Source organism: Cysteiniphilum litorale (genome assembly GCF_003428165.1).
GTDB lineage: Bacteria > Pseudomonadota > Gammaproteobacteria > Francisellales > Francisellaceae > Caedibacter > Caedibacter litoralis.
This window is the reverse complement of sequence record NZ_QLIQ01000006.1, coordinates 57,672-109,348: the sequence shown is the minus strand read 5'-3', so window position 1 is coordinate 109,348 and position 51,677 is coordinate 57,672. Positions and strand designations below refer to the sequence as shown.

Here is a 51,677-nt window from a genome sequence, read left to right as displayed (position 1 = left end):
GACGTTGATAGGCTGGCTGTAGAAGTGCAGTAATGTATGAAGCTAACCAGTACTAATTGCCCGAGAGACTTGGTTATTACTCTGTGATAGATTGTTAGAGCTTTCAGCTTGACAGTTACCTGATGAAGATAGCGACTGTGAACCACCTGATTCCATTCCGAACTCAGAAGTGAAAACAGTTAGCGTCGATGATAGTGTGGCATTCGCCATGTGAAAGTAGAACATCATCAGGTTTTTTATTTAGAAAGGCACCTATCGGTGCCTTTTTGCTTTTCCGAACTGACGAAGTAAAACCGAATAACGCCGATGATAGTGTATTTATCAAAAATACATCCTGTATTTTTTCAAATCGGCCACTTGCTAATCCGTTACAAGTGGCGTTCGACGGCAAATAGTTGGCACTATTTGATTTTTCCGTCTCACCATTCGCCATGTGACAAATTTGTTGGGAACAAATTTGATCAATGGAAGCATGACATTGACCATGTAATGGCGTAAGGCAGGACGCCTGAAGTTAAGTAGGACACCGCCAAATTATTCGACATTGCAAGACGATGGTACATCGCAACACAACACAAATTCAAGAGGCTCCTTAGGGAGCCTTTTTGTTTTGTGGTATAGGATTTATCATAAAAACTTCTGATATTTTTTCTAAAATGACAAGGAAAACCAATGATAACTGATCTATACTTTGTGTGGTATGGATTATCTTGGTGAGTTGGCTATGTATAAAATAAAATATAATCAACACGGTGGCGTATTACTTATTGCGTTAATTATTGTCGCAGTTGTCTCAATACTGTCTGGCTCAATTTTATATATGCTAAAAACCAGTGTTGTGCAGAATCAAGCCATTGAAAATTATAACAACTCACGTAATAGTGCTTTTTTGTCGCTAAAAGAAACTTTAGAGGCGAATGATTATGTTTATACCAATACACCGGTTTTTTCAAGTGTTAAAAATTATAGCTCAGGCAGTTCAACTGTCACGGTCACAAGTAGTGTCAATACACTTTTGCATGAAGCCATATTTCCAGATAGTGTTGCATTAAACAATGCCTCAGCAGTTTTACAGTACCATGTGACTATGCAGGTTTCTGCGCAAACAGGGCATCAAGCAGATTATGTCGCAGTTGTTAATGCACCGAGCCAATATCGTCAGGAGAATGATTTAACACCACAAACGACGCAAAATATTAATATCCCAACGGTTATTTTAACTAATCTTAATGTCGCACAACAAATCTCAGGAACCGGTGGGTTAACCGATGGACAAGCTGGTTTTTTTGGAACTGTTGCTATTGATAACTCAGGAACTATTGAAACAACAGGGAAAGAAGTAGTGCTTAGTCCTGCTACAGGAGGAAGTTATTCATTAAAGTTTGAAGATAATGGTACATATAGGTTGGAGCAAGGTTGGAATTTAGATGATGGCGTATGGAGTTGGAGTTTATTGCTATATGACACTTCAACAGTTAATGCTTGGCATACGAGTATTGCCTTAGATACGCTTAAAACCACACCATCAGATTTTTCATCCTTAACATGGCAGAATGTATTAGGACAGGAGGATAATTCGCTTCCTGATTATGACTCAGGTAAGCAATATCCAAAGGGAAGTTATATTACTTTTGATGGGCAAGTTTTTGTTTCAACTGCTGCTATTAATAGTGGCAACAATAAAGACCCGTACAGTAACCCAAATAATTGGCGTTTGGTGATTCCTGGTGGGACATACCCTAACTGGAATACTGATGTGAAATATTATAAAGGGGATATTATTACTCAAAATGGTGTGCAGTATGTCGCTACTGCTGATAATGGAACAAACGTTGGAGCGCCACCTAATAATAAATGGGCAGTTGCACAATTTGGTGCGAGTGCGTGGCAAAGTCAGGTTTATAACCCAGGGGATATGGTAACATTTAATGGTTTTATGTTCGTGAATATTAAGAAAAGTAACGCTAATAAAGACCCTTATAATCAAAGCAATAATTGGCGTGTGGTGCCGCAAGATAGCTCTCCTTTAGCTTATAATTCAAATATTGTTTACACTGAAGGTCTACAAATTAGCTATGATAATCAACTATTTGTAAATATTTCATCAACGAGCGATAACCCATATACGAATCCATACAATAGTTGGCGTATTATCATTCCTGAAAACACAGCACCTACCTATAATAATCAAGTTCGTTACTATAAAGATGATCGAGTCACTTATTCAGGTACGCAATATATTGCAAATGTGAATTACAATAGCTCTATTGCACCTAATAAACCGCCACCAAGTAATAATTGGCAAATTTCACCATAGTTTAAAGAGGAGTTGTTTATGATAAATACCTTAATAAAAAGAATAACTCGATTATTGAGCTTAGGTGTAATGATTTTATCTATTGGTTATAGTGCATTATTGCCAGTTGATAAGACGCTGATCAATATGAAATTAGTGAATGATTATAATGACATATACGCGCTTGCAATAACGAAGGATACCTCTAATTGGATTCAAGCATGGCTTTATACTGTTGGTGGTACAGCGATTGACACAGATTTTAATTTGGTACAAATAGCCAATATTACCAATAGCTATATTTTGCCAGTTGATTTAGAAAGTAAGCAAAGCACAACAAGAGCATTGATTTTTCTATCAACAAATGTTGGTTTAACACGTATTGTTTCTTTATCACTAAACAATCAGCCAATCTCATTATCAACTGCAACAGAGGTGCTTTCGTTACTACCTTCAGCTAATCTAGTTTATCCACCACAAATTATCCCTGACAGTGCAACAGAAGATTTCTTAGTATTGCCGTTTGCATCTTCAGTTGCGCTTTATAAGTATACGCCAGCAACTCCTAGCCTCACTTTTTTAAGAACGGAAACGGTACCTTTTAGCAACCAAACGGTTAGACAAGTTTTGCCTTTTAAAGGTTTTATGGTCGTTATTACGGAAAACAATCTGACACCTCCGCCTGTGGGTTATGCGCATTTCATCGCGCTGGGTGTTAATAAGGAGTTTGCAACGATAAATCTATCGTCAATTGATGGTGTTTATCTAACGTATGACCCTGCGACACAGCAGACGCTTTTGAAAACCGCGAGTGACCCTGTTGGGATTGAAGTTCAAAATGCGCCTATGCCATATGGTGTAATTGGAATGCAATCAATACAATAAAATTCTGTAAAATGATTCGTGATAGGTATAGTATGGATGTCAATATTTTAGGGATTTTTAATTATAAATAATGAAAAAGATTTTATTGTGTGTCACAGGCAGCATCGCTGCATATAAAGCACTTGAGTTAACGAGGCTGCTTGTTAAAGCAAATTGTGAGGTTAAGGTTTTATTAACTGAATCAGCTAAGGCTTTTGTTACCCGTTTAAGTTTTGAGGCATTGTCACAAGGTAAAGTCTATGATGATTTATTTGCATACACTGATCATCCGATTGAACATATAGAACTTGCGCGTTGGGCAGATCAAATTGTCATTGCTCCTGCATCAGCTAATACCATTGCCAAGTTAGCATTAGGTTTGGCGGATGACTTACTGGGGAATGTGATTCTTGCAACGGATAAACCGATATTTATAGCACCAACAATGAATGTTGTTATGTGGCAGAATACTGCAGTACAAGCGAATGTAAATCAATTGAAAAATCGGAAATTTATTGTTTTACCACCGGATGCTGGTGAGCAAGCTTGTGGAGATATTGGTGATGGGCGTTTAATGGAACCTCAGGCGATTATAAAGCATATATTAAAGCCAAAAATAAAAACGGATAAACATGTGGTAATAACTGCTGGTCCCACGGTTGAGGCGTTGGATCCTGTGCGTTATTTATCAAATCACAGCTCAGGTAAAATGGGTTATGCATTAGCTGAAGCTTTTGTTGATATCGGTTGGGGTGTGACCTTAATTTCAGGCCCTACTCAATTAATAGCTTCTCAAGGTTGTGATGTTGTACAGGTAAGAAGTGCCAATGAGATGCATGATGCGGTGCTTGAGAAGGTGAAAACAGCAGATCTATTTATTGCAGCAGCTGCAGTTGCTGATTATCGTCCACAAATTTGTGCCGTTGAGAAAATTAAAAAGACCGATGAAAGTGATGCATTAACTTTGAAGTTGATTAAGAATAAAGATATTTTGGCAAGTGTTGCAAGCTTAACAAAAAACAGACCGTGTTGTGTCGGTTTCGCTGCAGAAACGCATAATGCACGAGAATATGCGCTAGCTAAAATTGAACGCAAGAATCTTGACTTTCTAATATTAAACCAAGTTAATACGGATAATGGTTTTCCTTTTTATAGTGATCACAATGAGGTGCAGCTTTTTAATAAGCATCATCAGCAAGTATTAGTATTGCCTTTGGCATCAAAGCGTGATATTGCTAATCAGATTGTCAACTATCTAAATGAAAACGTTATCAAAAAAGAAGTGCAAACGGAATTAAATTATGAGTAGGCGAATTAAAGTCTTATCCACTGAACTAGCCAACCAAATTGCAGCAGGCGAGGTGGTTGAAAGGCCTTCTTCGATTGTCAAAGAGTTATTTGAAAACGCGCTAGATGCTGGAGCGACAGAGATCATTCTTGAGCTTGAACATGGTGGCAAAGAAAAAATCTTGATACGTGATAATGGCTCGGGTATTGAAAAAGATGACTTGCCATTAACCTTAATGCCGCATGCAACAAGCAAAATATATTCACTTGAAGAGCTTGAAGCGATTAGCAGCATGGGCTTTAGAGGTGAGGCGCTAGCAAGTATTGGCTCGATTGCTAAAGTGAAGATTACCTCAAGAACAGCACAAGATGAACATGCATGGTGTGTGGATAATCAATTAGATAATGAGTTAATTCCCGCATCTCATCCGATTGGAACGACGATTGAAGTGGCAGAAGTTTTTTATAACACCCCTGCTAGACGCAAATTTCTAAAGGCGGAGCGCACAGAGTATGTGCATATTGATGAGCTATTGAAAAAGTTTATGCTTTGTCATTTTAATGTGGCGTTGACCGTTTGGCATAATGGTAAAGAAGTGAAATCATATCCCGTGGCAGATACACCACAAAAACAACAACAGCGTATTGCGGATATTTGTGGTGATGAATTTATTGATAATGCCTTATTGATTCAAGCCGAAGCAATGGATCTTCAATTATATGGTTGGGTTGCTAAACCACAGTTTTCAAAGTCACGTGCTGATTTGCAGTACTTTTATGTCAATGGACGAATTATAAAAGATAAGCTTATCGCGCATGCGATAAAGCAAGCTTATAAAGATGTATTGCATCACCAGCGATATCCAGCGTTTATCTTGTTTTTTAATATCGATCCACATGCGGTGGATGTCAATGTGCACCCAACTAAACATGAAGTACGTTTTCGCGAATCACGTTTAGTGCATGATTTTCTTTTTGCTAAAATTCATCATGCCTTGGCAGATACTAAGCCACAATTACCTGAGTTATCTGAAACTGAAAATAACGTTGATTCATTGACATTTAGTATGCCAGATAAGCCTTCAGCCTCGCCAAATCAAAATTGGCGTGATCAAACGCAATATACTAATCACACAAGATCCGATCATCGCAATGATATGACACTGTATGAGCAGTTGATTAATCAAAAAGAAGAAATTCAATCTTCTGAAAATACCAGTGATATAGAAGCGCTTCATAAAGTAGAATTACAAACGCCACAAGATAAGTGGCAGGATGCCACACAATTAGCGATGCCGTTGGTAATAGATGAGGCATTAGAAACAACGGTAGATCAAAATGTCACAATGACAGAAATAACACCAAAGGCAACACCTGTAAAAGAGACCAAAACCTATCCATTGGGTTTTGCCCTGGCACAAGTGCATGGCATTTTTATTTTGTCACAAACGGAAGATGGTCTGATTATTGTTGATATGCATGCGGCACATGAACGGGTGTTATATGAAAAGGTGAAAACACTATGGGCAAATCATGAAGCTGTATCACAAGTGCTGTTATTGCCTTTAACCTTTGAGATAAGTCCAGTATTGCTTGATGTGTTAGACGCGCATGAAGCACTTCTTCATAAATTGGGATTTGAATACTCGGCACTGGGTGAGAAAACCTTAGTGATTCGTGCAATCCCCGTTTATTTAAAGAATAATCATATTGAAAGTCTAGTCGTAGAAATCGCTAATAGCCTTAAGGTCAGTGGTAAAGCCAAACCAATGGATGATTATATACATGCAATCCTAGCAACTATATCATGTCACAAAGCTGTGCGCGCGCATGATCAAATTACCATTGAGGAAATGAATCAATTGCTACGCGATATGGAGCACACGGCAAGAGCAGATCAGTGCAATCATGGACGCCCAACCTGGGTGAAAATGACGGTGAGTGATTTGGATAAGCTTTTTATGCGAGGGAAGTGATTAATTTAAAGGACTAATTCTGAAGTACAATGTATCGCTATAACCACCTTCTGGAATATTATTTAAGCCTAGACCTGTAAAGCTTACTGTAGCCGTATAGTTTTTTTGCGTTGGCTCACCCATCGGATCAGCAGGTTCGGTATGTACAAGAAAATATTGATTTGGCGTTAAGTCAGCGATGGATACACCATTGACTTTAACACTGTAATTAATATAAATATTTTCATTTAATGAATTGATAAACTTATAACCATTGATTGTTTTAACCTCAAGATAATATCCTTCTCCTTCAGGGCAGTTGATCTGTGCATAGCCAAAAATAGAAGTATTTTCAGTGACGCCAAAGCTTAAATCATTAGCGGTGAGTATGCCACCACCATAAAGAGATAAGCTGCAGCTTACGGTTGATTCATGCAATATGATCAGTAAAAAAAAGAGATAAGCTTTCATCGGTTTATGGACTCTAGATATCGGTTAAACGGATTATAAGTGGTTTATATGATGTGTCTTTCGGGGTATTTAAATTAATGGGAACTTCATTATATACTCGGCTTGCAGAGACCTTTTGTAAATCACTAAATATAGTATGATCTTGTGAGCACAAATATTGTAAATCAAGTAAGGTTTCATCATTAGCATAAACTTCATCTTTATTCTCATCAAAGGAAGCATTAGCTTTTTGTGTATTAGCTTCATTCAATATTAACCGACATATATCATCAAAGTCTTTAATTTGATAGATGAATCCTGAGTTAGAATTACAAGAGGATGCTAGATTATTTTGTTCAAGATCCTGATGCCAAATAGAGCATTGCTCCATTATGTAGGCATAGGCAGTTGCTGTTGCATCTTGATTGCTAAAAGAGGCATATGCTACCTGAAAAGAGTTACCCCCTAGTAATAAGATGAACTGAAAAAGTAATTGTTTATGTATAGACATAATTAAACATCAGCTAGTCTAAGTGTTACAGCATCTGAGTAAGTCCCTTCTAATAGATTAGCGGCGCCAGCGCCAGATACATCTGGTTTTAAATCAACTGAAACAGCGTTATAGACGGTTCCTGCAGAGACACTATGGATTGAAATAAATCCACCTGTATCATCAGGACACTGGTCTGATACTGCAAGGTTTGAGCTATTTGATATTGTGCCAGAAGGCGTGCCTGAGAAAGTGGCTACGGTGCCTGTTCCTGTACTAAAGCTCCAGTACACAGTGCTAGATCCATTAACAAAAGCACAAGTATCATCATCATTTTTGATTGCATAGGTAAAGCCTGAAGCAGAATTACATGAGGTGGTAAATGTGCCAAAAACAGTCGTTTGGTCAGAACCTCCAGTTTCTAAGATGGTTTGGGTCAAGCCTTCCGTTCCCGCACTTAGAGAGCATGATTCAGCTATCGTTTCAGTAGCAGTAATTGCCGCATCTTGATTAGAAAATGCAAAAGATTGGGCTGTAAAACCAGTGAGGGCAAAACAGCAGATTAGTGAGGTTATTTTGCGAATATTCATCGTGTTTCTCCTTTGTTTTTCTGTTGATAAAACAAAGCAACGAAAAAATCTATAGACTATATCACATATGGGGGTGGCAGTAGCGCCGCAAATACTTACGTTGTTTTGTTCTTGTTATATTGGTTGTCATAGTCACATTAGAACAAACTTAATTAGAGTTTGCTTCACTGTGAATATAGCAGTATATGTTATAAAATCAAACTTTTGATTAAAAAAGAGTCATTTAATACTTAACATTAATACTTTGCACATTGATCTATGGTTATTTGCTGTTAGATGAATAGCAAATGATGGTGCCAATGTTGAGAATATAGCTTGTCTTACTTGGTGCTTTAGGAATGTTCGTAATAGAACATTTACCTCCAGATGATAAGGTAAATATTAGTTGATCACTACTGTTAGGATATTCAAAGTAGATTAAGCCATTACTATCTGATGAGTAAATATTGTCATTTATTACTAAGTAAGCATCTGTAATTGGCTCTTTATCTGGGTTAACTAAGATAGCAGATGCAGTAATATATTGAATGACCTGCCAGTGATTATTCAAGATATTACCCGGCATTACCGTATTGTTTTTGGTATCAGCATCAAATTCATATGCACTATTTGAGATAGATCGAATAGATATTTGATGCTCGCGAAATGCTTCCAATGGAAATAATTTTGCCTGATTGAGATTAAGTTTGCCGATGTTGCGAGTATAGTCATACACCTCAAATTCGCCATCCTCGCCACTAGAGCTAGTAACTGAAATAAGTGCACCTGCGGGTAATGGTTGCGTATTTGCGATATAACCTAAACCAAAGCTAAATGGATAACTCCAAGCAATCGCGGAGCTTAAGGTTAAGTTGTAAATAGCCTCATTCGTATTGCTGTAATTTAAATTGCTACGTAATAAGATGTTTTCAGATTGTTGATACAAGTAGGCGGATAGACCATTGTTACTGTCTTCATTGATATAATTTAAGGACGCATTGGTAATGTTGTTGCTTTCTTGTGTAGTATAAGCAACAGCTAATTCATTGCTAAATGTACTGCTTGCTGAATTATAGCGATTGGATGCTGTGGTTGCCCAATGAGTTGAACCAAAGGTGATCGTTATATTTGTTGCAATACTAAAGTTATTTTTTGTGTAATTGCTACTAAAACCAAGTGAAACCTTTAGTGCTTTTGTTGAATAGATGGGATAGTTATAAGAAGTAGATAATGTATAATCAACAGGAGTTCCTTGAGTCTTATCCAGTGTACTACTTAAGACGGCATTATGTTGATTATAGTTGATTGATAAGGAGTAATTGAGCTGTGTATTTGTTGTGGTAAATAAATCTACTACTTGCGCCTGTTGTTCTGTGGTTTTTTCTGCCCAAAGTGAGCGAATAAAAAGGTTGCTACTAAGAAAATCATTATGTTGGTAAGTAATATTTAAGGCAGCGCCATAATCATTTTGTGCACTGACCATAAAAGATGGCTCAAAATAAGTTTTTTCATAGACTGCATAGAGCCCAAAATCAAGATATATATCATCTTTGACTTGAAGCCATGCAGCTTTAGCACCCCAGTGTCGACCAATCTTTAGGTTTGAACCAAAATTAACGACATAGCTATCATTCTGATAATCGGGAAAATAATTGTTATCCGTGGTTGTATTAGATAAATATCCAGTATAGATAAATAAGTCTGGAAACTGAGCGGGCGGAAGAGAAGTATTCTTAAAGAAAAATTGAGTGATTTCCTTTGTTGCGCCTAAGAAGTCTGTAATGACAATTTTTATTTGATAGGAACCATAAGGCAGGTTTGATGTGTCTATTTGTTGCAAGCCAGCAGGATAGTCATCGGAGCTCATAAGATTATCGTCTTTATAAATGTTCACTTGACTTGGATTATCTAAATATAAGCTTAGGTTTTGAGCATATTTATACAAATAACTTTGATTGAGTAAATTTTTATTGCTACTTATTCCAACACCAAAAATACGTTGATTGCTGACAAAGTAATTCCCTGGTGTTTGTAAATAGCCTGTTTGATATTGATAACGATCAAGGTAGTAAGTTGCTGCAAGTTCATTGAAGTTATTATTGATCGTTGATGTACCATTGTTTGATACTCTGGTTGTTGCTAGTTGGTAATTTAACGCTAGATCACCACTTGAAATAGAACCGGTATTAAAGAGCGTTTGAGTGCCAGAACCTGTTTGGATATCCTTAAATTTTCCTGCCGCAGTGAGGAGGAAATTATTAAGCCAAGAGGGAAACGTAAGTCCTGGTGTTTTTATCAAATAATTGTTGTGTGATAAGGTTCTAAGATACTTGGCAGGAATAAATAAATCCACACGAAACCAATCGGGGTTGAAAACAATGGAAAGTTTATTTGCTTTAAAGCTAGAGCAAACTGGAATGCCAGATTTTTTATCTGGGCAGGCGTAAGTTGTATTTGTATCAAATGGTAATGAAAGGCGTGTAATCATCTCTGATGGGTTAGCTAAACCTTTGATTTTGTCAATCAGCTTTTGGGGTTCTATAAATTGCAGCTTGCCATCAATGATTTCAATTCTAAAGTCACCTACTAAATCACCATTGTAGTAAACACTCACTTCATTTAAAAAATCTTGAGCCATATCTTGAAACTCTAAAGGGATGCTTGTGACGCTAAGTGGAGTATTTAACGCATTCTGATTGCTTGCCAATCCAATATTTTGACATAGTAGTAAATAAGTGAAAATAGCCCTAATTAGAGCTTTGTGTAAGTTTTTGATCAAGGTAGCGAACATCATAAGTCAAAGGCCTTGCATAAGGGGCTGTAACTGTAACAGTTTGACCAGCAAGTAGCTGCATAACAATGCGCGGATCTTGACAGTTCTCATCTTTATCATCACATTGCATATGAGAAGTGATTTTAGCTGAGGTATTGCCGCTATTACTTAATGTTATATTGCGATCACTGCGCGATGCCTTCACATCAGGAGTTGCATTTTTTGCATGAACAATCACTGAAGTTGCATAAATAATTTGGGCTTTTGTTTTTTTCTCACTGTCTAAACTTTCAACTTCAGTTGACTCTATCAGAAAGATTTTATCTTTGTCAGTAGCGGGTTCCGTCATCATGACACGTACTAATTTTGATTGTTGAGGTTTTAAAATTAATTTATCAGGTAAGAAAAAAACGCCATTGCTACTTTTATTTTCTAATTGGATTTCTTGACGATCTTTGGTGTTTAAATTGTGAATGCTTAAAATTTTAAGTTTGACAAATGCCACTTTAGTTCCAATGTTTTTGATAAGAATATTTTGTGGCTTACTCATATTACTGCCATCACCAAACTCCAGTCTAAGCGGTGAAACGGAAATGGCTGCATGAGCAAATTGTGATGCAATGCATGATATAAAGAAAATTAAAAACACCCAGAAATGAGATTTTTGGCTCATGGTAAACTCCTGTAAAGTTATTTTGTCGTGCACACAAAAGTATAGTCAATGACAGAAATTTTGCGCTAACTACTTTTGCCAAGCTGCGATTCTATAGTAAACTAGGCATCGATTTTGAATTTTAAATTGACACCAGTAGAGCAAGCATGATTACAACTAATGAAATTAGACGGTCTTTTATTGACTTTTTTAAATCCAAAGGGCACCAAGAGGTAGCAAGCTCATCGTTGGTGCCAGTGAATGATGAAACCTTATTATTCACAAATGCTGGGATGGTGCAGTTCAAAGATGTTTTTTTGGGTGCGGATAAAAGATCGTATACGCGTGCTGTCAGCTCACAAAAATGTGTGCGTGCAGGTGGCAAACATAATGATTTAGAGAATGTTGGCTATACGGCGCGTCATCATACTTTTTTTGAAATGCTCGGTAACTTTAGCTTCGGTGATTATTTTAAACGTGATGCTATTTTCTATGCTTGGGAGTATCTGACCGAAGTACTGAAGCTTCCTAAGGAGAAGCTTTGGGTGACTGTCTTTGAAGAAGATAAAGAAGCTGAGGATATCTGGATCAAAGAAGTCGGTGTTGATCCTAAGCGTCTATCACGCATAGGTGCTAAAGATAATTTCTGGGCAATGGGTGACACAGGTCCTTGTGGACCATGCACTGAGATCTTTTATGATCATGGGGAGGAAGTTGCCGGAGGTCCTCCAGGGACGCCTGAGGAAGATGGAGATCGCTATATCGAGATCTGGAATCTGGTGTTTATGCAATACAATCGCTTGATTGATGGTACTTTAGAGAAATTACCTAATCCGTCGGTTGATACGGGGATGGGGCTTGAGCGCATTGCAGCAGTATTGCAGCATGTGCATAGCAATTATGAGATTGATATATTTCAGAAACTTATTGATGCGGCAGCAAAGATTGTGGCAACAGAAGATATCGATAATCCATCGCTTAAAGTTTTAGCAGATCATATTCGCGCATGCAGTTTCTTAATTGTCGATGGTGTTTTACCTTCAAATGAAGGGCGAGGTTATGTATTGCGTCGCATTATTCGTAGAGCCGTGCGCCATGGTGATAAGCTAGGTGCAACGGAAATTTTCTTTTATCGACTAGTGGCGACATTGGTTGCTGTGATGGCTGAGGTCTATCCCGTTTTGAAAGAAAAACAAGCGTTGATTGAGGATGTCTTAAGAAAAGAAGAAGAGCAATTTGAAAAAACGCTAAGTCATGGCATGAAAATCCTTGAAGAGGAAATTGCCACACTTGATAGTAATGTGATCTCAGGGCAGACGGCATTTAAGCTTTATGATACCTATGGTTTTCCATTGGATTTAACAGCGGATATTGCCAGAGAGCGCAATTTAACGGTTGATGAAGCAGGCTTCACAAATGCTATGGAAGCGCAAAAAGCGCGGGCAAAGTCCGCCAGTAAATTCGGTGTTGATTATAATCAAATGATCAAGACGGATTTACAGACAACTTTTGTTGGTTACTCAGTGCCGGTATCCGATGCGCATGTGTTAGCACTTTTTAGTGAAGGTAAAAAAACAGATAAACTTATGATAGGGCAAGAAGGTGTTATTATTTTGAATCAAACACCTTTTTATGCGGAGTCTGGTGGACAGGTTGCCGATAAAGGTGTGATCGAAGCATTAGGTAGTGAGTTCACTGTCGAAGATGTGCAAAAATCAGGATCTGCTTTTTTACACATTGGTAAGGTAACAAAGGGGGGCTTCTCTATTGATGACGAAGTAACAGCACAAATCTCTAATAAACGTGCAACAACAGCAGCGCATCACACAGCAACACATTTATTGCATGCAGCATTACGCGAAATTGTTGGTTGTCATGTTGAGCAAAAAGGCTCATTGGTTGAGTGTAATAAATTACGTTTTGATTTTTCAAACCCATCAGCAGTCACGACAAAGCAGATAAAAGAAGTAGAGCGTTTGGTTAATGCGATTATTCGTCAAAACCTTTCTGTAGAAACGATAGAAACCTCGCCTGAAGTGGCTAAAGATATGGGTGCGATGGCGCTTTTTGGTGAAAAATATGGCGATATCGTGCGTGTCTTGCGCGTTGGAGATTTCTCGATTGAGCTTTGCGGAGGTACGCATGTCGCTCAAACGGGTGATATTGGTTTATTTAAAATAACCTCTGAAAGCGGTATTGCTTCTGGCGTGCGTCGTATTGAAGCAGTCACAGGTCTTTATGCTGAAAACTATATAGAGGAAAAAGAAGAGACATTAACAACGATTCATGAGCTATTAAAGTCTAATGATGATAATGTCTTGGATAAATTATTGAAATTGCAGCAGCAAATCAAAGCACAAGATAAGGTGATTAAAGGTTTAAAGCAGCAAATTTCATCAGGCGATGCTGTTGCCATTGATGAAGCGCAAATTGATGATGTTACACTGATCTCAGCGCTATTGCCAAATGTTGATATGGGCGTGCTACGCGAGAAAATTGATCAATACAAAGCACAAAAAACCAAAGTGGTTGTTGCACTTTCTACTGAAAATGAAGGTAAAGCACAAATTGCCGTAGGTGTGAGTAAAGCAATCACTGATAAGATTAAAGCCGGTGAATTAATTAATTTCATTGCAAATCAAGTTGGTGGTAAAGGTGGTGGGCGTCCTGATATGGCGCAAGCAGGTGGTAATGATCCACAAAACTTGCCAAAAGCGATGACTTCGGTGCACGAATGGGTGAAAGAGCGACTATAATAGCAAGGTGCTTTATTGAACATTAAAATTAGGAAGAAAAGGTATGACCTTTAAAATAAAAACACTTCTGGGGCTATCACTTGCAATAAGTGCAGGTGTTGCTATGGCAACTACGGATACGCCAGTTGAAAATTTGGTGCAAATTTACCAACAAGCACTTGAGAACTCTCCGCAATATAAAGCTGATTTTTATACGATGCAATCAAGCAAGATGGCTGAGCCAATTGCCTTAGGCGCTTTGCTACCAAATATTGCTTTAAACGCAGGAGCCACACTTAATCAGATTCAGACAACACCAGAAAGTGGCAGTTATCGTAATTACACAGCAGGTATTAGTCTCACGCAAACGCTTTTTAATTACGGAAGCTATCAAACTTATCAAGCCTCAAAACAAAGTGCTTTAAGTGCTGAAGAAACTTATAATGCGCAAAAACAGCAGTTTATTTTAGATGTGGCAACGGCATACTTTAATGTGCTCAATGCTAAAGAGCAGGTTGTCTTTTTAAAGGCGAAACTCAAAGCAGTACAAAGTACACTTGATCAGTCAAAACTTAAGCTTAAGGTTGGGATGTCCACCAGTGTTGATGTTAAAGTCGCTGAGTCAAACTATTATAGTGCGTTAGCGGACTTGAAAGCTGCAGAGAATAATGTTGCATCGGCTTATTATGCTTTGTATCAATACACGGGTGTCGATAACAAATCATTAGCTGATTTAAAGGATAATGTGAATTTCACCAATCCATCACCAGATAGTATTGGTGAGTGGGTTAAGCGTGCACATGCCAGTAATCCAAATCTCAAAGCGCAGCTTTATACCCAAAATGCAGCAGCAAAAACCTGGTCTGCATCAACAGGCAATTTCCTGCCGAATGTCAGTTTAATGGCGAATTATAGTGTGAATGATAATTCAGGTAGTAGCTTTGCAACAAATGCGGCAACTTTACCTTTAGGCAATTATAGTAATGGCTATGTTGGCGTAACCTTTAGCTGGAATATTCTAAATGGTGGTAGTGATTATGCTGCTAGAAAGCAAGCAGCATTTAATTATCAAGCAGCGGAATTTACCACGCTCGATCAGCAACGCACGATTACGCAGAATATCGAAGTCGATTTCTATAATGTGATCTCTGATGTCAAGCAGATTGAAGCCTATAAACAATCCGTTATCGCAGGTGATGCAGCGTATAAACAATATCAAGCACGTTATAAGGTGGGTAGTTCAACCATTACTGAAGTGTTAGATCAGTTGCAAAAATTATATGAAAGCATGTCATTGTTAGCAGCGTCTAAATACAAATATGTGACCGATGTCTTGCAACTTAAGCTTGATGCAGGGACGTTATCAGAGCGCGATGTTCAGATCTTTAATTCATGGCTTAAGTCCTAATTTATTCTCAGCTTCAAAGCAATTAGCAGGTGAACTTATCAGTAAAAAATGATATAAATAACGGCGTTTGATCACTAACTAGAGAAGCTTGATGCAAAAGAAGCTAGCAAACGGAGTTATCGTCATTTTTGGTGCCTCTGGGGATTTAACCGCACGCAAATTAATGCCAGCAATATTTAGTCTTTATCAGCAAAAAGACTTAAGTAAAAGCAATATTGTATTGGGTGTGTCGCGTAGTGAGTTTGATGATGAAAGTTTTCGTCAAAAAATGCAAGAAGCGCTGCTGGAGGAGCATCCAAAAGAAAAAAAAGCGATCGATAAGTTCTTAAGCCAAGTGTTTTATCAGCAGATAGATGTCTATAAAGATGAGGGTTATGTCTGCTTACAAAAGCGCTTAAAGGCACTGTGTAAAACACATAAGCTTGAACATAATTTCTTATTTTACCTGTCAACGCCACCAAGCTTATACTATGAGATTCCACAGCATATTGCCAAACTTGGGCTTAATGACGAGCATGATGGTTATAAGCGCATTATTATTGAGAAGCCCTTTGGTACAGATGAGCAAAGTGCTCAAGCTTTGAATGCGCATTTATTGCAGCATTATCAAGAGTCACAGTTATTTCGCATTGATCATTATCTAGGAAAAGAAACCGTTCAAAACCTATTGGTATTTCGCTTTGCTAATGCGATTTTTGAACCACTATGGAATGCTTCACATATTGAAAATGTTCAGATCTATGCCAATGAGGCAATTGGTCTTGGCTCGCGTGCCGGCTATTATGATCAAAATGGGGCGATTCGTGACATGATTCAGAATCACCTGTTGCAGCTCTTAGGAATTGTCGCTATGGAGCCACCGGCAAAGATGGATGCCTATTCAATCCGTAATGAAACCTTAAAGGTATTTCAATCGATTCGTCGCTTTAAGTCAGCTGAAGATATTAAAGAGAATGTCGTCACAGGGCAATATCAAGAAGGCTGTGTGCAAGGTGTTTGTAAAGGCGGCTATCGCGATGAAGAGGGCGTTGCTGCAAACTCAACAACAGAAACTTATGCCGCGATTCGCTTTTTTATTGATAATTGGCGTTGGCATGATGTGCCGTTTTATGTGCGCACTGGGAAGCGCTTGAATCAACGTGTTTCTGAGGTGGTGATTAACTTTAAGGCGACACCTCATCCTTTCTTCTCACAAGTGCAGAAGATTACCAAGTTTAAAAATCAATTGGTTATTCGTATTCAGCCGGATGAGGGCATTAAATTAAGCTTTGCTGCCAAAGAACCAGGTAGTGGTTTTAAAACGCATGAAGTCGATATGGGTTTTTACTATTCTGACTTCGCGCAGAAATCGATGCCAACTGCCTATGAACGCTTGATCCTTGATGCTTTGCAGGGGGATAATACTTTATTTGCTCGAAATGATGCAGTCGAAGCCTGCTGGAATATCATTGACCCGATTATTCAGTACGTGCAAAAGCATGGTAAAAGCTTATTAAGCTTTTATCCAAGTGGCTCATTTGGTCCTATTGAAGCCGATAAAATGCTTGCTGAGCTTGGACATACTTGGCGCAATCCATCATCTGTATTTAAGCAGAAAAAGTAATCGCATCATAGATAAAATAATTTAAGGAAATCAATGTCATATATTATCTATCAACAGCAACAAGATATCGCTTATGCGATGTTTGATAAGCTAGTCACATTGTCACACTCGACACAAGATTGTGTGCATATTGCATTATCAGGTGGTACGACACCTAAGAGTGTCTTTGAGTTGATTAATCAACGAGGACAATCCACGGCAATCAATTGGCAGAAACTGCATTTTTGGTGGTGTGATGAGCGTTGTGTTGATTTTGCGGATAAAGAAAGTAATTTTGGTGAGGCGGATAGGTTATTGTTTGCAAGTGTTGATATCCCAAGGGAGAATTTGCATCCGATGCAAGGCGATATTTCACCTGAGCAAGCCGCCCTTAACTATGTTAGAGAGTTAAAAAAGCATGTACCACAAATCGATGGTGTGCCACAGTTTGATTGGGTATGGTTAGGTATGGGCGATGATGGGCATACAGCATCTTTATTTGTCAATGACGTACCATTGTCATCAGATAAATGGGTTGAGATTGCCGTGCATCCAAGCACAAAGCAAACACGGATTACCTTGACACTTAAAGTACTTAACAATGCCAAAATGATTGACTTTTTAGTGACAGGTGAAAACAAAGCCACTATGTTAGCTAAGGTGTTTGATCGCGAGAGCGTGACGATAGATTATCCGGCTAAAGCAGTGGAACTTGAAACTGGACGCTTAGTTTGGCATGTCGATCAGACCGCTGCCAGTGAATTGGATGAGGGATAAGAACAAGGAATTAAAATGAATCGACATATAAGACAGCAGTTACAGCATTTATTGAAAACGGATTATTCCAGCTTGGATATCAAGAGTTTATTTAAAGAAGATGAGGATCGATTTAATAAATATCATTTGCAGGTTGGTAGTTTATTATTGGATTACTCAAAAAATAAGTTAACGGATGATATCTTAGCGACACTTTTTGAGTTGGCTCGTGATGCAAAAATTGAGAAATATCGCGATAAAATGTTCGCCGGAGAGAAGATTAATACCAGCGAGCATCGTGCTGTATTACATACTGCATTGCGTGATTTCTCTGATCAAGCGATTATGGTTGATGGCGTTGATGTTAAACCCGAAATTATCAAAGAGCGCTTGCGTGTCAAAGCATTGGTTGAAAAAGTGCATAATGGGCAATGGCGTGGGCATTCAGGTAAAAAGATTACTGATGTAGTTAATATTGGTATTGGTGGCTCTGATTTGGGACCTAGAATGGTGGTTGAGGCATTAGCACCTTATCACTTAAACAAAACACAGGTGCATTTTGTTTCAAATGTTGATGCTGAATCTATTTTAAGTGTCACCACACGGCTTAACCCTGAGACCACATTGTTTATTGTGGCATCTAAATCATTTACCACACAAGAAACCTTGATGAATGCAATGACTGCACGCAAGTGGTTGCTTGAATTCTACAAACAAGATCAAGCTGCCGTGGCTAAGCATTTCGTCGCGGTGTCCAGTGCACTTGATAAAGTAGAGGCTTTTGGTATTGATCTTGATAACTGTTTTCAACTGTGGGATTGGGTCGGTGGGCGCTATTCGCTATGGTCCTCAATTGGCATGGCCATTGTATTTGCGATTGGCTTTGCGCATTTTGAAGACTTATTAAAGGGCGCGTTTGCGATGGATAGTCACTTCAAAAGTGCGCTATTGACAAAGAATATGCCCGTTATTGTTGCCTTGGTGGCGACCTTATATAGTGATTTTTATCACACGCAATCACAGGCGATTTTGGCGTATGATGAGCGTTTGCGTCATTTAGTTGATTATTTGCAGCAAGCAGATATGGAAAGCAATGGCAAGTCATGTAAAAAAGATGGAAGCTTAAGTCCTGAGCAAACAGGTGTCGTGCTCTGGGGAGGTGTCGGTACTAATGGACAGCATGCGTTTCATCAGTTACTGCATCAAGGTAATGTTATGGTTCCTGCTGATTTTATAGCGATTAAAAAGCCTCATCATTCCTTGAAAGATCATCATCAAGCGCTATTGGCGAATTGTTTGGCGCAATCGCAAGCTTTGATGCAAGGGAAGTTATTAAATGACGTCATTGATGAGCTTAAAGCACAAGGCTTAGCAGAAAGTGAAATCAATACGTTAGCACCGCAAAAAGTCATTGCGGGCAATAAGCCAAGTAACACGATCGTCATCGATAAACTAACCCCGCATGCATTAGGCGAGTTGATTGCTTTATATGAGCATAAAATTTTTGTTCAAGGTATCCTATGGGGAATCAATAGCTTTGATCAATGGGGTGTCGAATTAGGTAAAGCATTGGGCAAACCAATTTTAATGAGCTTAGAACAACAAGATTTTGATAATGAAAGCTATGACAGCTCAACGAAGGGCTTGCTTAAATATATTTCTTAGTCTGCATTTACTCTTTGTGGTTTTGTATTAGTGAAATAAGCTTTTTATCAAGCCAAAATTCAAAAGGGCGCCAGCCCTTGCATCTTGATAAATAACCCATATGACCTCCCTTGTGGGTCCATTGAATATCAATATTCGTATGCGAAAGCCCAATGGCGAAGCGATTATCAACGAATGGGTCATCGTGATCGCAGAGGATGGTGGTGCGATATGCAATCTTGCTAAGATAATTTTTGGCACTTGAGTGGGTATAATACTCATGTGCGGTAACAAATCCCGCCTCCTTTGCCGTAAAAGCTTCATCGATTTCATAGACGCCATAATTTTTGGGCAACGTAGCGACTTTTTCTTGAAATGTTTGATAGTGATTATGCGTGATGGCGCGATGCTTGAATAGCTGATATAAGCGTTTGGCAAAGTGTCGATTAAAAATCGCATTATTTTTCTGGGAAAGTTTTGCCATGCTTGCTAATAAATCCATTGGTGGTGCGATTGCAATGGCATGTTTAATCGATAAATCATTATCACTATGTTCAGCCAGCGCTTTTAATAGCATATTGCCCGAGATCGAAAAACCAATTGGGATAAGTTGAGCGTGCTCATCTCCTAATGAGAGATGTTTTAAAACCGCATAAATATCATCACTTTTGCCAGCATGATAAATGCCTCTTGCTAGAGGCAATAAATGTTTGTTGGCCCCGCGATGATTTACGCGAACAACGTGATAGCCTAAATTAAGTAGCTTTTTTGCAATGCGCACCATATATGAAGAGTTCTCATCACCAGAAAGACCGTGAAACATTACAACGGTAATATTTTGTATTGTTGTCTGCGCATAAGATATCGAGAGTTTTAATTGATCGCCATCTTCAAGTTTGAGATATTGCGTTTGCGTATTTGATGGCTGTGAGCGCTCTCCAATAATGCTGCTAATAACGGTTTGCCATTTAGCAGAGAGTTTAATTGGTTTAAAATCCATGTTTTAAAACGCTTAATAATTGAGAGTGATCGCAGTAATTGGCTTATTAACTGAGGTTACGCATCTTTCTTATTTCAACACCCCGCCTCGCAAGCTCGGCACCCCTCTTGCAAAGAGGGGTGGCAGCCGAAGGCTGACGGGGTGTTTATGAAATCATGGATTTTTAAAAGTGCATAACTCCAGTTATTAATTCTTTTTAAGTACCGATAAAAATGCTTCTTGTGGCACCTCAACGTTACCAACTTGTTTCATACGCTTTTTACCGGCTTTTTGCTTCTCAAGAAGCTTACGTTTACGTGATACATCGCCACCATAACATTTAGCAAGAACGTTTTTACGCATGGCTTTAACGGTGCTTCGAGCAATGATAGCGCCACCAATCGCTGCTTGAATAGCAACTTCAAACATCTGTCTTGGAATAAGCTCTTTAAGGCGTTCAACCAATTCGCGTCCTTTGTAAACGGACTGATCTTTGTGAACGATGCTAGCAAGGGCATCGACTTTCTCACCATTAATAAGAATATCTAAGAGCACCATATTAGCAGCTTCATAACGCTGTAATTCATAATCAAGGGAAGCATAACCACGACTAACAGATTTTAAACGATCAAAGAAATCAGAAACGACCTCGATCATCGGGATGTCATAAACAATAGATACTTGGCGACCTAAATAATTCATATCAACTTGTGTGCCACGTTTTTCAACGCAAAGCGTGATAATCGCGCCGACATAATCTTGTGGCACTAAAATAGAGGCGCGAACAATCGGCTCACGCACTTCAGCAATAGCGGAAGGCTCTGGTAGTTTTGATGGATTATCAACTTCGATCTCGTCACCGTTTTTAAGGGTTACTTTATAGATAACCGTTGGTGCTGAGGTAATCAAATCAAGATCGTATTCACGCTCTAAACGCTCTTGAATAATTTCCATATGCAAAAGTCCCAAAAATCCGCAGCGAAAGCCAAAGCCAAGCGCTTGTGATACTTCAGGTTCAAAGAAAAGAGAAGCATCATTTAAGCTTAACTTCTCCAATGCCTCACGAAATGCCTCAAAATCATCAGCGCTAATTGGAAACATGCCCGCATAGACTTGCGGTTGCACGCGTTTAAATCCAGGAACGGGTTTATCCGTTGGGTTTTTAGTCAGTGTCAAAGTGTCCCCTACAGGGGCGCCATGAATATCTTTAATCCCCGCAACAATAAACCCAACTTCACCGGCTTTTAATGCTTGCTGCTTATGCATTTTTGGTGTGAAAACGCCTAGTTGATCCACTTGGTAGCTTTGCCCTGTCGACATCACTTTGATTTTGTCGCCTACTTGTAACTGACCATTGCGAATACGCACAAGTGATACAACCCCAAGGTAAGGATCAAACCATGAGTCGATAATCAATGCTTGCAAAGGTGCGGTTAAGTCACCAACCGGTGCGGGGATTTTAGCAATAATTGTCTCGAGCACATCTTCAACACCCAGACCTGTTTTAGCGCTACAGGTTGTCGCACCCACGGCTTCGATACCAATAATGTCTTCAATCTCAGCGCAAACACGCTCAGGCTCGGCAGATGGCAGGTCAATTTTATTAAGTACGGGAATGACTTCTAAGTTTTGTTCAATCGCGGTATAGCAGTTGGCAACCGTTTGTGCTTCAACACCTTGAGCTGCATCGACAACTAATAACGCACCTTCACAAGCTGCCAGTGAGCGTGATACCTCGTATGAGAAGTCAACATGCCCTGGCGTGTCAATAAAATTTAGCTGATAGGTTTGTCCATCTTTGGCAGTGTAGTTTAAGGTTACACTTTGTGCTTTAATGGTAATGCCACGCTCGCGCTCAATATCCATTGAATCAAGAACCTGCTCTTTCATCTCGCGATCAGTCAACCCCTGACAGACCTGAATAAAGCGATCAGAAAGCGTTGATTTGCCATGATCAATATGCGCAATAATAGAAAAGTTTCGGATGTGTTGCATATGCTTGTGTAGTAGATATTTTATTATGCCGAGCATTATGCCGAAAAAATGATATAAAAGGAATCACCAGTTGTGTGAGGAATTGCTTTAGCTTGATCAAAAACTTTAGTTTGCGCATAAAAATCCCGCTATTGCCCTTTGTTATGGTCAAGGATAGTGATAGAATGCCTGCCAGCAGCTTAAGCTGCGAGGTAAATAACCTTAACTAAAATTATTATAACTATTAAAGAACAATAAAGAGGATATTACTATGTCTAGAATCGCATCTTTGCAAGATCCGTTTTTAAATGCGTTAAGAAAAGAGAAAATTTCTGTATCAATTTACTTGGTAAACGGCATTAAGTTGCAAGGCGTTATTGAAGCGTTTGATCAATTTTCTATCGTATTACGCAACAGCGTTAACCAAATGGTTTATAAGCATGCGATCTCAACAGTAGTTCCAGCCAAAGCAGTGCGTTTGGTTTATAGCAATTACAATCCAAATCACAGCCAACAAAATCATAACTCAGATCAAGAAGATGATTTTGAATCTATGGATGAAACATCATTTGAAGAGTCATATGATGATGTAAACAATGCAGATGATCACTACAATCAACAATCTGCACAACAATAGTATTTATCTATAACCTAAATTAAGAGGATCTTTCTTTGGAGATCTTTCAAGAACATGAGGTAGGCGAAAATTGCCTACTCATCGATATCGATTTTTCATCTAAACCTGAATTAAACGCTGAGCTTTCTGAGCTCAATGGGCTTGTGCATGCTGCTAATTGGCAGATTGTACAGACTATTACAGCACGTCGCTCGCAGCCTGATCCTAAATACTTTTGTGGCAAAGGCAAGCTTGAAGAGATTAAAGCGATGATTGAAGAACGTAAGATTGATCTGGTGGTTTTTAATCACAGCATTACGCCTTCGCAAGAGCGCAATATTGAAAAAGCGTTAAATTGTAAAGTCATTGATCGCACGCGCTTGATCTTAGAGATATTTTCACAACGCGCGCAAACGCATGAAGGTAAACTTCAGGTTGAATTAGCACAATTAAACTACGCAGCCACGCGATTAGTGCGCGGTTGGACACATTTGGAGCGGCAAAAGGGTGGCATTGGGGTGCGTGGTGGACCTGGTGAGACTCAGCTTGAGCTAGATCGTCGTTTATTACGTCAACGTATTGCCCAGATTGAAAAGCGACTTGAGAAAGTCAAAAAACAACGCGGCTTAAGTCGCGCGTCACGTCAGAAAAATGACGTGCCAACAATTGCTTTTGTTGGTTATACCAATGCTGGTAAATCGACACTGTTTAATCAACTAAGTGGTGCAAGCGTTTTAGCCAAAGATCAGTTGTTTGCAACGTTAGATCCAACCCTGCGCAAAATCGATGTGCCTAAATTAGGTGAGGTTGTATTATCCGATACCGTGGGCTTTATCCGTAATCTACCACATGATTTGGTTGAGGCATTTTGTGCAACACTTGAAGAAGCGATTGAAGCAGATCTATTGGTGCATGTGATTGATTATGCTGATGAGCATCATCGCGCGTATATCGAGCAAGTTAAATTGGTGCTACAGCAGATTGAGGCGGATGATAAGCCTATTCTTAACGTGTATAACAAAATTGATCGTTTAGATAACTTAGCACCTCATATTGTTTACCATGAAGATCGTCCTGCGGATGTCTATCTCTCGGCGCAAACTGGTAATGGCGTTGAATATTTGTATGAAGCGATTGCTAAGCATTTTAACCAAGAATGGCTCAAAGGTGTATTGACCTTGATGCCGAATGAAGGCAAAGTCCGTGCAGCATTCTATCAAATAGGTGTGGTTGAAAAAGAACAGATAACTGATACAGGTGAATATCAATTAACAATACATATTGCAAAAAATGATTTTGATGCGATATGTCGAAATAATAAACTTGAGTTAATAGCAAAATTTAGTCACCATTAGGGGCACTGAAAGAGCAAAACAAAAGTAGTATCTATGGCATTAAAATTTTTGTCACGACATAAGGTATTTAATCAAGGACCACCAGATTTAGAAGAGGCGATCCGTCGATTTCTAGGCAAAGGACGTAAGCAAGATAATAATTCATCGAGCAATAACGGCAATAGTGGTAACAATGGCAATAACCACGGTGGTGATCATAATAATAATGGTAACAACAATAATGAGCCGCCGCGTAAAGATGATAATCAGCGTAAAAGTATCTACTCACGCAGTGCCGACCAAAAGCCATTGCCGATGAAGAAAATCGCGATTGGCGTGGTTGCTGCGGCTGTCATTATTTGGGCAGGTATGGGTGTTTATGTTGTGCAACCAGCGCAACAGGCTGCTGTTTTGACTTTTGGTAAGTTCTCAAGTATTGAAGGACCAGGAATGCACTGGCATGCACCTGGTTTTGTCAGTGTTATCAAAAAAGATGTTGAAGTACTAAACACCATTAAGCTTGATAAGCAAATGCTGACTTCTGAAGAGAATATTGTGCATGTGTCATTCTCAGTACAGTATCGTATTGCTAATTTAGAGGATTATTTATTTGCTACCAATAATCCAGAGCTTATCTTGCGTCAAGCGCTTGAAAGTGCGGTTCGCCAAGTGGTTGGTGAGAACAAACTAGAGAAGATTCTAACGACCTCAAGAACGCAAATTACCTTAGAAGTGCAAAAAGAATTAGAGAAGCTTTTAAATAAGTACAAAACCGGTATTTTGGTCAATGAAGTGATCATGCAACCAGCGCAAGCACCTGCTGAGGTTAAAAGTGCTTTTGATGATGTGATTAAGGCGCGTGAAGATCGTGAGCGCGTACAAAACGAGGCACAAAGCTATGCCAACAAGGTTGTACCAGTAGCGAAGGGGCGCGCGCAACGGATTATGGATGAAGCGCGTGCTTATCAGGAAAAAGTGGTGCTTGAAGCGCAAGGTAATGTCGCAAACTTCAGTCAGTTATTACCTGTGTATCAGCAAAATCCAAGTATTATTGAGAATCAGCTATATTATCAAACCATGGAAAATATCTTTAAAAACAATAAGCTTTATATCGTTGATGGCGATGGCGCTAAAAATTTATTCTATGGTGATAAATTATCACCGCTGGCAATTTCTTCAACGGTTCAAGGAGGTCAGCGATGAGTAATAAACTAATGGGATTAATCGTTGTTGTCATTGTGGCATTGTTATTGATATTCAGCTCAATGTTTCGTGTCAATCAAGGCAATGAAGCCGTGATTTTAAAGCTCGGTGAGTTAAATCAAACCCGTGATGGTCAGGTCAAGGTTTACACGCCTGGCTTGCATTTTAAAATCCCACTGATTGAACAGGTGAAAACCTATGATATGCGTTTACGCACATTAACAGTGGATTCATCACGCGTGGTGACGAATGAGCAAAAAGACGTGATCATTGATGCGTATCTAGAGTGGAAGATTAATAATATCTCACAATTCTATCGTAGTGTTTCAGGCAATGATTCACGTGCTGAATTATTATTAAGACAATTCTTAGAGGCGTCATTACGTGCTGAAGTTGGTAAGATTGATATTCAAGGTTTGATTAATAATGAGCGCGATCAATTGATGCAAACATTAACAAAGAGTGTACAAGATCAGGCGAAGAAAATCGGTATTGATGTTGTTGATGTGCGTATTAAGCAGATTGACCTACCTGAAACAGTGACGGAGTCGATTTATCAGAGAATGCGTTCAGAGCGCCAAAAAGTAGCATCTTCGATTCGCGCACAAGGTGAACAGATGTCAGAATCTATTCGTGCAGATGCTGATGCGACAGTGACGATTACCTTAGCAAAAGCTGATCGCGATGCCAAAGAGATCAAGGCCAAAGCCGATGCAAAAGCGGCTGAAATTTATATAGATGCTTATGGCAAGTCAGAGAATTTCTATAATTTCTGGCGCAGTATGCAGGCTTACCAAGCAAGCTTTAGTGGTAAAAAAGAAGACGTGTTTATCTTAAAGCCAGAAGGCAAGTTCTTTAGTTACTTCAATTCATCTAATTCACCTGATTCTCCTGTGGCAGTAAAGGCAGGTGTGAGCCAAGTAAAATAATAACTCTTACTCCCAATGGCTTTAGTGGTTGGGTATCTTGCTTTATAAAAATATCTTATATCATTGTACCGTATCGTTGATTTTTGTATCATTCTTTAGGCTTAGGAGCTATACAGCAACATTAAAAGTATGGATAATGCTTAACATATTTTTTTAAGCTACCCTTCAACTTTGCTCAGGGTGTGATCAACTATTTAATCGTGATAAGTAAAGCCGCACGGGTGAGTGGAGTCGAAACGTAACTTATTCTTGATTTATAACTAAGTAAAAAAGAATGATAAAAATAAAAGTGGGGCGGATGAAAGAGAAATGGGTGTAGAGAAATTAAATTGGGCAGATGCGCGTATATTAATGCATAAAGCCAATCCAGAGTTTGTAGCATTGCTAGATACTGTAGATGGTATTGATAAATATGAGTTTACGAAGTACAGCTATCGCTATGGTGATTTAATCTGTGACGCGGATTATTTTTATGACCCAGATGGCAATATTGTTGCGGATAATATTCCTTTTGGCATGGTTGTTGAAAAATCGATGCACTTTTTTATGGAGTTAGGAGGGAAAGTTATCTCTGGCCCAGTTCGTAAAGAGGGAGATCTTTCATATTTAAACTACTTTAGGTTGGCTGATTATCCGGATTTTATTGCTAGTTGGAGTTTGACTGCCGGAGATAGAGATCCAGTTATTGTTCCAACTTATAAAGAAAAATTAAAATATTTAAAGGTGCAGCAAGCTTTAAATATAGATGGCTCTATTAACTATAGTGATGATTTTAGTATATTAAAACTAATAGCAAAAGGGACAAAAAATTCGTGGCGAATGGTGTATGTTGGTATTTCAGAAGAGTTGAGTGCTTATTTGAAGACATCGCCAAAATGTTGGCAGATCAGAGAGTACCTATATAAAGAGTTGATGAGTATTAGGCAGGCTAACAATATTAAAAACTTGGTTCAGGAAATGGTTCTAAATTATATAAAAGTGCATCACTGCAATATTAAAAACTTTTTCTATTTAAGTAACATTGTTAATCACATTTTTGATTCAATATCGGGGCAGTCAATGATGCATAGGTTATCAGATGATGATCAATCTCTACCTTTATTTGATATTCAAAAAGTCTTTGAGGAAATTTATCAGCCTAAACATCCTCCACTCATACTAGTTTCGTCTAATTATAAAGAGGAGTTTAAAAAAGATCATTTTTTCAGTATTCAGCATCATACTGATTTATATCGACCTGAGCATATTCCTAATATTATTAGCTTATGTGTTATGGTGAAAAATCTCGTGTTTATGTATGCAGAGGAGGCTCAAAAGATTCCATTTGTACACAAAAGTAGTCAAATATCATGTTTGGCTGACAAAGTCTCTTTAACGGTAATAAATGATAGACCGAGCACACACAATGAGGTGGGCGAATCATGTCTTTTAAAAGATATCCAAGAAATGTCAACTTCATTTAAGAATCAATTTCAAGAATTTAAAGAAAAAAATCCAGATTATCAATTTCCAGTGCGATCTAACTTCTTTTCAGGCTCATTCCTGATAAGAGGATTGTAATTCTTTATAGCTCGTTAAAAAAAGCCATGGTTGATAAATCTTTATCTACACATCTAAACATAATGCCCCCTAGTTTATTTTATATTGTTTTCGATTTCAGTGGACAACTGTGAACTTGTTGACCAGTTTTGATTTTACTGATTCAAAGCTACATAATCCACTAATAATAAGGATTAACAAATGCTTTATTTGAGTTATAACAAAGGTGGGAGCTGTGAAATTTAAAAATGATCCATTGTAGTTTAAAATTATAAACTATACTTATCATATGGAGTATAAAACGGCTAAGGATTAACCAATGAAGTGGCGACTGGTTATAACATATTGTGCGATCGCAGCATTTTTATCTGGGTGCAGTTTCTTATTGCCATCGAAAAAAGTTGAGCGTAACGATCATTGGCAGACATTTAATAGTATCCAGAGTGTTTATGATGAGGTCTCACCAAATAAAACGACTTTACCTGAGCTTAACCATATGGGCTTTGATCCTTATGTTGCGAATAACGTCAAGATTGAAAACTATCTAGATATTCGCATTCGTTTTGATCCATTAAGTACCGGCAAAAATATTCCAGAGCCTGTTGCAGAGTGTTTGAGTCTATTTAAACGCTGTCAGGCGTATGTTGTGGATGTTGATTATGAGTATGAAGATCGTATTGGTAATGCGCTTTTAGATTTAACAGGGTTTCGCCGAGAGGTTCTGAAAGAAGGTTGGCGCTTTCAAGCGGTTTTTATTATTCAAGATCAGTTGGTTGTTTATAAGCTTTGGTCGGGTGAGCCAAAACGCAAAGCGTATATTGATGAGATTAGACCGCTTGGTCCTTTACAAAGTCTGGATAATTTAATCACGGGACCCGCAATTTCGTTTTAATTACGCGCGAACAAAGTCAGCGTGAAGGATTTTTGGCTTATATGGGTGACGTTGCAATGCTTTGATCTTAACGCTTTCAGTTTTACCATTTATATCGATAGTAACAGTTGCTGTATAGAACGCTTTGTTTTCAGTAGCATGCAAGATCTTGTTGTGATCAAGTGTGATAGACGTTGCCTCAGAACCGTTGCCGTAGATAATTGCAGGAACTTTCCCTGCTTTACGTAGGCGGCGGCTCACACCTGTACCTGTTTCAGTTTTTAATTCCGCGTGTAGCGTAAATTCTGTCATTTTAATTTCCTTAAAACGTAAAAACGTATATTTAAAGTTAATTTTTATTTTAAAAAACTTTCTTATCATGCGACCCTGATGAGAAAGCTTGTGGATTCTAACAAAAAAGCTAAGGAAAGTTAAGACTTAAATCAAATCACAAAACATTAAGCTAATAGATTCTTCATTATTGGTGCGACGAATCGCTTCTGAGAGCATAGGTGCCAATGATAGTGTTTTGATTTTTTTACATTTAAGCGCTGCATTATGTAGTGGGATAGAGTTGGTAACCACAAGCTCCTCAAGAACAGACCCTTCGATATTTTCAATTGCTTTACCAGATAACACCGGATGGACACAGTATGCTGATACTTTCTTCGCCCCATGATCAATAAGTGCTTGTGCAGCTTTGCAAAGTGTTCCTGCAGTATCAACGATATCATCAACAATCAAACAATGACGCCCACTAATGTCACCGATGATATTCATCACTTCCGATTCATTGGCTTTTTGGCGACGCTTATCAATAATTGCTAAGTCAGTGTTTAGCGCTTTTGCCATCGCGCGAGCACGCACCACACCACCGACATCTGGGGAGACGACAATGGGGTTTTCCAAGCGGCATGAACGAATATAATCTAATAAAATCGGTGTGCCATAGACGTTATCTAAAGGGATATTAAAAAAGCCTTGAATCTGTTCGGCATGAATATCCACTGTTAATAAACGATCAATACCGGCACCGGTTAGCATATCAGCCACAACACGCGCTGAAATCGGTACACGTGATGAGCGCACACGGCGATCTTGGCGGGCATAACCAAAGTAAGGAATGACAGCTGTGATACGTCCAGCGGATGAGCGGCGCAGTGCATCGGTTAAGAACATCAACTCCATAATGTGATCATTGGTTGGTGGGCAAGTTGATTGCACAATAAAGACGTCACGACCTCTGACGTTATCAATAATTTCAATATGAGATTCACCATCGCTAAAGGTAGAAACCGTAGCGCGTCCTACTTGTACACCTAAAAAATGAGAGATTTCTTCAGTTAATGCGCTGCTTGCGCGTCCACTAAAAAGCATCAGATCTGACATGGAGTTATCCTAAAATTTGATTGCTGAAATTTGCTTAGAGAATATACCCAATTTTGAAAAAATATAAAGGTTTTTTTAAAGAACAATTTTATTCTGCATGACTTAAACGTGTGTTATGCCAGTGATCAACATACATCTTAGTGGTGCCTGCGATAGCGGCTGGAATAACGAGAATGTTAAAAAATGGAATCATCAAAAAAACCGTGGTAATAAAGCCAAAGCCTAGACTTAGAGACTTTTGTTGCGAGAGTTGTTTTTTCATTTGCGGAAAGCTGATTTCATTATTATCAAAAGCATAATCCGCGTATTGTACGACGTTGAACCAACATAACAGTGCAAACCACAAAATACTGGTGAAAAGATTAATGACTGGGATAAAGTAACACAACAGAATAATCAAAACCCACGGCAGGAAAGAAAGTAGTTTTTTAAATTCACGTGCAATGGATTTTGGAGCGATAAGCATGAGTTTAGCGAATGTAAGCTCACTACCAACTTCTTGCCCTGTGAGCTGTTTTTGTACTTTCTCAGCAAGAAAGCTGTAAAAAGGGGCGGCAATAATAAGCGCGATTGCAGTAAAAAGATAAGCGCTAAATAGCAATAATGCCAAAATGGCGATGAGATAAATCAACCAACTAAGCCATGCGAGCCAGCTAGGTAAGTGAGTATCTACCCAGTTGATGAGTAAAGAGATCTCATGCAGGCTAAACCACCATAAGGCAATAAAAATAATGGTATTAATGATAAGTGGGATTATTGTATAGCGTTTGATGCCTTTCTTAAAAATAAGTGTTAATCCAGCAAAAAAATAGCTGATGCCACTGTTGTCAGCTTGATGTTGCATCATGATTATTCCCCCATTACATCGGCAGTATTTTGATAAAGATGGGTCAATAATGCCTGTTCTTGTGCTGTAAAATCCAGTGATTCTTTATCTAGAAGATCGAAGCTTTGTTTGCTATAGATTGGGTTTCTACTCTGGAGATAAGTCTTAAAATGATTATATTTGTCACTATCAGTTGCAAATGCCACGATCTGACCATTTTTAATCTCAAGCGTGATGTCATTATCTTCAAAAACAAAACTGCGGCTAAAGGGTAGTGTTTTGCCAAAGCGCCATTGCCAAGTGCGCAAGGTATTTTCTTCATCGGTAACTTGTTTGTTTTCCATATGCTCAGGGATATAGGTGATGTTATGATTAAATTGATTTAAAAAACAATCGCGTATCGTTTGCGCACTAATCTTGGGATTGATTGCTGCCAGATTGATAACGCTTGAGCGTTTGGAGTGGACACCCTTAGTCGTTAATGATTCATCAATATTGTGATGCAAATAGTGATAGAGCTTGCTGGTGTCGGCATTAATCAGCAATGTCCCATGATGAAAGGATTTGTCCTTTGTCTCACGAAAGGCGCTGCCTGATATTTTATAATCAATATGCTCATGTGTTACCAAGATATCATTACGTTCAGAAGCATGTGCATTAATGCCGCAGCTTTTAAGTGTATTTACAATCAACGCAAGATTTGCCTTTTTATCATAATCTTGAGACTTTGCCATAATCGTATAGTTTAAATTACCTAGATCATGATAAACCGTGCCCCCGCCACTTTGACGGCGGACAATAGGGATATTGTCATTGTTCAAAGCATCGATGTTACACTCGCGCCATGGGTTTTGCGCGCGCCCAATAATCACAGAAGGTGCATTTTGCCATAAGTATAAAATAGGCTCATCGGTTAACATCTCACGAAAAAGCCAGTTCTCAACAGCAAGGTTATAAAAAGGATCGTGGCTTGTGGCAATATAAACGTTCATATGGGTAATTTATGTAACTTATTAGGCTTTTATAAGGTGGCAGTTTATACCATTTGTAAGTACCTAAACAATAGTTCCTTAGTAATAATGGATATTCAGGTCAAGCCCGAATATGACAACTCGCGGTCATTCTCAGACTTGATCCGAGAATCTAAAAAAAACACCTGATAATATTTGCATGGGTACTTATATCGATCGTAAACCATTTTAATGTGTACTATTGAGCATCGCATTGGCTGCCATCACCAGTGGCGAGATAACTTCGGCAGCCCCTAAGGATTTTGCTTTATTGATATTGTTTTTTTGATTGATACGAATGGTTATTTTAGCGGCCTTTGATGGTTTATGATCATTTAGAAACTCATTAATGCTTAATAAGGTAATGATGTTATCAGCATCTTTTTCATAGGCGATGATCACTGCATGCGCATCAATAATACTTGCTTTATCGAGGATATCAGGGTCGTTGGCGTTGCCATGCAATGTTAACGATTTAAGCTCGGTACTATCAGCAGTTTCACTGTGCTCGCTATCGATAATCAGAAAGCTTTTATTTTGCTGTTGTAATTCACTGATAATAATGTGTGTTAAATCATTTAAACCGCAAATAATCACATGATCTTTCATATGCTTTTTCCCTTTGTTGAATGTTTGAAATAGATTTTGCAAGCGATCGATAAAGGCGCTAACAATAAAGGTCAAAACAGCGGCAAAGGCACCTAGCCCAATAAAAATCATCGACACGACAAAAAGCCGTGCTTCATCGGTGATGGGGGTGATGTCGCCATAACCAACCGTACTATAAGTTACGACGGTAAAGTAGATGGCATCTGGCCAGTCTTTGATGCTGTTGAATTGATCGCGAAGCAGATAAGCGCCAACTACGCCGTATAGAAATGCCAAAATAAATGACAAAATAACAATAAACTGCGCATAACTGAGCTTGATCGTTTGCGAACGCACATTAAATACTTTCCAACTAATGGCAAGACCTATAATCTCGACAAAATAAAACCACGTTAAAAAGCCTGAGCGGTAATAAACAAAGATATTGGTCAAGAAAAGCGTGATGAGCATTAATAATGCGAGTATCCAGAAAAAACGCAAGCGCCGATAAATCCCGCGACCAATGAGCAACATTAAGTAACCAATAAAGCAAGAGATAACTGTATTAAATTCTTTGAAGCCTTGTCCGGCGATAATATGGTTAACTAATTGCACGCCTTCATCATGAATGGCTGCTTCAATAAATGGAAATACACCGATTAAAATGGCAAAGACGCCATTTAAAAATAATAAAATAGCCAAGAATAGCGGGATGTTAAAATGCATAAGCTTTTCTTTTAAAAGGTGCACAAGCCTTGGCATAAGCTATCCTTAGTGTTGAGTGTTACTAAATAAATATTTCTTATAAACATAGCCAACATTAGACTAAAGTTCAATATGAAACATGCTGAAGGTAGATAATGATGAATAAATAGTTGCACCAGTGCTATAAACGTCGCCATAAGGTTTGGTCTTTTGATTTTTTATCTAGCAGTTTTAGATAATCATCATGTGCGTCACATTGAGGTTTAAGGGCTAGCAGATCAACCAAGTTAAGCGCTTGATTTGTCGATGTTGATGTATGTCCTTTGGTTAAATTGTCTATGTTGTTATTATCTTCAGCAGCGGGTGTCATAAGACTAAATAAATCAAGCTGTCCACCGGTCATCATCAGGTAAACATCGGCAAGAATCTCAGCATCCAATAATGCGCCATGCAGTGTGCGATGTTTGTTATTGACGCCATAGCGTGAACACAAGGCATCAAGTGAGTTTTTCTGTCCTGGGTGCTTTTCACGTGCCATGATTAGGCTGTCGATGATATGACAATGCTGCTCAAGCGCTCCCCACTTGTTAGGGGATAATAATTGCAATTCCCAATTTAAAAAAGGTACGTCAAATCCGGCATTATGAATAATCAACTCAGACTGACCAAGGTATGCCATGATGTCATCAATTTTATCACTAAAAAGAGGCTTATCAGCCAAAAAGTCATTACTTAAACCATGGACTTGCAAAGCACCTGCTTCAACTTCAATATCTGGCTTGAAGTAAAAGTGTAAGTTGTTACCAGTTAATTTGCGATCGATCATCTCAACGGCGCCAAACTCAATGATGCGATGACCGGATTTAAAGTCAAAGCCTGTGGTTTCAGTATCTAAGAATATTTGTCGCATGATTTTTATATGGTAGTCAAAAGTATGGCAATTAGTATAGCGGACTTAAACTGACTTTGACATAATAGCCTGCGTTATTTTAACCAAAATAAAGGACAGGAAGATGAAGAAAGTTTTACTCACTATGGGTTTGTTGTTATCAGTCAATGCAGCATTAGCATGCTCAAGCAAGGAGCAAGTCAATATACTGTTTACCTCGCAGCAAGGCGATAATGTATCACATAAAGGCTATGCCGGATTGGGTAAAGCGCTATTTGCCAATCAAATGATTGCTGATGAATTACATGCTTATAATGTCACCATTAATCATAAAATCGGCGAGATTGTTTTGGATATTGAAACGCAAAAAACACCGATTCAAAAAATGCTAAAAGAAATCAAGCCCTTATTGAAAGAGCACGGATTTAAAGTCTTACGTGTTTCTTTTGAAACACCGATTGAGCGTGCTAACGCAGTAAAACCCATGTCGGCAAAACAGCCTGTAACAAGCGATATCACTGCCAAGTAATAATTAAAAAATTAGTGCATATTGAAAGTAAGTCAAACAATTGAAAAAACTTGAGCACATTTTAAATTAGGGGGCTACACAATTTAAAATCCTCAGATTATCCCTGCTGTTATATTCCTTGTTGATACTCAAATGGGGGTCGAGTTACCAGCTACTTTTGTTATCACTTCACATGGGGTAATGTTGAGATAACAAAGCATAATCTGAGGAGTGCTTAGATCATAATAAATAATTATAACTATGTCTAGCATAGTAACATTAAATTTTGATAAAAATTTTTGAGTGTCTGTTGTTAAATGCTTAGATTATTGTTGTGTATCGATTATGCGAGGTATCTTGAGATCATACGTCTTATGGCAAAAAGATATGCAAAAGATCGTTTAAGAAGCGCTGCCCCAATTCAGTTGGTATAAAATATTCTGATTCCCTTGTTAGTAATTTACGAGTGACCGCTTTATTAAGTTGTGGGACAATCATATCAATACTAAGCCCTGTAGTCTGCTCAAATTGTCTAATTGAAAATCCATGTTGTAAACGCAGTGCGTTTAACATAAATTCATAAGGGCGTTCATCAGTGGCAATATCGCTAGAACCGTAGGGAAATTGTAACTCCTGCATATAAAGCTTGGGGTTTTTGCGTTTCCAATGGCGCCTGATAATGCCAGTTTCAGGTAAAGTAATCTTGCCATGGGCGCCGGCACCAATCCCAATATAATCACCAAACTGCCAATAGTTTAGGTTATGCCTTGCTTGATATTTAGTATCTTTACAATAGGCAGAGGTTTCGTATTGTGTAAATCCAGCGGATTTAATCAATGCTTTGCCTTGTTGCTCGATGGTGAATAATAAATCCTCATCGGGAAGTTTTGGTGGTTTGACGGCAAAAGCGGTATTTGGCTCTAAAGTTAATTGATACCAAGATAAATGCGTTGGGTTTAATGCCAGTGCTTCACGCAAATCAAACAGTGCATCATCAACACTTTGATCAGGTAAGCCATGCATTAAGTCAATATTGAAATTATCAAATCCCGCATGAGTTAACTCGTTAACGGCGTTATAGACATTTTGCGCATTGTGAATACGACCAAGTATCTTTAGTTTATCATTTTGTAGACTTTGCACACCAAGTGAGACGCGATTAATTCCCATAGTTTTATAGTCACTGAACTTGCTGTGTTCAATGGTGCCAGGATTTGCTTCAATGGTAATCTCAGCATGATCAGCAATAAGCTTGTGCTTAAATAAATATTCAAAGAGTTGTGATAGCTCATTGCTTGGAAATAACGAGGGTGTGCCACCGCCTAAAAAGATACTGTCAAACTGGCGAGCTTGTAAATCGTGTGTGTGACTTTGTAAATCCAATAATAAAGTGCCTAAGTAAGCTTTGGCTGGAATATCGCCCTTTAAATGATGTGAGTTAAAGTCACAATAAGGGCACTTCTTAACACACCAAGGAAAATGAATATAAAGGCTCAAAGGAGGAAGTTTTAGCATAAAAAAGAAAGAGGGGAGATTATTTTGGCTGACCGATACGGATAACGAGTACATCACAATGCGCGCGTTGTAATACACCATTGGCTGTTGAACCAATAAAGCGCTCAACACCATAGCGACCATGGCTACCGATAACAACGATATCACAATTAAGCTCTTCCGCGAGTTTAACGATTTTACGCTTAGGTGAGCCGTGTAATAAATGAAAGTCTGCCTCAAGATCGATTTGTGCTTCAAGTGCTTTCAAATGTTTGAGGTTTTCTTCTTCTAGGTAATCTTCTAAGTCAGAAATCGAAGGCACACCAGATGCCATATAATAAGGGATATGTGGTAAAACATTAACAACACTTAGTTTGGCATTATTACGTTTGGCTAAGGCCACGGCTTGTTCAATCACAGGTTTGTTGTCAGCATGTAGGTCAGTTGCCAGTAAAATATGTTTGTAATTCTTCATCCTAAGTCTCCAATGCAGTGTTTTAACGATTCTAACGATGATCATTCTAAAAAACTTCTTCTGTAAAAGATAGTCAAAGCACCATCAAAAATAATAACAAGCAACAAATAGCAGTTGAAATCTTAGGGGTAAAAACTTAAGCTAGCGGCTGATAATTTTTTAATAATCGAAATAACGAAAATATAAGGATAATCACACCAATGAGTATGAATATGAGTAAGCTCATGCAGCAAGCACAGAAAATGCAAGATCAAATGAAGAAGATGCAAGAAGAGCAAGAAAAGCTCGAAGTCACTGGTGAATCTGGTGCCGGTCTTGTTAAAGTTACCATGACAGGTAAGCATGATGTCAAGCGTGTTGAAATTGATCCAAGTTTATTAACGGAAGATAAAGAAATACTTGAAGATCTTTTAGCTGCAGCGGTTAATGATGCAGTTCGTCGTGTTGAAGAGAATAATAAAAGTTCAATGTCAGACATGACGCAAGGTTTGAATTTACCCCCTGGCTTTAAATTCCCGTTTTAATTGTTCAGATACTCATTCTAAGTAACTATGCAAAAACTATTCTCACCCAAAATCGAAGGCTTGATCGAGTCACTTAAAGTGTTGCCTGGTGTTGGTAAGAAAACCGCCCAACGTATGGCGATTCAGCTGTTGGATAAAAAACAACAAGCTGCACATGAGTTGGCTCAGGCGATTGAAAATGCGCTTGATGCGATAAAACATTGTCAGCAATGCAATATGCTATGCGAGGATGATTTATGCCACATCTGCAGTAGTGTCAGGCGTGATAACGCACAGTTGTGTATCGTTGAAAATATGCTTGATATGATGGCAATTGAATCAGCAGGTGTTTATGGCGGCAAGTATTTTATTTTGCATGGCAGGATATCACCATTAGATGGTATTGGTCCTAATGAGCTTAAATTGCCCAAACTTAAATCACTCGTGGCAAGTCTTAAAGTCAATGAAATTGTGATGGCGTTAAGTCCATCTGTTGAGGGTGAGACAACTGCTCATTTTATTTCAGATATGTTAAAAGATTATGCCTGCACCATCTCGCGTATTGGCTTTGGTGTGCCATTTGGTGGTGAGCTTGAGTATCTTGATCAACAGACATTAACACATGCCTTTAAAGCACGGGTTAATTTTTAATGCATTAATTCACACATTTGCGTAACGCCAGTAAAATAAAGCGCTATTCAATTGCGTTTGTTGTCGTTATAATTTTGGCGTTTTAGATAAAATTATAGTGAAAATATGCAGATTTCATCTTCAAAATCGCTGACGCTGTTGCGTTTGGTGATGATTAATATTATTGCCGTTGATAGTTTACGTAATATATCGATTACCGCACAAGCTGGTTGGGTTGTGGTTAGTTTCTATATTTTAGCTGCGATTGTGTTTTTAATTCCTTGCGCATTATTAACGGCAGAGATGGCAACGGGCTACTCCAAAAACGGTGGCATTTATCTATGGACGAAAGAAGCCTTTGGTGCCAAGACCGGCTTTGTCATCTTATGGCTGCAGTGGGTTTATAACCTTGTATGGTTTCCTTCAATATGTGGTTTTTTTGCAGGGATTATTGCCTATATTATTGCGCCATGGTTTGGTTTAAATCCTAATGAGCTTGTCATGAGTCCGTGGTATATGATCAGTATGAGCTTATTCATGTTTTGGTTAGCAACGATTATTAATTTATTTGGGATCAAAACCTCTAGTACCCTAAGTGTCATCGGGGCAATCGTTGGTACATTAATGCCGATGTTGTTAATTATAGGTTTGGCATTATTCTGGGTTATGGCAGGGCAACCTATCTTAAAACCGCAAACCGTTTCAGATGTATTGCCAAGCCTTGCCAATATCGGCAGCTGGGGATTATTCTTGACAGTGATGTTTAGCTTATTTGGTTTAGAGATGAGCTCTATTCATGCCGGAAATGTAAAAAATCCCAAGAAGAATTTCCCTAAAGCACTATTGATTTCCAGTATTGTTATTCTATTGTCACTGATATTATCCAATATCGCGATCTTTACGGTGAATAGTAGCACGGGTGGGCAGGTTGATATTGTCACTGGACTTATGGCATCGTTTAATTATTTCTTTACACAATTTAATATGCCGTGGATGTCAGATGTTATTGCATTGACCTTGGTGCTTGGTGCGTTTACCACCGTGGCTGCTTGGATTATGGGCTTATCGCGCGCGTTTACGGTAGCTGCTGAAGATGGTCTTATTAGTAAAAGATTGGCGCAAACCAATAAATATGAAGCACCGAGTAAAGTACTTATGTTACAAGGCATTATCTTTTCCTTGTTTTGTTTGAGCTATGTGTTGATGCCAAGTGTTAATTCAGCGTATTGGTTTTTAAGTGCATTAACCGCACAACTTGCGGTGCTAGCCTATATTGGCATGTTTGCTGCAGCGATTAAATTACGTCGCCAAAATCAACCAAAACCTGGACAATATGTCATTTTCGGGGGTGTCAAGGGCACTGTCTCAATGGCTGTTTTAGGCTTTGTCGGCTGTGTTATTGCGATTAGTGTTGGCTTTATTCCAACCTCAGATGTCACGATGTCAGCAGTAAACTTTGATTTACTATTGCTCACTGGGATTATCATAGCATTAGTGATCCCTTATGTTATCACGCGGAATTATCAAGCTTAAAAAGCCATTAAGGTATTATTGTAAAGGACTATAAAAATGAAAAAATCGATTGTTGCTCTATTATTAGTTGTATTTATTGATGCGGCTGGAATTGGGATATTATTTCCCATTTTGAGTGATATTATCATGTCTCCTCAGTCTCACTTTCTAGCGGTTGAAACATCGATAGCGCAGCGTGAGTTTCTCTATGGCATGACAATTGCTATTTTTTTCTTTTGTTGGTTTATTGGCGCAACTTATTTATCAAAAACCTCAGATCAAATAGGACGCAAACGTGCACTGCTTATTTGTTTGTGTGGGATTTTTATAGGCTACGGATTAACTGCATTAGCGATTGCCTTTAACAGTTTAACGTTATTGATTTTAGGGCGTGTGTTCGGAGGTATCACTGCAGGCAGCCAGCCCGTTGCTCAAGCGGCAATTATTGATATTAGTAGCAAAGAAGAACGCACTAAAAATCTAGGTCTTATTATGTTTGCATTTGCTTTGGGTATGGTTGCCGGTCCGATTATTGGTGGTGTATTGTCAGATGCGTTTTTAGTATCGTGGTTTAACCATCAGTTGCCATTTTATTTGGTATTAGTCTTGGTACTGGTGAATATTTTCCTTCTTATTAGCTGTTATCAAGAGCAACCACCACAAAAAAATGAAGCATATCACTTCAATGTGACAGAGCTGATTACTCAGTTTGGCGGCGTTTTTAAAAATAAAAATGTGCTTAAACTGTCGATCATATTCTTTATGATGCAAATAGCATTTAATACGTTTTATGTGTTTTTGCCAGTGTATCTTTATCGCCAATATCAATATGGTGTGCTTATGAATAGTACAGTGATGCTCGTATTAGGCTTAGCAATGGCAATAAGCTCAATTGTGTTGGTGCCGTTATTAGCAAAACGATTGTCACAAAAACAAAATGTGATGATGGGATTAATTGTGATGGCATTATCACTTTCTTTGATGTTATGTGATATTACCCATTATGGCGCTTTTATCTTTGGCGGTATTTTAATGCTGTGCTTTGGTGTGGCATATACCAATATGCTTGGGCTTTTCTCACATGCAGTATCCGAGAAAGAACAAGGTTGGGTTATGGGGATTACGGTATCACTATTTACATCGGGTGCAGCAATTACGTCATTATTTAGTGGGAAATTATTAGATATAGCGCTTAAGCTACCTTTTATTTTGGTCGTCATTGTTTTTGTGATGAGTGTTGTCATGCTCAAGATCTTAACAATTGGAACTTATATAAAGAAAGACTCATAAGATCTTCGACTGATGCTCAGCCCACGGTGTTAATCGTTCCCTGAGCGAAGTCGAAGGGGTATATTACTTACAACGCTTGAAAATACGGAACCAATGGAAAATAAAGTGATAGCTTAATTGTGCTTGGGTTTATTTTAAAGTAGCGGGCAATAAGCTTTTGATAATTGATAAGTTGCGCACGATAGGTTGCTGTCTGAGTGCTTACAAATTCCTCCAAAGATTCATTGCTCACTGGTGTCGCAAATTTATAATCAATAATATGATATTGATCATTATTAATAATGATCCGATCAGCAATGTGTTTTTGTGTCTTACCAAAGTTCAAATGAAGCATCACTTGTTCATGCATGCCATGATCATCGATAATCCACGGAAATTGCGCTAGTGTATTGGTTATTGCCTCTTTAGCTAAAGCATATGCTTGAGCATAATGGACTTTGGCAATAGCATGTTGATGCAAGCAAAGTGTAAAATAATTTTGCCAATGGTTGATGTTATCTTTTGCACTACTTAAGTAATTAAATAGTTGATGCAATGCCGAACCGATTTGACGATCACTATTTATCACTAATTCATTGAGATCAGGGTGATTTAAGTCATTTTCTTTATCTGTTTTATCTGCATTATCAGCGTTATCTATTTCAACTGCTGTTTGATCAAGTTCAAAGTTGGGCACAGCAGTCGTTGAATAGTTCTGGACCTGTTTAATGACTTTATAGTATGGTTTTGGTTTTTTTGGCTCTTGCTCAGCCGAAACAGCTGATATATCATTGTTTGCGCTATCACACATAACCCAAGGCAGGTTTAATGGGGCTAGAAGTGCTAAAAAGCTATTATTAACAGTTTTGATATCATTGCCATTTTCATTAACTGCAGTAAATAAAAGTGTTGATTTCGCGCGAGTGACAGCAACATATAAGAGTCGTTGCAGCTCGTACTCAGCACGCTTTTTCTGCATGCTTTGGATGACTTTGAAAAGTGGCGGTGTTTCCTTGTCCCAGCTATGTTTAATAGGGCTTAACAGTAAATGATCTTTGCCATCGCTTAGGCGTACCGTATCATGCAAGAAAAGAGGTGTGTCATCGGCTTTACCGCGTTTATCAAGTTGCGGCAAAATCACAAAATCAAATTCTAAACCTTTGGATTTATGGACCGTCATAATCAATACATTGCTCTGTGAAGGACTACTGACAAACTTACGTTTTAATCGCGCGACAAAGCGATCAAACTGTGCAATGGCGGTCTTGTCATCGGTTAAATGGTTTTGTAAAAGGGTCATGAAGCTTGCAAACAGCGCATGATCATGATGAATACTAAAGCCATCGAGTGCTTGCCAGATAATCTTTAAGCGCGCTATTAAAGTGCTGCGAACACCATTGAAAAAATTATCCTTGATCCAGCTTAAAAAATAAAATGCTTTTTGGTGGTGAGGCTGGCTTTGTTGCATCTGAAGATAAACTGCTAACTTGGCATAAAATGAATGAGATTTCTCAGCTTGTTGCTCATTTAATTCTATTTGCTCAATCATTTGCAGTTCATTTAAAGAAAAGCCAAACAAAGGTGATTGCAGTAAACTCACCCAGTAAATGGACTGCTCAGGATTGTTTAAAAGCGCACAAAGGCACAATAGATCCATCACCATTGGTTGGTGGTAGAATGTTTCTATTTCATTTTCAACAACAGCAACTCCTTGAGCCTTTAATACGGGAACAAGATGCTTTAAATGGCTGCGTGTACGCACTAAAATGGCGACTTGATGATCTGGATGTTTATTAAGATGTGCTTTGATACTATCGGCAATAAACAGTGCTTCTTGTGTCAGGTCAGAAAATAATCGATAGTCAATAGCCTCTTGATTCAGCGCTTGTGATAGCGTTGTTGCCGGTGCGTAACTAATGCCGCCATAGTTTCTATCATCTTCTATAGGAAAAATGCTACAAAAATGAGAATTAACCCAATCAACAATGGATTTGTGTGAACGGAAATTGCAATCAAGCTGTAAAAACTCCAGTGCCAATTGGTTAATGCCATGCGTTTTAACATCTAGAAATTGATTGACCTCAGCTTGGCGAAAACGATAGATAGATTGCATTGGATCGCCAACAATAAACAGTGTTTTGCCATCATTGGGTTGCCATTCAAGCGTGAGCATTTGCAGTAACTTAAATTGTAAAATTGAGGTGTCTTGAAACTCATCAATTAAAAGATGCTTGATCTGATGATCAAGATAAAGCATCAAATCAGTCGGTGCTTCACTATTACCAAGGGCAGATAACGCTTGTAACGACACTTCATTAAAATCAATCAAAGCGCGCGCCTTAAACACAAGCTTTAGATAAGATACCAAACGCAATGCAATACGCGCGATTGCACTTAATATTTGCCATTCTTGATCGTCCAGTAGTAAGCGCTCATATAGGCGAATTTCAGCAACTAATGAGGTGATATCTAATAAACTGTTATCGCTAAAGGATTGCGTATAGCTAATAAGCCATTGAGCATAACCTTTAGCTTTGGCATCTTTAGCGGGGAGGCCTTGTTTGGCATTAAAGGTTTTGCGAAAAGTGTTGTCATTGGTAAAAAGCAGTTTAATCAGTTGTTGCCAGAAGATCGGATTGTCTTGATCTATCAGAGTTTCATTATGCTCATTATCACAAAATGCCAGTATTTCATTTAAGGTGAGTTGATTTTGATCAATATTTAACAACGTATTTAAGCGCCGTTGAAGCTCAGCAAAAAGCGCCTGAAAGCCAGACTCAATAATCGCTTTACTTTTTTTACTGTGAGTTGTATCCGTATTTATTAACTCGGATGATAATAAAATACCAAGCCATTGTTCACGTCTGGCGAGCATACTGCTAAGCAGATTTTTCACACGAGTAATATCATTATCAAGATGGGCTAACAGATCATGTAAATCCTGATAAAAAGGACTTTGTTGATGAGTGTCATTGATAAAGTCGTCAATGGCTTGTTCATATAAAAGCTCTGGTGAATCACTAATATCGGCATTAAATGCTTCATCTGTTTCAAACACCAGTTGTTTGGATAGGCTCTGACAAAATGCATCAATGGTCATAATGCGTAGGCGCTTAGGGCTCATTAATAGCTGCCATTCTTTATGCTTATCTTGTAACAAGGCTTGTTGGGCAAGTTTGAAAGTAAGCTTCTTATGTGGCTCATCTGGCTCAGGATTGTTTTGTGCCGCTAATAGGGATTGATAAATTCGCTGTTGCATTTCATTGGCGGCTTTATTAGTAAAGGTTAGTGCGATAATTTCCTCAGGTGCTTCAGCATGAGCCAGTAGATTCAAATAACGCTGCGTTAAGGTCTCGGTTTTACCAGAGCCTGCAGGTGCTTGTACGATAAAGGATTTTTTAGGATTAAGCGCTTCATTACGTGCCGCAGCATCATTAGGAATCATAATGTAAAGAGGATTGATTATGTTGAATGATATCCTAATCGATTCTTATCTTTTATTCATTATTATTACTGCGTTCATTTTTTAAATGGCGAATCTGTTCACTTGGAATCTTTAAGGTTTTAGCGACAACAGAAATTGGCACACCCATCTTTAGCATCGCCATGGCATCATTATAAACATGTGTCTGTAATGTATATGCCTGTGTGTTGTATGTGTTTTGCATTTCCATGATACGATCTCCTTTTTTGATGACTCAAAGCATAGTAGCGTAAAATTTGGTAGTATGCGAATAATTTTAATTCAACGAAGAGGTGATTTTTGTCTTTGAGAATTTCCCTGTGATGAATTAAGGATCAGCTGCGTTTTGGTTAAGTAACCAGAGTGTAATACCCCAAGAAATTTTAACAGTATCTTTTGAAATCAACTTCCGACACATTGTTGAAAGTGGGTGCACTAAAAAATGCAACCATTGAGAGGATTAATGTGGGTATTTGCCTACATTTGAGTGTATAAATTGAGTTTGTTTACTTTAGATGCCAGGGGTGACAATAAAAACGCACTGGCAATGCCGACAAATACAGCTAAGCCAAAGTAATGGATAACGGGTGTTTGGCTGAAGGCTAATAGTCCAAAGGAGAGAATGGTGGTAATCGCTGAGAGCGTGACCGCGAGCATCGTGCTATGTAAGCTTGATTTGGTTTCAGCAAAAAACAATACATAATCAACGGCAATGCCCAGTACTAGAATTAATGCCAGAATGCTAAAGAGGGTGACTGGTACATTAAATATGCCAAACACAGCAAGGCTTAGCAAGGTTGCCATTGTCGGTGGTACAAAATAGCAAATCGCTTTTTTAAGGCTTCTATAGCGTAACAATAATAGTAAAAATAACGCCACGAATACGATGCTAAGGAGATAGCTAATATACTGACGATAGGTTTTAAAGACATGGGAAATCTCATCTGCCTTGTTGATAAAGTTAGCATAAGGAAGCTCGACGCAAATCATCTTGATATCATTCATATTGAGTTTTTGTGATAACAAAACAATGGAAGCAAAAGAAGTAAATGGTGTATTAGAATTGGTTGACGTATTAGTTTTCCCCATCCATAAAAACTTTAAGTTTTGTGAAATGGGTGAGCTTAACCAATCGTTAACAGTCAGTGCTTTAAAAGGGATATTGCGCAAGTTCTTTTCAATGCTATCGATTTCTTTATTATCAACACCGATTTGGTTTAAAAAGTCACTTAATCGATTTTGTAACAGGTTCTCGCGCACAAGCGTGTAGTTTTGCTGTTGATCTTCAATACTTGGTAGATACTGGCTAATCGAGATAACTGGTTGTAAGATATTTGGGTTTTGCGCTTTAATTTTGTTAATCAATATATGCTCATGACTGATCACATCTTCAGGAGTGCTACCTGTCACAACAATAAAATCAGTGCTAACATCGCTGCCAATAATTGATTTTAACTGCTGTTCATTGGCTTTTAGTGCTTTGGGGGTTGCCTCTAAAATGCGAATGTCATCATTGCTATGAAGCTTGGAGATGCCAATGGCGGCAATGATGGCAAGAATCATGTAGATGATCATGATTTTTTTGATACTTAATTTTTGCCAGAGCTTCAGGTAAAGCGTGGCGATGTGGCAAATAAAGGAATTAAAAGCACGTTTATGTGGTTTAAGGAGATAAGGAAACAAGCACACCACAGCCAGGTATGACATAAATAAACCGCTAATGGCAAAGGTGGCAAGCTGTCTGAGTCCAGGAAAAGGGGCAATCGCGATAACCAAATAAGCAATGATAACATTTAAAAGACCTAGGGTAATGCCAGAGAAGATGCGCTTTAATCCCGCTGTTGACTGCCATAGCTTGCCACCATACAGTCGATCAGCATAGTAGAAAAATGCGTAATCAACTGATATACCAATCAAACTGGCACCAAAAACAAGTGTGAATAAAAAGACCTTACCAAATATAAAATAAGTCACAATAAAGGCAAAAACAAAGCCGATAGCGCTTGAGAATAATGTTAATAGCAATGGTGATAATGAACGAAAACTAATAAGCATTAAGAGAATAATACCAATCAGTGAGCCAACACCAATAATTGAGACATCATGGCGCGCGCTATCCGTGCCTGCTTTGGCATAAAACAGCATGCCGGTCATTAAAAAAGTGCTTTGTGGATAATCGCTTGTAATTGTTTGTTTAATATCACTAAAAAGATGCGTGATATTATTTTGATTACTTAAGGAAAAACTATCATCTTTTAATGTGGCATTAATCATGCTGTACCAGATGCCATTATCTTCGGTCATCAGATGATTTTTATATAAATCAAGCTTATTAGATGGTTTAGGCAAAGCTAAAATAAAGTGCTGAAAAAGAGAGAAAGGATCGTTTTGCAAAAGCTTAGAATTACTAATGCCAATAGGGTTATAGAGGTTAAACAAAGCCTGTTGGCTAATAGCATCAAACTGATGTTGCATTATAAGCTTATGATCTTTATCCGATAATAAGGATAAACGATAAGGGAAATAAAAACTTGCCCAAGCTTCTTGTTCATTGGTGCTCACACCATTAGTCACACTGGAGAAATAATTGGATTGTTGAAGCCTATGACTAAAGACATCCGAAGCTTGTAGCGCTTTATCTTGATCAGGATTGCCAACCAAAATAACGATTTGTTTACCCATCGTATTAGCAAAATCATCCGCAATCTTTTCCACACTATTAGCATCTTTGGCACCGGGTAATAGCGCCAGCATATTGGTGTTAATGGGTAAACCTTGGAAAAGCAAAAATACAAAGCTTAGAACGCTTAGGGTTGAAAGTATTATCCAAAGATATAAACGTTTTTTGAAACAATTCTTCTGAGAGTGCATGTTGATATAGATTTTAAACTCATGGCAGCATACTGGCAGAGAATCTAGAAAAGTACAATTTTTATTTAGGCGTGAGACATTGTTGAAGTTGTTGCATGCGTCTTTTTAGTTGTTGATGCATGTGTTTTAGCATGAGATTTGCTCGTATGTTGATGTGCATTATGCTTGGCTTCTTTGTGATGTTTCGTTGTTTTTGTATGTCCTGTACTGCTAGTAGTGCTTGGTGTACTTGCAAATGCTGTAAGTGACATTCCCATAATACCAACTAGAGCCAATGTGGTTTGTGTGATTTTCTTAATCATAATTTTTCCTTTTGTTTGTTTTATTATTTTTTTTTTGTTCTTTATGAGCGACAATATTGTTCGCAAGCGGCAAGATTAATGGCGAAGTATTAAGAAAATATTAAAATAGTTATAATTTGATAGGTATTTAATTTTCTATGAGATGCTATCTTCAATTAGCACATTATATAAACTTGGTATGTACTGTAAGCCTGTAACATTAAGCCCTTTAAGGGTATTACTTGCTTTTTGTATTGCTTGTTTATAATCAGACTCATTTGTCCATTGAGCAACATTAACGAGTTGAAAGGTTGCATTATTATCAATAGATTGATGAAGTTTGGTTGAAATATACCCCTTTTCTTTTTTAAGTTCATCATTGTATTTTTTCCAGAACGCTATACACTCATTTAGTTTTCCGTTAGGGACTGAGAAAGCGTTAATCAAGGTAATACTCATGGAATTCATCCTTATTATTTATCGTTAATGAATATTTTGTTTGAAAGTATCTTAATTTAAAGCATGTTGCAAGTGAGGTGCTCAAATTTTTGATGTGAATAGCAATGATTAAATATACTTTTTGTTTGTACTGCTGTATCGTTACGTTTTTGATGTGTTTAATGGAGAAAACAAATGACAAGATTGCTCGGTGGTGCGTTTTTAGTCGTTGGGACAACAATTGGTGCGGGGATGTTATCATTGCCGCTAATTACGGCAGCCTGTGGCTTGTGGGTATCGATAGTATTGATTATTATTTCATGGTCAGTAATGTACTTAACGGCATTAAGGCTTATAAAAGTCTGTGCACATCAGCCATTGGGAGTGAATTTTACCTCGCTGATCAAAGAGGAAATGCCCAAGAGCTTACAAGTGGTTTTCACATTGGTTTATTTGCTTTTGCTTTATGCGTTAATGGCTGCCTATACCACGCAAGGCGCATCATTGGTCAACTTGGTATCACAAGCACAGGTGCCAACGGTCAGTGTTGATGCTATTGTCTTTATCTTGATTTTTGGGCTTGTCATCTTAAGTACGCGCTTAAGCGATTATGTCAATCGCTCATTTGTGTCAGTTAAACTTGTATTTTATGTGCTTTGCGTAGTGAGCATGCTATTTGCCTTAAAATGGGCAAATATGCTTAAGATGCCATTATCTTTCTATGCTTTAGTGTTTGCGTGGCCAACACTATTGCCTTCTTTTGGTTTTCAGAACATCATTCCCGTATTGTATGAATATCAAAAGGGTGACGTTCAAGCAGTCAAGCGTAGTGTTTTTATCGGCAGTATCGCTGTATTGGTGATTTATATCATCTGGCTTATTGTCTGCTTGGCAATCTTGCCACAACAAGGCGTGCATAGCTATGAGACGATTTTTAAAGATGGAAATACCTTAACCGCGTTGATGAGTGAGATAAAACAAGCCACCCAAAGTGCGAGTATTAATACCTTCTTATCGGTATTTGTGAATATTTCAATTATTACCTCATTTATTTGTGTTGGCTTGTCGCTTTATCACTACATTAGAGATACGTTTAGACGATTTAATATTGAACTAAATAAAATTATTGGCTTTTTATTGACCTTTATTCCGCCGTTTATATTTACGGTTTTTTATCCTAAAGGCTTTATCTTAGCATTGCAATACGCGGCTATTTTTGCGGTAGTGATTTTTGTATTTACACCAATTTATTTAGATAAAGAAAATAGAAAAGAAGTTATTAATTTTTATCCTTTAGTATTGGGTGCTTTAGTTATAATTGCTCAAGTATTAAACTTGGCAGGAATAGCACAACCTTTTTAGCTTAGTTACGATTTCCTGAAAACATGCCTAGAAATTGCAGAATGGTTAAGAAGATATTTAGGATTGAAACATAGATAGTAACTGTCGCAACGATATAGTTTGTCTCACCACCGCGCACGATTTGGTTAGTTTGCCACAGAATAAAGCCGCCTGAAATAAAAGCAATAATAACAGACAGCGCTAAGTACAATGCTGGCATTTGTAAGAATAAGTTAACGACAATAGCAACTAATGCAATCAGTGCGCCTATGCCAAGGAAAGAGCCTAATCTTGAGAAATCACGTTTTGGATTTAAAGCAATCGCTGAAAGACCTAAGAAAATAGCGCCTGTTGCGCCTAAGGCCATCATGATAAGCTCAGAACCATTGCTAAATGTTGTGATGTAGTGATTTAATATTGGTCCTAATGTCCAACCTAAAAAGCCAGTTAGTGCGAATGTTAACACTAATCCCATTGGGCTATTACGTGTTGCTTGCACGCCAAATAGCAATGCAAAATACACAATTAAGGTAATGATGGGGTTGATCACAGGGGCTGATACCATCATTGACCAGCCAGCCGTTAAGGCACTGAACAAAAGGGTTAGTGATAGTAGCAAATAAGTGTTGCGCAGCACTTTGTTGGTTTGAATGATTGAGCTGCCACGAGCATCAATCACGCGCGCATTTTGTTGGTAGTTAAAACGATCGTTCATATTCTCTCCATATGATATTTAATTAAAAAGCTCAAAATCGCTGCTAAGTATATGGGGAGAGTCGCTGAAAAAACAATAGCCAATGGCTTAAATTTAGACATTTTTTTTATGATAGTGCATGAATTTTGATAATAGGTAGGCAACTAAAGCGCATAGTAAGCCAGCAACAAACAGCGTGCCATAAAGATAAGATAATGATTGATAAGTGTTTGTTAGAATTTGCGAATTGAGAATATTTTGATTAAGAGAGTAAACAAAGACACCGATGCCTGCGGTAATGATAAAGAAAAAGCCCATTACGATAGACTCATATTTGCGTGGTGAAAATTTACCAACCATCGCGTAATACAAAGGTAACAACAATACTTTGGCAACGGAGTTTAACATCAAGGTGATGAGCAACAGGTAGTTTCCAGTCATTGCAAAATGATTTAATGATTGCGAGAAAAAACTAAAAAATAATAAGCCCGATGCTAATGCCATAAAGAGTGTGGCAAGACTAAATAAGCGGATTAAGCGCTTCATGTGTTGCGTGTGTTTATTCTTATTCCACAGTACTGCCGAGACAAAACCAATAATGAGTACCAAAGCAATATTGGCTTCAAAAAAGAAATCAGCTGACAAACTCTTGGCGTTAAAAAAACCATAGTCACGGTTAAAGAGAGTTAAATAGTTAAGAAAAATAGTAATAATACTCTTATCAGCTAGCCAGAAAAATACGCTAAGGGCTAATAGAATAAGCAGCAAGCGATTGCGTTTGCGCTGAGTTTCATCTTTTTCAAGATATGCATAGATAAGCATGATGATAATCGCGATAAGTGCTAAAGAGATAATAATCGCTTGTAACACGCGCTGATAATGCAATAAGAAATCAGTCAATGAGGACAGTACGATTAAAATAAATATAACACTATAAGTCGATGGTGTATATTTTGCTTCAACGCCATCAATCAGTCCAATATTGCGATTAAGATAAATGCCACCGGCTAAGAAAATAAGTACAGCAAATAGGGTGACTACCGCCATGATGATAAACCAGTTTTGATAGCTTAAATGCTGCAATGAGCCACCAATTGACAAGGACAATGCTGCACCAAGAATTGTCGCCATATACATCAAGGTAAAACCTGCGTGGCGTCTTGGGTCATCTTGGGTATAAAGAAAGCTTAATGTAGTGAATAAATTGGGGATCACAAGACCTACACCGATAATATAAGCAGAAAAACCAATTAAGGATAAGTTGTTAAGTGATAGTAGAATAAGGGCAACAAATGAATAAAGCATACCGATAATCACCGAGCGGCGATGGCCGATCATATAACCTAAAATGCCACCGATTAACCCCGCGGCACTATATAAAAAGAGATTAGTCACAAGGTTAAAGTTGATGGCTAAAATATCAGGGGTTAAGCCTTCTTGTGTGCTATCAGCAATGCTATGAATGAAGCCAGAAAAATGTACCGTAATGGCTGCTGTGCCCATACTATAAAATAGCGAGGTTAATAACAAAAACCACAAGCCAAAGGGCTGTTTGGTGTTAAGAAGTAGTTTTTTAGGTTTTAATTGCATAGCCTATGCGCGTCAAATGAGTCTTTGGCTATTATGACAATAATCTCATGATGGGTCTAACTGAAAATTGAGTTATCTAACCTTTGAGTCAATATTTTGGCATAGTTATTCAATACATCGGTAATGCTGATTCTAGGGTTATGTGCATGAATTTGTGTCATTTTCAAGCCTTGATAACCACAAGGGTTGATATAGCTAAATGGTGTTAGATCCATATTTACATTAATGGCAAGACCGTGATAAGTTAGTCCTTTTTTAACACGTAAACCGAGTGATGCAATCTTAGCTTGATCAA

Annotated in this window: 44 protein-coding genes and 1 rRNA gene (1 of these 45 only partly in view); 22 read left to right on the top strand and 23 right to left on the bottom strand. The window is 38.3% G+C overall.

Annotated features, from left to right (window positions below):
• Positions 1–118 precede the first annotated feature (118 nt).
• The 5 genes from rrf to mutL all read left to right on the top strand — a co-directional run bounded on the left by rrf (position 119) and on the right by mutL (position 6,423).
• Positions 119–233 (top strand): 5S ribosomal RNA (gene rrf, locus DNJ75_RS04305).
• A 491-nt stretch (positions 234–724) separates the two neighbouring features.
• Positions 725–2,317: a hypothetical protein gene (locus DNJ75_RS04300; protein ID WP_150468928.1), complete on the top strand. Its 1,593-nt coding sequence runs from the start codon at positions 725–727 to the stop codon at positions 2,315–2,317.
• A gap of 18 nt (positions 2,318–2,335) precedes the next feature.
• Entirely contained in the window at positions 2,336–3,181 is an 846-nt protein-coding gene (locus DNJ75_RS04295; protein WP_117001952.1) for a hypothetical protein, read from the top strand.
• A gap of 70 nt (positions 3,182–3,251) precedes the next feature.
• Complete coding sequence (gene coaBC, locus DNJ75_RS04290; RefSeq protein WP_117001951.1) at positions 3,252–4,469, top strand: bifunctional phosphopantothenoylcysteine decarboxylase/phosphopantothenate--cysteine ligase CoaBC; 1,218 nt, start codon at positions 3,252–3,254, stop codon at positions 4,467–4,469.
• Positions 4,462–6,423 carry a DNA mismatch repair endonuclease MutL gene (gene mutL, locus DNJ75_RS04285; RefSeq protein ID WP_117001950.1) on the top strand — a complete coding sequence of 654 codons (1,962 nt, stop codon included), beginning with the start codon at positions 4,462–4,464 and terminating at the stop codon, positions 6,421–6,423. Before coaBC ends, mutL begins: the two co-directional genes overlap by 8 nt.
• On the opposite strand, the gene DNJ75_RS04280 is transcribed toward mutL, so the two are convergent.
• The 5 genes from DNJ75_RS04280 to DNJ75_RS04260 all read right to left on the bottom strand — a co-directional run bounded on the left by DNJ75_RS04280 (position 6,424) and on the right by DNJ75_RS04260 (position 11,357).
• Complete coding sequence (locus tag DNJ75_RS04280; protein WP_117001949.1) at positions 6,424–6,873, bottom strand: hypothetical protein; 450 nt, start codon at positions 6,871–6,873, stop codon at positions 6,424–6,426.
• Positions 6,874–6,886: 13 nt separating this feature from the next.
• Positions 6,887–7,363 (bottom strand): hypothetical protein, encoded by a 477-nt coding sequence (locus DNJ75_RS04275; protein ID WP_117001948.1) that lies wholly within the window; start codon positions 7,361–7,363, stop codon positions 6,887–6,889.
• A 2-nt stretch (positions 7,364–7,365) separates the two neighbouring features.
• Positions 7,366–7,932: a hypothetical protein gene (locus DNJ75_RS04270; RefSeq protein ID WP_117001947.1), complete on the bottom strand. Its 567-nt coding sequence runs from the start codon at positions 7,930–7,932 to the stop codon at positions 7,366–7,368.
• Between the two features lie 262 nt (positions 7,933–8,194).
• Complete coding sequence (locus DNJ75_RS04265; RefSeq protein WP_117001946.1) at positions 8,195–10,705, bottom strand: TcfC E-set like domain-containing protein; 2,511 nt, start codon at positions 10,703–10,705, stop codon at positions 8,195–8,197.
• Complete coding sequence (locus tag DNJ75_RS04260) at positions 10,659–11,357, bottom strand: fimbrial biogenesis chaperone (RefSeq protein ID WP_117001945.1); 699 nt, start codon at positions 11,355–11,357, stop codon at positions 10,659–10,661. Before DNJ75_RS04260 ends, DNJ75_RS04265 begins: the two co-directional genes overlap by 47 nt.
• Positions 11,358–11,503: 146 nt before the next feature.
• On the opposite strand from DNJ75_RS04260, the gene alaS reads away from it, so the two are divergent.
• The 5 genes from alaS (at position 11,504) to pgi (ending at position 19,482) form a co-directional block, all read left to right on the top strand.
• On the top strand, positions 11,504–14,092 hold the full coding sequence (gene alaS, locus DNJ75_RS04255; RefSeq protein WP_117001944.1) for an alanine--tRNA ligase: 2,589 nt from the start codon (positions 11,504–11,506) through the stop codon (positions 14,090–14,092).
• A gap of 43 nt (positions 14,093–14,135) precedes the next feature.
• The gene (locus DNJ75_RS04250; RefSeq protein ID WP_117001943.1) at positions 14,136–15,479 is read left to right on the top strand and encodes a TolC family outer membrane protein; all 1,344 of its coding nucleotides are present in this window, start codon (positions 14,136–14,138) and stop codon (positions 15,477–15,479) included.
• Between the two features lie 91 nt (positions 15,480–15,570).
• Positions 15,571–17,082, top strand: a complete 1,512-nt coding sequence (gene zwf, locus DNJ75_RS04245) for a glucose-6-phosphate dehydrogenase (protein WP_117001942.1) — start codon at positions 15,571–15,573, stop codon at positions 17,080–17,082.
• Positions 17,083–17,115: 33 nt separating this feature from the next.
• Positions 17,116–17,838, top strand: coding sequence for a 6-phosphogluconolactonase (gene pgl, locus DNJ75_RS04240; RefSeq protein WP_117001941.1), 723 nt, complete (start codon positions 17,116–17,118; stop codon positions 17,836–17,838).
• Between the two features lie 15 nt (positions 17,839–17,853).
• Positions 17,854–19,482 (top strand): glucose-6-phosphate isomerase, encoded by a 1,629-nt coding sequence (gene pgi, locus DNJ75_RS04235; protein WP_117001940.1) that lies wholly within the window; start codon positions 17,854–17,856, stop codon positions 19,480–19,482.
• Positions 19,483–19,489: 7 nt separating this feature from the next.
• On the opposite strand, the gene DNJ75_RS04230 is transcribed toward pgi, so the two are convergent.
• Both DNJ75_RS04230 and lepA read right to left on the bottom strand, forming a co-directional pair.
• Positions 19,490–20,461: a YheT family hydrolase gene (locus DNJ75_RS04230; RefSeq protein ID WP_117001939.1), complete on the bottom strand. Its 972-nt coding sequence runs from the start codon at positions 20,459–20,461 to the stop codon at positions 19,490–19,492.
• A gap of 186 nt (positions 20,462–20,647) precedes the next feature.
• Entirely contained in the window at positions 20,648–22,435 is a 1,788-nt protein-coding gene (lepA, locus tag DNJ75_RS04225) for a translation elongation factor 4 (protein ID WP_117001938.1), read from the bottom strand.
• 250 nt (positions 22,436–22,685) lie between these two features.
• Between lepA and hfq the strand changes: the two genes are divergently transcribed.
• The 6 genes from hfq to DNJ75_RS04195 all read left to right on the top strand — a co-directional run bounded on the left by hfq (position 22,686) and on the right by DNJ75_RS04195 (position 28,927).
• On the top strand, positions 22,686–23,051 hold the full coding sequence (hfq, locus tag DNJ75_RS04220; RefSeq protein WP_117001937.1) for an RNA chaperone Hfq: 366 nt from the start codon (positions 22,686–22,688) through the stop codon (positions 23,049–23,051).
• A 35-nt stretch (positions 23,052–23,086) separates the two neighbouring features.
• Entirely contained in the window at positions 23,087–24,385 is a 1,299-nt protein-coding gene (hflX, locus tag DNJ75_RS04215) for a ribosome rescue GTPase HflX (protein WP_117001936.1), read from the top strand.
• A 33-nt stretch (positions 24,386–24,418) separates the two neighbouring features.
• Positions 24,419–25,567: an FtsH protease activity modulator HflK gene (hflK, locus tag DNJ75_RS04210; RefSeq protein WP_117001935.1), complete on the top strand. Its 1,149-nt coding sequence runs from the start codon at positions 24,419–24,421 to the stop codon at positions 25,565–25,567.
• On the top strand, positions 25,564–26,496 hold the full coding sequence (hflC, locus tag DNJ75_RS04205; protein WP_117001934.1) for a protease modulator HflC: 933 nt from the start codon (positions 25,564–25,566) through the stop codon (positions 26,494–26,496). The genes hflK and hflC overlap by 4 nt, the downstream gene beginning before the upstream one ends.
• A gap of 309 nt (positions 26,497–26,805) precedes the next feature.
• Positions 26,806–28,056 carry a hypothetical protein gene (locus tag DNJ75_RS04200; protein ID WP_117001933.1) on the top strand — a complete coding sequence of 417 codons (1,251 nt, stop codon included), beginning with the start codon at positions 26,806–26,808 and terminating at the stop codon, positions 28,054–28,056.
• A gap of 298 nt (positions 28,057–28,354) precedes the next feature.
• Positions 28,355–28,927, top strand: a complete 573-nt coding sequence (locus DNJ75_RS04195; protein ID WP_117001932.1) for a hypothetical protein — start codon at positions 28,355–28,357, stop codon at positions 28,925–28,927.
• Here the strand turns inward: DNJ75_RS04195 and rplY are convergent, their stop codons facing one another.
• From rplY to dnaQ, 6 genes are all read right to left on the bottom strand, one after another.
• Positions 28,928–29,218 carry a 50S ribosomal protein L25 gene (rplY, locus tag DNJ75_RS04190; RefSeq protein ID WP_117001931.1) on the bottom strand — a complete coding sequence of 97 codons (291 nt, stop codon included), beginning with the start codon at positions 29,216–29,218 and terminating at the stop codon, positions 28,928–28,930.
• 126 nt (positions 29,219–29,344) lie between these two features.
• A complete protein-coding gene (locus tag DNJ75_RS04185) occupies positions 29,345–30,295 on the bottom strand; it encodes a ribose-phosphate pyrophosphokinase (protein WP_117001930.1) in 951 nt (316 codons plus the stop codon).
• Between the two features lie 88 nt (positions 30,296–30,383).
• A complete protein-coding gene (cysZ, locus tag DNJ75_RS04180; protein WP_117001929.1) occupies positions 30,384–31,142 on the bottom strand; it encodes a sulfate transporter CysZ in 759 nt (252 codons plus the stop codon).
• Positions 31,143–31,144: 2 nt separating this feature from the next.
• Positions 31,145–32,113 carry a lipoate--protein ligase gene (locus DNJ75_RS04175; RefSeq protein ID WP_117001928.1) on the bottom strand — a complete coding sequence of 323 codons (969 nt, stop codon included), beginning with the start codon at positions 32,111–32,113 and terminating at the stop codon, positions 31,145–31,147.
• A gap of 207 nt (positions 32,114–32,320) precedes the next feature.
• Positions 32,321–33,481, bottom strand: coding sequence for an NAD-binding protein (locus DNJ75_RS04170; protein ID WP_117001927.1), 1,161 nt, complete (start codon positions 33,479–33,481; stop codon positions 32,321–32,323).
• A gap of 124 nt (positions 33,482–33,605) precedes the next feature.
• A complete protein-coding gene (gene dnaQ / locus DNJ75_RS04165; protein WP_117001926.1) occupies positions 33,606–34,337 on the bottom strand; it encodes a DNA polymerase III subunit epsilon in 732 nt (243 codons plus the stop codon).
• Between the two features lie 100 nt (positions 34,338–34,437).
• Between dnaQ and DNJ75_RS04160 the strand changes: the two genes are divergently transcribed.
• On the top strand, positions 34,438–34,842 hold the full coding sequence (locus tag DNJ75_RS04160) for a hypothetical protein (RefSeq protein WP_117001925.1): 405 nt from the start codon (positions 34,438–34,440) through the stop codon (positions 34,840–34,842).
• A gap of 351 nt (positions 34,843–35,193) precedes the next feature.
• Here DNJ75_RS04160 and hemW read toward each other — a convergent pair whose 3' ends face one another.
• Together hemW and DNJ75_RS04150 are read right to left on the bottom strand one after the other, a co-directional pair.
• A complete protein-coding gene (hemW, locus tag DNJ75_RS04155) occupies positions 35,194–36,336 on the bottom strand; it encodes a radical SAM family heme chaperone HemW (protein WP_117001924.1) in 1,143 nt (380 codons plus the stop codon).
• Positions 36,337–36,355: 19 nt separating this feature from the next.
• The gene (locus DNJ75_RS04150; RefSeq protein ID WP_157968199.1) at positions 36,356–36,790 is read right to left on the bottom strand and encodes a universal stress protein; all 435 of its coding nucleotides are present in this window, start codon (positions 36,788–36,790) and stop codon (positions 36,356–36,358) included.
• A gap of 200 nt (positions 36,791–36,990) precedes the next feature.
• Between DNJ75_RS04150 and DNJ75_RS04145 the strand changes: the two genes are divergently transcribed.
• The 4 genes from DNJ75_RS04145 (at position 36,991) to DNJ75_RS04130 (ending at position 40,725) form a co-directional block, all read left to right on the top strand.
• A complete protein-coding gene (locus DNJ75_RS04145; RefSeq protein ID WP_117001922.1) occupies positions 36,991–37,314 on the top strand; it encodes a YbaB/EbfC family nucleoid-associated protein in 324 nt (107 codons plus the stop codon).
• 27 nt (positions 37,315–37,341) lie between these two features.
• Complete coding sequence (gene recR / locus DNJ75_RS04140) at positions 37,342–37,944, top strand: recombination mediator RecR (RefSeq protein WP_117001921.1); 603 nt, start codon at positions 37,342–37,344, stop codon at positions 37,942–37,944.
• A 105-nt stretch (positions 37,945–38,049) separates the two neighbouring features.
• Positions 38,050–39,456 (top strand): APC family permease, encoded by a 1,407-nt coding sequence (locus tag DNJ75_RS04135; protein WP_224742261.1) that lies wholly within the window; start codon positions 38,050–38,052, stop codon positions 39,454–39,456.
• 36 nt (positions 39,457–39,492) lie between these two features.
• Positions 39,493–40,725, top strand: coding sequence for an MFS transporter (locus DNJ75_RS04130; protein WP_117001920.1), 1,233 nt, complete (start codon positions 39,493–39,495; stop codon positions 40,723–40,725).
• Between the two features lie 67 nt (positions 40,726–40,792).
• Here the strand turns inward: DNJ75_RS04130 and DNJ75_RS04125 are convergent, their stop codons facing one another.
• The 5 genes from DNJ75_RS04125 to DNJ75_RS04110 form a co-directional block, all read right to left on the bottom strand.
• Positions 40,793–44,149, bottom strand: coding sequence for a UvrD-helicase domain-containing protein (locus DNJ75_RS04125; protein WP_117001919.1), 3,357 nt, complete (start codon positions 44,147–44,149; stop codon positions 40,793–40,795).
• 52 nt (positions 44,150–44,201) lie between these two features.
• On the bottom strand, positions 44,202–44,378 hold the full coding sequence (locus DNJ75_RS15300; protein WP_157968198.1) for a hypothetical protein: 177 nt from the start codon (positions 44,376–44,378) through the stop codon (positions 44,202–44,204).
• Between the two features lie 266 nt (positions 44,379–44,644).
• Positions 44,645–46,954 (bottom strand): MMPL family transporter, encoded by a 2,310-nt coding sequence (locus tag DNJ75_RS04120; RefSeq protein ID WP_157968197.1) that lies wholly within the window; start codon positions 46,952–46,954, stop codon positions 44,645–44,647.
• Positions 46,955–47,103: 149 nt separating this feature from the next.
• Entirely contained in the window at positions 47,104–47,340 is a 237-nt protein-coding gene (locus DNJ75_RS04115) for a hypothetical protein (protein WP_117001917.1), read from the bottom strand.
• A gap of 135 nt (positions 47,341–47,475) precedes the next feature.
• Positions 47,476–47,778, bottom strand: a complete 303-nt coding sequence (locus DNJ75_RS04110) for an antibiotic biosynthesis monooxygenase family protein (RefSeq protein WP_157968196.1) — start codon at positions 47,776–47,778, stop codon at positions 47,476–47,478.
• A gap of 174 nt (positions 47,779–47,952) precedes the next feature.
• Here DNJ75_RS04110 and DNJ75_RS04105 point away from each other — a divergent pair, with 174 nt between their 5' ends.
• Positions 47,953–49,119 carry an amino acid permease gene (locus DNJ75_RS04105; protein WP_117001915.1) on the top strand — a complete coding sequence of 389 codons (1,167 nt, stop codon included), beginning with the start codon at positions 47,953–47,955 and terminating at the stop codon, positions 49,117–49,119.
• 1 nt (position 49,120) lies between these two features.
• Here DNJ75_RS04105 and DNJ75_RS04100 read toward each other — a convergent pair whose 3' ends face one another.
• The 3 genes from DNJ75_RS04100 to lipB all read right to left on the bottom strand — a co-directional run.
• Positions 49,121–49,813, bottom strand: a complete 693-nt coding sequence (locus DNJ75_RS04100) for a Bax inhibitor-1/YccA family protein (RefSeq protein WP_117001914.1) — start codon at positions 49,811–49,813, stop codon at positions 49,121–49,123.
• A 93-nt stretch (positions 49,814–49,906) separates the two neighbouring features.
• A complete protein-coding gene (locus DNJ75_RS04095; RefSeq protein WP_117001913.1) occupies positions 49,907–51,382 on the bottom strand; it encodes an MFS transporter in 1,476 nt (491 codons plus the stop codon).
• Between the two features lie 56 nt (positions 51,383–51,438).
• Positions 51,439–51,677, bottom strand: partial view of a lipoyl(octanoyl) transferase LipB gene (gene lipB, locus DNJ75_RS04090; RefSeq protein ID WP_117001912.1) — the final stretch only. 382 nt of this gene lie beyond the right edge of the window; only the last 239 of its 621 coding nucleotides appear in the window; its start codon lies beyond the right edge, outside the window; its stop codon occupies positions 51,439–51,441.

What these genes read in the sequence shown, in the direction of transcription:
- DNJ75_RS04300 (WP_150468928.1), top strand. Translation starts at nt 725, where the DNA reads ATGTATAAAATAAAATATAATCAACACGGTGGCGTATTACTTATTGCG.
- DNJ75_RS04295 (WP_117001952.1), top strand. Translation starts at nt 2,336, where the DNA reads ATGATAAATACCTTAATAAAAAGAATAACTCGATTATTGAGCTTAGGT.
- coaBC (WP_117001951.1), top strand. Translation starts at nt 3,252, where the DNA reads ATGAAAAAGATTTTATTGTGTGTCACAGGCAGCATCGCTGCATATAAA.
- mutL (WP_117001950.1), top strand. Translation starts at nt 4,462, where the DNA reads ATGAGTAGGCGAATTAAAGTCTTATCCACTGAACTAGCCAACCAAATT.
- DNJ75_RS04280 (WP_117001949.1), bottom strand. Translation starts at nt 6,873, where the DNA reads ATGAAAGCTTATCTCTTTTTTTTACTGATCATATTGCATGAATCAACC.
- DNJ75_RS04275 (WP_117001948.1), bottom strand. Translation starts at nt 7,363, where the DNA reads ATGTCTATACATAAACAATTACTTTTTCAGTTCATCTTATTACTAGGG.
- DNJ75_RS04270 (WP_117001947.1), bottom strand. Translation starts at nt 7,932, where the DNA reads ATGAATATTCGCAAAATAACCTCACTAATCTGCTGTTTTGCCCTCACT.
- DNJ75_RS04265 (WP_117001946.1), bottom strand. Translation starts at nt 10,705, where the DNA reads ATGATGTTCGCTACCTTGATCAAAAACTTACACAAAGCTCTAATTAGG.
- DNJ75_RS04260 (WP_117001945.1), bottom strand. Translation starts at nt 11,357, where the DNA reads ATGAGCCAAAAATCTCATTTCTGGGTGTTTTTAATTTTCTTTATATCA.
- alaS (WP_117001944.1), top strand. Translation starts at nt 11,504, where the DNA reads ATGATTACAACTAATGAAATTAGACGGTCTTTTATTGACTTTTTTAAA.
- DNJ75_RS04250 (WP_117001943.1), top strand. Translation starts at nt 14,136, where the DNA reads ATGACCTTTAAAATAAAAACACTTCTGGGGCTATCACTTGCAATAAGT.
- zwf (WP_117001942.1), top strand. Translation starts at nt 15,571, where the DNA reads ATGCAAAAGAAGCTAGCAAACGGAGTTATCGTCATTTTTGGTGCCTCT.
- pgl (WP_117001941.1), top strand. Translation starts at nt 17,116, where the DNA reads ATGTCATATATTATCTATCAACAGCAACAAGATATCGCTTATGCGATG.
- pgi (WP_117001940.1), top strand. Translation starts at nt 17,854, where the DNA reads ATGAATCGACATATAAGACAGCAGTTACAGCATTTATTGAAAACGGAT.
- DNJ75_RS04230 (WP_117001939.1), bottom strand. Translation starts at nt 20,461, where the DNA reads ATGGATTTTAAACCAATTAAACTCTCTGCTAAATGGCAAACCGTTATT.
- lepA (WP_117001938.1), bottom strand. Translation starts at nt 22,435, where the DNA reads ATGCAACACATCCGAAACTTTTCTATTATTGCGCATATTGATCATGGC.
- hfq (WP_117001937.1), top strand. Translation starts at nt 22,686, where the DNA reads ATGTCTAGAATCGCATCTTTGCAAGATCCGTTTTTAAATGCGTTAAGA.
- hflK (WP_117001935.1), top strand. Translation starts at nt 24,419, where the DNA reads ATGGCATTAAAATTTTTGTCACGACATAAGGTATTTAATCAAGGACCA.
- hflC (WP_117001934.1), top strand. Translation starts at nt 25,564, where the DNA reads ATGAGTAATAAACTAATGGGATTAATCGTTGTTGTCATTGTGGCATTG.
- DNJ75_RS04200 (WP_117001933.1), top strand. Translation starts at nt 26,806, where the DNA reads ATGGGTGTAGAGAAATTAAATTGGGCAGATGCGCGTATATTAATGCAT.
- DNJ75_RS04195 (WP_117001932.1), top strand. Translation starts at nt 28,355, where the DNA reads ATGAAGTGGCGACTGGTTATAACATATTGTGCGATCGCAGCATTTTTA.
- rplY (WP_117001931.1), bottom strand. Translation starts at nt 29,218, where the DNA reads ATGACAGAATTTACGCTACACGCGGAATTAAAAACTGAAACAGGTACA.
- DNJ75_RS04185 (WP_117001930.1), bottom strand. Translation starts at nt 30,295, where the DNA reads ATGTCAGATCTGATGCTTTTTAGTGGACGCGCAAGCAGCGCATTAACT.
- cysZ (WP_117001929.1), bottom strand. Translation starts at nt 31,142, where the DNA reads ATGATGCAACATCAAGCTGACAACAGTGGCATCAGCTATTTTTTTGCT.
- DNJ75_RS04175 (WP_117001928.1), bottom strand. Translation starts at nt 32,113, where the DNA reads ATGAACGTTTATATTGCCACAAGCCACGATCCTTTTTATAACCTTGCT.
- DNJ75_RS04170 (WP_117001927.1), bottom strand. Translation starts at nt 33,481, where the DNA reads ATGCCAAGGCTTGTGCACCTTTTAAAAGAAAAGCTTATGCATTTTAAC.
- DNJ75_RS04160 (WP_117001925.1), top strand. Translation starts at nt 34,438, where the DNA reads ATGAAGAAAGTTTTACTCACTATGGGTTTGTTGTTATCAGTCAATGCA.
- hemW (WP_117001924.1), bottom strand. Translation starts at nt 36,336, where the DNA reads ATGCTAAAACTTCCTCCTTTGAGCCTTTATATTCATTTTCCTTGGTGT.
- DNJ75_RS04150 (WP_157968199.1), bottom strand. Translation starts at nt 36,790, where the DNA reads ATGAAGAATTACAAACATATTTTACTGGCAACTGACCTACATGCTGAC.
- DNJ75_RS04145 (WP_117001922.1), top strand. Translation starts at nt 36,991, where the DNA reads ATGAGTATGAATATGAGTAAGCTCATGCAGCAAGCACAGAAAATGCAA.
- recR (WP_117001921.1), top strand. Translation starts at nt 37,342, where the DNA reads ATGCAAAAACTATTCTCACCCAAAATCGAAGGCTTGATCGAGTCACTT.
- DNJ75_RS04135 (WP_224742261.1), top strand. Translation starts at nt 38,050, where the DNA reads ATGCAGATTTCATCTTCAAAATCGCTGACGCTGTTGCGTTTGGTGATG.
- DNJ75_RS04130 (WP_117001920.1), top strand. Translation starts at nt 39,493, where the DNA reads ATGAAAAAATCGATTGTTGCTCTATTATTAGTTGTATTTATTGATGCG.
- DNJ75_RS04125 (WP_117001919.1), bottom strand. Translation starts at nt 44,149, where the DNA reads ATGATTCCTAATGATGCTGCGGCACGTAATGAAGCGCTTAATCCTAAA.
- DNJ75_RS15300 (WP_157968198.1), bottom strand. Translation starts at nt 44,378, where the DNA reads ATGGAAATGCAAAACACATACAACACACAGGCATATACATTACAGACA.
- DNJ75_RS04115 (WP_117001917.1), bottom strand. Translation starts at nt 47,340, where the DNA reads ATGATTAAGAAAATCACACAAACCACATTGGCTCTAGTTGGTATTATG.
- DNJ75_RS04110 (WP_157968196.1), bottom strand. Translation starts at nt 47,778, where the DNA reads ATGAGTATTACCTTGATTAACGCTTTCTCAGTCCCTAACGGAAAACTA.
- DNJ75_RS04105 (WP_117001915.1), top strand. Translation starts at nt 47,953, where the DNA reads ATGACAAGATTGCTCGGTGGTGCGTTTTTAGTCGTTGGGACAACAATT.
- DNJ75_RS04100 (WP_117001914.1), bottom strand. Translation starts at nt 49,813, where the DNA reads ATGAACGATCGTTTTAACTACCAACAAAATGCGCGCGTGATTGATGCT.
- DNJ75_RS04095 (WP_117001913.1), bottom strand. Translation starts at nt 51,382, where the DNA reads ATGCAATTAAAACCTAAAAAACTACTTCTTAACACCAAACAGCCCTTT.